The following is a 55,613-nucleotide window of genomic DNA, read 5'->3' as shown; positions in this document are numbered from 1 at the left end:
AAACAACGCCGCCCTGTTCGATCTTGCGGGCATCACCGACATCACGCGCAAAAGCTATGACACGCTCTTTGCCATCAACGTGGCTGGCAGCCTGTTCACGCTGCAAGCCGCCGCCAAACTGATGATCGCCCAAGGTCGTGGTGGCAAAATAATCAACATGGCGTCACAGGCAGGCAGGCGGGGTGAGGCGCTGGTGGGCGTTTACTGCGCCACCAAGGCCGCGATCATCAGCCTGACCCAATCGGCGGGGCTGGACCTGATCAAACACAAAATCAACGTCAACGCCATCGCCCCCGGCGTGGTGGACGGGGCGCATTGGGACGGGGTGGACGCCAAATTTGCCGCCGCCGAAAACCTGCCCCTTGGCACCAAAAAGGCCCAAGTGGGTGCGGCCGTGCCCATCGGGCGCATGGCAACCCCCGCAGACCTGACCGGAATGGCGGTTTTTCTGGCGTCCCATGATGCCGATTACATCGTCGCCCAAACCTATAACGTCGACGGCGGGAATTGGATGAGCTGATGAAAATATTGAACACAGCCGAACTTGGCGCATTACCAAAAACCGTGGCCACCCCCGCTTATGACCGCAGCAACGTCACCCCCGGCATCGTGCATATCGGCTGCGGCAACTTTCACCGCGCGCATCAGGCGGTGTATTTGGATGATCTGTTTGCCCTTGGCGAAAGCCTCGATTTCGGGCTGATCGGCGCGGGCGTGCGCCCCACGGATGCCCATATGCGGGACACGCTGGCGGCCCAGGACTGGCTTTATTCCGTGATTGAACTGGACCAAGGCCACAGCGCCGCGCGGGTTATAGGCTCCATGGTCGGCTTTGCCGAAATCGCGCCCGGCAACATTGATCTGATCGCGCATATGGCCAGCCCCGCGACCAAAATCGTGTCGCTGACCGTGACCGAAGGCGGTTATTTCATCGACCCCGCCACCGGCACCTTTAGCCCCGATCACGCGGATATTCAGGCCGATGCCGCCAACCCCACGGCCCCCAACACCGCGTTTGGTGCAATCATCCGCGCGCTGCACATTCGCCGCGATGCAGGTCTGCAACCCTTCACCGTGATGTGCTGCGACAACGTCCCGCACAATGGCCAGGTCACTCGTGACGCTGTGGTGGGCCTTGCGCATCTGTCCAACCCCGAACTGGCCGCATGGATTGCCGCCACTGTCGCCTTTCCCAATTCCATGGTCGACCGTATCACCCCCGCCACAGGCGACCGGGAACGCGGCCTTGCCCGCGATTTCGGCGTCCAAGATGCGGCCCCTGTCACATGCGAACCCTTTCGCCAATGGGTGATGGAGGATTATTTCCCCGCAGGCCGCCCCGCGCTGGAAAAGGTGGGCGTCACCTTTACCCCGCATGTCGACCGGTTTGAAACGATGAAAATCCGCATCTTGAACGGCGGCCACGCGATCATCGCCTATCCCGCAGGGCTGCTGGGAATTGATTTGGTGCATGACGCGATGGGCGACGCCGACATTCGCGCCTTCCTGACCAAAATCTTGGAAACTGAGGTGCTGCCAATCGTGCCGCCCGTGCCCCACACCGATCTGAACGGTTACAAAACCCTGATTATCAACCGCTTTTCCAACCCCGAGGTGGCCGACACCACGCGCCGCCTGTGCCTTGACGGCTCCAACCGCCAGCCGAAATTCATCGTCGCTTCTATCCGCGACATTCGCGCCAATGGCAACGCGGCCCCCGGTCTGGCGCTGTTGTCCGCGCTATGGTGCCGCTATTGCTGCGGCACCGATGAAAACGGGGCCGCTATTCCCGCCAATGACCCCAATTGGGATATGCTGCAAGCCCGCGCGGTGCAGGCCAAACTGCGCCCAAGCGCTTGGTTGGAAATGATCACGGTTTACGGCGATTTGGCGGGTGATGCAGGCTTTGCCGCCGCTTTCACGCAGGCACTGAATGACGTTTGGGCCAACGGCACCCGCGCCACGATAAAGGCCTATCTCGCGCTTTAAGGCGCTGCCCGCACGTTGCAACAATTGGGGCGGGCAATGCCTTTAAGGCGTCATGGCGCGCAGCTCCTCCGCCCCAATCGCCCGCCCGGTTGATGCGGACAGCTGCGCGGCCATGCCCATCGCTACGGCCCACCATCCATCGTCCAGCCCCACATCGGGCCGCACGCCATGCGCCACCACATCGGCAAAGCCGCGATGTTGGTAAAACGTCGACCCATTATGGTCGCCCGCCGCCAGCAAATTGGGGTCCACGGGCACATCCAACACCATCGGCCCCGCCGGATTGCGCGGGGAAACGATCACTTGTGGCACGGGGGCTGGCCCCAAATGCGCAGGCCAAAACCGCCCCGGCCCCGGCACCAAACATTCAATCTTGCCCTTCGGCCCCACGGCCGAAATCTCCTCTTGGTACCGCGCCCCTTCGGCGAACATGCACAGTTCCAGCATCGCGCGCATCCCGTTTTCAAAATCCACGATCACATAGGCATGGTCCCAAATATCAGGGCGCTGCCCACTATATTCCTCGTCCAAATGGTTCACCGCTTGGCCACCCGACGCCATAATCTGCACCGGGTTGCACCCCGCAACCAGCCGCATCAGATCAAAGAAATGGCAGCATTTTTCCACCAACGTGCCGCCCGAATTGCGGTTAAACCGGTTCCAATCGCCGACCTTTTCCAGAAACGGAAAACGGTGTTCGCGGATGGACAGCATCTTGATGCCCCCGGTCGCCACCCCCGCCTGCGTGATCAAATGTGCCACGGGCGGCATGTAGCGGTATTCCATCGCCACCCAAATCGGGGCCGGATACGCAGCGCGCAACGCGGCCAACCGCGGCGCATCGGCGGGGTCAGTGAACAACGGTTTTTCGCAGAGCACGGGCAGCGGGCGAATGGCTGCAATCTCCTCCAACTGCGGCAAGTGCAGGTGGTTGGGGCTGGCGATTAGCAGGCAATTCACCGCCTCCACCGCCAGCACCTCGGCCAGCGACCCCACCATCACCGCGCCCGGAACCAAGGCTTGCGCCTGCGCCCGCATCCCGGCGTCCGGCTCGTATATCGCCACCACCTCGGCTTGCGGCAACAGCGCGATGTTGCGCAAATGCTCTTGCCCCATCATGCCACAGCCAATGATGCCGTACCGAACCGTTTTCATCCCAAAACCCTCATTTTCAACGCGAAAATTGCGCCAGTGTTCATTTCAACCGTGCCACATAGCGCGCAATTTCCGGGTCATACCACGTCCAAGATGCCTCGGCCCGCCGCCCGTCTTGGCCCCAACTGACCCGCGTGATCTGTGGCAAGGGCGCACCCGCCACATGCGGAAACTCAGGCGGTGCCCAATCCGGGCACGGCCCCTGCCCCACCCGGTCCTCGGCCCGCGCAATCCATAACCCCAGCCGTTCGCGGTAATACAAATACAGCGATTCCGACAAATCCCCCGCCAAAATTACGGGGGCATAGGATGCGTCCAGCCAAATCTCCTCCACCGCCGCGACTTTGCCCGACAGATAGCGCACGCGCCTAATCCGGTGCCCATCAGCGCTGTCACCAAACGCAGGCAGCCGCGCATCCTTGGGCAGCAAATCCACCGACAACACCCGCGCCGTGGGCAACCCGCCCCCCGCCGCCAATTCCAACCGCAGCAGCGCATAAACCGATGCCGGGTCACTGACCGCACGAATGTAATTGCCCGATCCTTGCACGCGCACCAACATCCCCTTGGCCACTAATTCCTTCAACGCTTGGCGCAGCGTGCCCACCGCAATCCCCAACCCCGCTGCCATATCTCGTTCCGGCGGCAGTTTTTCGCCATCCAACAACCGCCCAGCCGCAATATCACGGATCAACAATTCGCTGATCTGCAAAAAAAGGGGAAGGGAACCGGGGGCGGGCATCGCAAGGTCCAAGATAATTGATACAGTATTGATCTACATCAATTACAACGCTACACAAGTTAAATCCAACACCCGCGAAAGATCGAATCAATGACTGTTGTGCCCATCACCTCCCCCGATCTTGATGCGGCAGAGGTAAGCTGGTTCGCCGCCCTGTGCTCGGATGATTACCAATTCCTCGGCCAACCCGATGGCAGCTTGCGCTCAAGCTGGGACCATTGTTCAGCCATCGCCAAACGCGCCGAAAGCCACGGCTTTCGCAACATCCTGTGCCCATCGTCGTATCAAGTCGGCCAAGACACCATGTCTTTCGTCGCCGGCTGCGCGCCCATCACCGATAAAATAAACTTCCTCGCCGCCATCCGCTGCGGCGAAATGCAGCCTGTGATGCTGGCCCGCACGGTCGCCACCTTGGACCATATGCTGCGCGGCCGCCTCACCCTCAACGTTATCTCCTCTGACTTTCCGGGTGAGGTGGCCGATAGCAAATTCCGCTACAAACGCAGCCACGAAGTCGTCGAAATTCTGCGCCAAGCCTGGACCCAAGACCACATCGAATATGCGGGCGACATTTACCAAATCAGCAAAATCTCTGCCGACCCCGCCCGCCCGTACCAGCAAAACGGCGGCCCCCTCCTCTATTTCGGCGGCTATTCCCCCGATGCGCTGGACCTGTGCGGCGCGCAATGCGATGTCTACCTGATGTGGCCCGAAATCCGCGACACGTTGGCCGAACGGATGAAGGCGGTCCACGCCCGCGCGGCCGCCCACAACCGCACGCTGGATTACGGCCTGCGCGTCCACATGATCGTGCGCGATACGGAAGCCGAAGCAAAGGAATACGCCGAATACATCGCCAGCAAACTGGATGATGAATACGGCAAACTCATCCGCGACCGCGCCCATGACAGCATTTCCCTTGGCGTCGCCCATCAATCGCGCGCCCGCGAACTCGCCGATCAATTCGGCTATATTGAACCGCATATGTGGACCGGGATTGGCCGCGCACGGTCTGGCTGCGGTGCCGCCCTTGTCGGCTCTACCGATCAGGTTATGTCCGAGATCGAAGCTTATCAAAAAATGGGCATTCGCGCTTTCATCTTTTCGGGCTATCCGCATCTGGATGAATGTGACCATTTCGGCACCAAGGTGCTGCCGCAGCTTAAAACCTGCTCATTGCCACACGCTTATGGCCGGGTGCCCAACAGCACCCCCGCCACACCACTTGGAATTGGGGAACGCCGCTGATGGACCGCATCACACTTGACACCATTGACCTGTCGCGCCTTGTTTACGGCATGTGGCGGCTGGGCGATGACACGGATACCAGCCCCAAACATGTGCAGGCCAAAATCGAATCCTGTTTGGCCCAAGGCATCACCAGCTTTGACCAAGCCGATATCTATGGCGGCTATAGTGCCGAGGCGCTGTTGGGCCACGCCCTGCGCGCCGCCCCCGGTCTGCGCAACCAGATGGAAATTATCACCAAATGCGACATCGTGGCCCCGGTGGGCCGCCACGCAGCCGCCCGCGTCAAACATTATGACACCTCCGCCGCCCATATCAATGCATCCGTCGATGCCAGCCTGTCCGATATGGCAATCGACCACATCGACCTGCTGCTCATCCACCGCCCCGACCCGCTGATGGACCATATGGAAACGGGCGCGGCGCTGGATGCGCTGGTCGCATCGGGCAAGGTGCGCGCCGTGGGTGTGTCGAACTTCCGCCCGTGGGATGTCACCTTGCTGCAATCGGGCATGACAAACCGCCTGTGCACCAACCAGATTGAACTTAGCCTTGTGGCCCATCAAGGTTTCACCAACAGCGATGTGGCGTTTCACCAAGAACGCAGTATCCCCTTGATGGCATGGTCCCCACTGGCCGGGGGCCGCCTGCTAGCCGAATCTGGCACCCAATTGCGCGCGCGTCTGGCCCAAATTGGCGCCGACCATGGCACCGATTGGTCTGCTGCCGCCGTGGCTTGGCTTTTGCGCCACCCTGCGCGTATTATCCCCGTTCTCGGCACCAACAGCCTTGCGCGCATTGGCACCATCGCCACCGCGCTGGAGATCGAAATGGACCGCCAGACATGGTTTGAACTTTATACCCTGATCATGGGGCATGAGGTGGCCTAATGCCCGACGGAGCGTATATGAACGAGCCTACTTTTATCCCCGACGCCGACAATGCCCGCGCCTTTCGCGATGCGCTTGGCAGCTTTACGACGGGTGTTACCATCGTGACCATCCAATCGGATCACGGACCCATGGGGTTTTGCGCCAACAGCTTTTCCAGCCTGTCCATGGACCCGCCTTTGGTGCTGTGGTCGCCTGCCAAATCATCCTCGCGATTCCTGCCCTATTCAACCGCGCGCCACTACACCATCCATGTGCTGGCCCACACCCAAGGCGATGTTATAAAACGCTTTATCCGCGGCGGTTTGGGGTTTGAAGGCATGTCCTATCACCGCAACGACCAAGGTGTGCCGCTGATCCCCGGCACTGTTGCCCGGTTTGATTGCAAACAACACGCCACCCATGACGGCGGCGATCATTTGATCGTCGTGGGCCGCGTAATCCGCTGCGCCAACACGGGCGGCGCACCACTTTTGTTTACACAAGGAAAATACGGCAGCTTTACCGCTGATTAAGACCAAAAAAGGCGGGCCAACCGCCAACTGCGCCTATCGCTGCGGCCATAAAGGCCGCGCGCATATCTCGGGGAGGGGAACGCACCATGGGTGCAATGTTGGGTCTGACAAACGGGCTGGGGGTCGTCAATGCCGCCGTCCTTGCCGCCTGCCGCAACATCGGTGCGGCCATGGTCGCCGCCATGGTCGTTATAATCCTGCTCCAAGTGTTCTTCCGCTACGTCCTCGGCACCGCCCTGGCATGGCCCGAGGAGGCTGCACGGTTCCTGATGCTGTGGACCACTGGCCTCATGGCCCCCACCGCCTTTCGGCGCGGCGGTTTTGTTAGCATCGAAATGCTCACGCGCTTGTTGCCCACCCGCCCCGCCGCCCTGCTCACCCTCGCCCTTCTCGGCCTGTCCCTCACCCTCATGGTCGTCGGCATCCAAATCGGCTGGTCCGAGGTGACAGGTCTTGGCGGCCGCTTCACCACCGACAGCCTACACTACCCCACCGCCCTTGATTTCAGCACATGGAACAAAGTGCCAAAAGCATGGATGATGCTGTCGCTGGTCGTCGGTCTTGCCCTGCTGATTTCAACCTGCATCGAGTTGATGCTGCGCAATCTGGCAACCTTGGCGGGCGCTGGCCCCCGGTTGATTGTCATTCCGGAAAGCGTGATAGGGGGGGCCGAATAATGCTGTCATTCTTCCTTCCCCTGTTCCTCGTTTTCCTCCTCCTCGGCTTGCCCGTATTCTTCGGCCTTATCGCAGCACCTGCCATTTTGCTGTGGCTAAACGGCCAAGAACGCGACATCGTGCTGCTGTACCGCAACGTCTATAACGGTATGGACAGCTTTCCCCTTATGGCGATCCCGTTCTTCATGCTGGCGGGCGAGGTGATGAACCGCTCCAACATCACCTTGCGGCTGGTCGAATTTTCCCAAGCCATGATGGGCCACCTGCGCGGTGGTCTGGCCCATGTGAATATCCTCTCAAGCATGCTGTTCGCGGGCCTGTCGGGTTCCGCCGTGGCTGATGTGTCCGCGCTCGGTTCCATGCTGATCCCCGCGATGGAAAAACAAGGCTACACCCGCAGCTTTGCCGCCGCGATCACCGCCTCATCATCCATCATCGGCCCCATCATCCCACCATCGGGCATCATGATCATCTATGCTTATGTGATGGGCGAAAGCGTCGCGGCGCTGTTTTTGGCAGGCATCGTGCCGGGCATTATGATGGGCGGCGGCCTCATGCTGATGGTCCATTTTCTGGCCGATAAATACAACCTGCCCGCCCGCACCAAACGCGCCACATGGGGCCAGCGCGGCGATGCCAGCCTGCGCGCGATCTGGCCACTCCTCACCCCCGTCATCATCTTGGGCGGCATCCTTGGCGGCGTTTTCACCCCGACCGAGGCGGCAGCCGTCGCTGTAGGCTACTCCACCCTAATCGGCCTGTTCGTCATGCGCACTCTTAAATTCAGCGACCTGCCCGATGTGCTGACCCGCGCGGGTATGACATCGGCGGTGGTGCTGCTGCTGGTGGGTGCTGCCATGGCGTTCAAAACCGTCGCCAGCCTCAGCCACACACCCGAACTCTTGGCCTCCATCATCCTTGGGCTGTCCGACAACCCGTTGATCTTGCTGTTCCTTATCAACCTGCTGCTCTTCATCGTCGGCATGTTCTTGGACGCGGGCCCCGCGATCATCATCCTTGGCCCCATCCTTGGCCCCATCTTCACATCCCTCGGCGTCGACAGCGTCCATTTTGCCATCATCATGGCGGTCAACTTGACCGTCGGCCTGCTCACGCCCCCCATGGGCCTTGTGCTGTTCGTCACATCCTCAGTTTCCGGCCTGCGCGTTGAAACCATCGCCAAGGCCACACTGCCGTTCCTCGCGGTTCAGATTTTTGTGATTTTCCTCATCACCTACATCCCCGCGATCAGCCTAACCGTCCCGCGTTTCTTCGGGTTCGTTCAATAACACCAAAGGGAGAGAGACCACATGAAAACCACCATCAAAACCCTACTGCTCGCCACACTTCTGGCAGGCACCACCAGCATGGCCATGGCGCAATCCATCACGCTGCGCGCCACCGCCAACAGCAACGAAGCGGATGAAGATTACGACGGTTTGGTCGTCTTCAAAAACTATGTCGAAAACGCATCCAACGGCGATATCGCGGTGGAATTGTTCATCGGCACCCAGCTGTGCGGCAAGGGCGATGAATGTCTGGCGGGTGTGGCCGATGGCTCCATCGACATCTATATCTCTACCTCGGGCGGGGCTGCGGGCCTGTTCCCTTATATCCAAGTCCTCGACCTGCCCTACCTGATGTCGGATGACCGCGTGGCCGAAACCGTGCTGACCGCGACCGATTTCACCGCGCAACTGCGCAAAATGATCATGGCCGACAGCGACGATAAAATCCGCCTGATGACCATCGGCAACACAGGCGGCTGGCGCAACTATGCCAACACCAAACGCCGCGTGATGGGCCCAACCGACCTTGCGGGCCTGAAAATGCGCACCGTCCCTGCGGACCTTCCACAAGAGGCGGCAAAGGCAGTGGGTGCCGCGCCAACCCCCATCGCATGGCCCGAACTTTTCACCTCGTTGCAAACGGGCGTGGTGGAAGGCACGGCCAACGGCATCACCGACATCATGAACATGAAGTTCCCCGATGCTGGGCTGAAATACCTCACGCTGGATGGCCACAGCTACATGGGCGCGTTCTGGTGGATGGGCCAAGACCGCTTTGCGTCGATGACCGATGCGCAAAAACAAGTGGTGGTCGATGGCTTTGCCGCCTTGCAACAAGCCACCTTCGCCAGCCCAAAGCGCAAAGAAATCCAAGCCTACGCGGATTTCAAAGCAGCAGGCGGCGATATCTATGTGCCCACGGCTGATGAAAAAGCAGCGTTTAAGGACGCGGCAACCCCTGTGTTTGACTGGTTCAAAGGCAACGTCAAAGGCGGCCCCGAGGTGCTGGACGCCTTCACCGCCGCCGTGGCACAGGCCCAAACTGTGGTCGACGCCGAACGCGCAGCCGAATTGAACTGAGCGCCAGTTTGAAACAAAAGGCGGCGCGGGGGAAACCCTGCGCCGTTTTTATTGCGATGGGCCGCCGCACAACATGCGCATCTGCAAACAACCCGGACACCTCCGGCGATTTGGACGCAAAACACCCCTCACTCCCTTTTTCTGCAGCAATTCAAATCCTGTCCCTTGATGTTGCTGGCGCAGCATTTAAGGTGCAAATCCCGTGTAGGTTGATCTGTTTATAAAAGGGTGTGTGGTAGGTATGAAACCGTTGATAATGGTTTTGATCTGAAAACCCAAGACGGCGGCGCGCGGCTGAAAATGACATACCAAGGCAAGCCGCTGGGTACAAAATATTGGCTTAGTGCCATTGGCCTTGCGCTTTTCATCGGAATTCTTGGCCTCATCGCCCATGTTCTCCTCGGGCCAATTATCTTTTGCGCCATGATTGGTTTTGCGTATTATTTGCAATCCAAGTTCACGTAACTCCATTCTTTTGATGTGACGCACGACGCCATAATCCTGCCTGACGGCAAGGCCTCTGCCAAAAATGATATGCAAGAATTGTTTGTGCAAAACAATCAAAGGGAAAAGCAATCAAACGTTGGCCCCGACACCCAGTTGATCATCACGAATGATATGGCAGCGACCACGCTGCTGGCTGGGATGAACACATCAAAACGCGCGGTAATGGGGACAAACAAGGCGTTGCAAGCATCTCTTTTCAACGAATTGGGCAAGCGCAGCCACGAACTCGTCTTTCGTCACGGGTAAAAACTTATCCCTGTGGCAAAGCACATGGATTTGGACACCGCCTTGGCCATGCAATATAAAATTGGCGAACATTGGGGCTGGGAAGTCGCGGCAAAATAATCGCATTTGCCCCCGCACACCCACCTTTCCGTTTTAAAGGGTGGGTGCGGCAGCCTAGGGCAACGGCCTTCCAGCGGTGCCACAAACAAACATTTTTAGCAGACAAAATTTTCTGACACCCTTCAAGGGGTTATTCAAAACACGGACGTCCCAAATTGATAAAGCCGCCCTCTTTCTGGCCGCAATGACGGTTGCAGCGGCCCCGTCCTTGGCCCAAGACACCCCGTCTTTTGGGGATGACGAAAGCAAGTTTGCCAAAGACGATGAATGTGACGACCCTCGGTTTGTCGGCTGGGGCGTTGCCACCAGCACCAGCCCAAAAGCGATAGGCCATGACGCCACCGATTGTTCAAGATTGTTCGGTCTGGGGCAAATCAGGTCAAACAGGTCGCAAGACCTGTCAAACATCGCGGAATGTCAGGCCATCAATTTTGGCGACAACAGTTCCGAATGGGCGAATGGCAACAGCTGTGACGACCCACGGTTTTGGGGGGAGTGCAGCCGATAATATATTGAATTTCAAAGATTTGGGCCGTGATGCAAAAGACTGCAAATCCCTGTGCGAACTCGGCGCTATTTGACTTAGATAAGCATCCAAGCGCAGGCGGCAGGGGTGCCGCGACCCTGCACAGAAAAAGGGTTTTTGGTGCAATGCCCTTGGCCTGTTCTGCGCATTGCCCTTTGCGTTGTGTCACTGTGGCCCGCAAATTTCAAGAATGGGGCCATCAGGGCCGACATACCGGGCGCGCAGCCCCTATCAACAAACACTGTTCTTGACCAACTCTGCACCGACCTGCCGCCCTCTCAAACCGCGATCCAAACCTTAATATTCCCTAAACAAAAATCACACAGCTCAATAATAACAGCTACTTACCCGCCGCATCGCGCGCGATGCTACAGGAAAAATCGCACGATAATTGGCGCGATAATCGCGGTCAAAACCGCGTTCAATCCCATCCCAATGCCCGCAAACGCCCCCGCCGTTTCATTTACCTGAAACGCCCGCGCCGTGCCAATTCCGTGCGATGCGACCCCCACCGCAAACCCCCGCGCCTGCCAGTTTTTGATGCGCAAAAGGTTCAACAAAGGCGTCGCCATCACCGCCCCCATGATGCCCGTCAAAATCACCAAAACCGCCGTCAAGGTGGGCGACCCGCCAATCGCCTCGGACACGCCCAGCGCCACCGGGGCCGTCACCGATTTCGGGGCCAGCGACAGCAAAACCTCGCCCCGCACCCCCAACGCCCAGGCAATGCCCAGCGCCGAAATTATCGCCGTGACAGACCCCGCCACCAGCGCCCCGATCATCGGAATGGCCGATGATTTTATCTTGCCCAAATTCGCATATAAAGGGGCGGCCAGCGCCACCGTGGCCGGCCCCAGCATAAAATGTACAAACTGCGCCCCTTCAAAATAGGTCGCGTAAGTCACCCCCGTGGCCCACAACAGCCCCGCCAGCAAAACCACCGCAATCAAAACCGGGTTCACATAGGGCCTCTTGCCCGACCATCCAAACAGCGCGTCGCCGATCGCATAGGCAACCAGCGTCGCAGTCAACCACAGCAGCGGTTCGCGTGCCAAAAAGGTCCAAATCTCGGGCAAGCTATTCATTCGGGGTGCCCACCAACCGGGCCAGCCCGACAAACACCAGCGCCCCCACCGCAATGGCCAGCGCGGTGCTGCCCGCTAAAGCCAGCAAAATCGCCACGCCATCCTCGCCCAGCCGGTCGAGATGCCCGACAATCCCCACGCCCGCAGGCACAAACAGCAGCGACAAATGCGACAGCAACCCCAACGCAGTCGGCTGCACCATCGCCGCCACGCGCGGGAATGCGATGAAAAACCCCAGCAGCAGCACCATTCCAATCACAGGGCCGGGCACAATCAACCCCAAGCCCCGCGACAGGGTTTCCCCGATCAGTTGAAACCCCAACAAAACCGCCAGATGAACAATCATTCCCGCCCCCATGCGCGACCAAACCCCGCGCGCCAAAACCTAAGGGCTGGCTTAATCCATCGCCACCGCAAAGGGCAGGTTTTTCGACGCGGCGCGGTACCATTTCCGAATGGCCGCCCGCTCAGAATCTTCCATATAGGATACATTCGCCGGCGGCATCGCCACGGACACCCCAGATTGAATGTAAATCAGCTTGGCATTTTTCGCGATATCAGACGGGGTTTCCAACAAAATCCCCTTGGGCGCGCGGTGTATCCCTTCATACCCCGGCTCGCGGGCGTGACACATCGCGCAGCGGCCCGGAACGATCTGCGCCACCTCCTCAAACCCCTCCGCGCTGGCAAAAATCTGCTCCAACTTGGTCAAAGGCCGCGCCTCCGCCTCCTCATAGGTGTCTTGCATTAAGGGGGCCGTCGACAGCCACATGATCAGGATGAACAGCACAGTCGTGGCCAGCCATGTCCAATGCGGCCCTTTTCCCGTCGCGTGCATCGTGTTGAAATAATGCCGGATGGTGACGCCCGTCAAGAACACCAAGGTCGCGATCAGCCAGTTATATTCGGTCGCGAACGCCAGTGGATAATGGTTCGACAGCATCAGGAAAATCACAGGCAGCGTTAGGTAGTTGTTGTGGGTCGACCGCAGCTTGGCGATTTTGCCGTATTTCGAATCCGGGATGCGGCCTTCTTGCAGGTCCTTCACCACAATGCGCTGGTTCGGCATGATGATGAAAAACACGTTGGCCGTCATAATGGTCGCGGTGAACGCACCCAGATGCAGCAGCGCCGCGCGGCCCGTGAAAATCTGGTTGTAGCCGTAGGCCATCACCACCAGCAAAATGAACAAAAGGACCATCAGCAAGGTCGGGCTTTCACCCAATTTCGATTTGCACAGCGCGTCATAAATCAACCAGCCGATGGTCAGCGATGCGGCAGAAATCGCAATCCCCTGCATCTGCGACAGGGCCATTTTTTGCGCATCGATCAGGTACAATTCCGCCCCGGCCCAATAGACAATCATCAACAGCGCCGCACCCGACACCCAAGTGATATAGCTTTGCCATTTGTGCCAGATTAGGTGGTCGGGCATGTTTGCAGGGGCCACCAGATATTTCTGGATGTGGTAAAACCCGCCGCCGTGGACTTGCCATTCCTCGCCATAAGCCCCTTCGGGCATGTTCGGCACTTTGCGCAAACCAAGGTCCAGCGCGATGAAATAAAAGGATGCGCCAATCCACGCCATGGCCGTGATGACATGCAGCCACCGCACCGCAAAGCCCAGCCAATCCCAGATGATTGCCACCTCGTACATGTCGATCCTCCCTATTTCGCTTATCTTGCAACCCTAATCTTTTGCCTCATTTGATTGTATTGCAAAAAGGCTTCTAGCTGTTTCAAATTTATACTATCAATGGCGCATGGCATATCTAGACAACATCAGAACCTTTATCCGCGTGTATGAGCTGGGCAATATGTCATCGGCCGCGCGCGATATGCGTATTTCTGCGGCGGTCGCATCGGCCCGCATTTCGCAGCTGGAGGAGCATTTGGGCGTGCGACTGTTCCAGCGTACCACGCGGATGCTGAACCCGACAGAACAGGGTAATATATTTTATCCCGGTGCGCGCAAAATTTTGGATGCCGTGGATGAGGCGGAGGCAGAGGTGAATGAGGTCACGCTGGTTCCGCGCGGCATCCTCCACGTTTCGGCCCCGCTGGGTGTGGGGCGGCGGTTGATCGCGCCCGAGGCGGCGGCGTTTCGGGCCGAATACCCGCTGATTAAAATTCGTTTGCGCCTGTCTGACCGCAAGATTGATTTGGCGATGGAGGGGTTGGACGTGGCATTCTTCCTTGGCATCCCCGAGGATTCGAGCCTGCGCATCCGGAAAATCGCGGATTGCCAAAGGGTGCTGTGCGCGGCCCCCGCCTATATTGCGGCACGCGGGACACCTGACAGCATCGACGCGCTGCGCACCAAGCATGATTGTTTAAACCTGCGCTTTCCGGGGGCCACCGAATTTCAATGGTCGCTGCAAACGCGCGATGGGGTGAAGCGGATTGATGTTTCGGGCCCGTTCGAATGTGACGACGGTGATATTTTGACCGACTGGGCGCTTCAGGGCCAAGGCATCATTATGAAACCGCTGTTTGAGGTATCGGACCACCTGAAATCCGGGCGGTTGGTGCAGGTTTTGCCTGCCCATCCCCCCGTGCCGATCCAAATGGCCTGCCTGTATTCGCACCGCCGCAAGCAAGACCCAAAGGCGCGGCTGTTTATCGATTTTATGGTCGCGCGTATGACCAAAAGCATGGGCGAAATCGTGCTTTAGGTCGGGAATGGGTGGCGTTGCGACGCATTCAACACCACATGCAATTTTAAGGAACCAAAGCCCCAAACCGATTTGCGAGACTGGGGCTTTCCCTGTCGAAATCCCTGCAAAACATGATGAATTTGGCTGGTTGCAGCGTTTGTTTTACGCTACAGGGGGAATGGCCTGCGGCCCTTGACCTTTCAAATTCTGCGCCTATGTGCGCTTGCCAAGGATGTGATATGACCAAATATTGCCTGACCGTGACCTGTCCATCCAAGCGCGGCATCGTCGCTGCGATTTCCACGTTTTTGGCCGAACAGGGCTGCAATATCATCGACAGTTCGCAGTTTGATGATATGGAAATGGACCTGTTTTTCATGCGTGTCGGTTTCATCTCTCAAGAAGGGGTGAATCAGGCGGAGTTGACGGAACGGCTGGCCGCGACCGCGCAAGACTTCGGGATGGATTATGCGTTCCACGATGAAAACGTGAAAATGAAGGTTGTGATTATGGTGTCGCGGTTCGGGCATTGCCTGAACGATCTGTTGTACCGCGTGAAAATTGGTGCGTTGCCGGTGGATATTGTCGGCGTGATTTCCAACCACATGGATTATCAAAAAGTTGTGGTGAACCAGGATATCCCGTTCCATTGCATCAAAGTAACCAAAGAGAACAAGCCTGTTGCCGAAGCCATGATTATGAAAGTGGTGGAGGAAGCGGGGGCCGAGTTGATTGTGCTGGCGCGATATATGCAGGTTTTGTCGGATGATATGTGCCGGAAAATGTCGGGCAAAATCATCAACATTCACCATTCGTTTTTGCCCAGCTTCAAAGGGGCCAACCCCTATAAACAAGCGTATGAGCGTGGGGTGAAGTTGATCGGGGCGACGTCGCATTATGTGACGACGGATTTGGATGAAGGCCCGATCATTGAACAAGACACCGTGCGCGTGACCCATGCACAGTCTGCCAGTGATTATGTGTCCTTGGGGCGCGATGTAGAGGCGCAGGTGCTGGCGCGCGCCATCCATGCCCATGCACACCGCCGCGTGCTGTTGAATGGCAACAAAACCATCGTTTTCCCGGCGTCGCCCGGCAGCTATTCCTCTGAACGGATGGGGTGATTTTTGGCGCTGCTGCGGTGCATCTGTGCCCACAGCAGCGCTTTTGTACCCTAGATTTAGAAATCCACCTCTATCGCGATACCTTTGGCAATCGCCAACTCTACTACCGCCGCCGCAACGGCCAAATCCTGCAAGCCAACGCCGGTGCCATCAAACAGCGTCACCTCCTCCGCGCTGGTGCGGCCTTTGTGGCTGCCATTGATCACGGCCCCCAACTCGGCGATCTCCGCCTCAGCCATCAAACCACTGGCAATTGCGTGCTGACATTCCCCGATGCTGATCGCCTGCGCCACTTCATCGGTGAACACGGTTGCGCGCGCCACCAATAGGTCATCCACCTCCTGCTTGCCTTTGGTATCGGTGCCCATGCAGGCGATATGCGTGCCCGCCTTCACCTGCGCAGATCGCAAAATAGGCTTATGGCTGGAGGTGATGGTGATAATCACGTCCGATTGCGCGCCCAATTCGTCCAAACTCACCGCTTCAAACGGCAGGCCCAATTCCGCCGCAACACCCGCCAAACGGTCCAACATCTCAGGGTGGAAATTCCATCCCACCACCTTTTCAAAGGCGCGCTGCTCCACTGCCGCCCGCATCTGAAATGCCGATTGATGCCCGGCCCCAACCATCCCCAACACTTTGGCATCCGGCCGCGCCAAATGCTTGATCGACACCGCCGATGCCGCCGCCGTGCGCAACGCCGTCAACAAATTGCCGCCCACCAATGCCTTCACGCGCCCTGTGTCAGGGTCAAACAACACAACGGTGGATTGGTGATTGGTCAGCCCCTTTGCCTCATTACCCGGCCAATAACCGCCAGACTTTAACCCCAGTGCCAAACCGGCGCGGTCAAACCCAGACTTGAACCCATACAGCGCATCCGCATGCCCAATCGCCTCACGGATCACCGGAAAATTATAGGCATCCCCGCGCGCCATCGCGCCAAACACCCCTTCAATCGCCGCAAAACAGGTCGCCCGGTCCATCAAACCCGCGATCTTCGCCTCTGGTACAATCCACATAGAAATCCTTCCTGAAAAGCAAACGCCCTGCTTTCATCTTGGTAAAAATACCTTCGGGGGTCCGGGGGCAGACAGCCCCCGGCGTTGCAGCAAACTCAATACGCTTTGCCGCGCGCGGATACCGGCCAAACCACCTCAACCTTGCCGCCACGCACACCCACATACCAATCATGCACGTTGCAGGTCGGGTCGCAGTGGCCGGGCACAAGGCGCAGCTTGTCATTCACCTTTAACACACCATCCGGGTCTGAAACCACGCCATGCTCGTCCGAACATTTGACATATTTCACATCATCACGGCCAAACACCGTTGGCAAACCGCTGTCCACCGATTGTGCCTTCAGGCCCGCATCCACAATCGCCTTATCCGCCTTCGAATGGCTCATCACCGTGGTCAAGATAAACAGCGCGTTCTCCCATTCGCCTTGGTCAATACGCTTGCCGTCTTTGCCCAGAATACGGCCATAATCGGCGTCCATGAACGCATAGGACCCGCACTGCAATTCATTGAAAACATTCGAATTGCTTTCAAAGTAATACGACCCGGTGCCACCGCCACCAACAATATCACACTCCAGCCCCTGCGCCTTCAGGCCCGTGATCGCCTCTTGCACCTGCGCAATCGCAATCGCGGTTTTCCCCTCACGATCGGCATAGCTGTCCATATGCTGCATAGCACCCTGATAGGCTTGGATGCCCGCAAACTTCAAACCCGGTGCCGCATCAATCAGCTTGGCGATGTTCACCACGTCTTGGGTCGTGGTCACGCCACAACGCCCCGCCCCGCAGTCAATTTCCACCAAACACTCAATCTGGGTGCCATGTTTTACCGCCGCTGCCGATAGGTTTGGCACGTTCGCCGGGTCATCCACACAGCACAAAACGCGTGCGCCAAATTTTGGCATCCGGGCCAGACGGTCAATTTTGGCAAGGTCGGTCACTTGGTTGGACACCATCACATCCTTGATGCCGCCGCGCGCAAACACCTCCGCCTCCGACACTTTCTGGCAGCACACGCCCACCGACCCGCCAAGCCGCTCCTGCAACTTGGCCACATCAACCGATTTGTGCATCTTGCCATGGACCCGGTGGCGCATCCCATGGACTTTTGCGTAATCGCCCATTTTCTTAATGTTACGCTCCAGCGCGTCCAAATCCAAGATCAAGCAGGGCGTTTGCACATCGGCCACATCCATCCCCGGCTTGGCGGGAATGTCATAGCCCACTTCGTATTCGTCAAAATTTGTGACTTTGTTCATGGTAAAACCCCTATTTTGTCTGCCAAGGAAGCTGGTCCAAATCGACATTGCCCCCAGTGATAATCACCCCCACGCGCTTGCCCGCAAAGAGGTGTTTGTTCTTGATGATCGTCGCCAATGGCACCGCACAAGACGGCTCAATCACAATTTTCATGCGCTTCCATGTCATCAGCATCGCGTCGATAATCTCCGCCTCGGATGCGGTCAGAATATCCGTCACATGATTTTTCACAAAATGCCATGTCAGGTCTTTCAACGGCACTTTCAGCCCATCGGCAATCGTGACAGGCGCATCATCGGCGATGATATGCCCGGCCTTGAAACTGCGATAGGCGTCATCGGCCTGCTCCGGCTCGGCCGCATAAATCTTGATATGCGGCGCAAGGTTTGACAGGGTCAAACAGGTACCCGAAATCATGCCGCCGCCACCGATTGGGGCGACCATCGCCTCCAACCCATCGACCTGTTCGATAAATTCGCGCGAACAGGTTGCTTGGCCCGCAATCACACGCGGGTCGTTATAGGGATGCACAAATTCCGCGCCGGTTTCCGCGATCAGTTGCGCAAACACCGCCTCGCGGCTGGTGGTCGATGGTTCACATTCCACAATCCGGCCGCCATAGCCGCGCACGGCGTCTTTTTTCGCCTGCGGGGCGGTGCGCGGCATCACAACCGTACAAGGGATGCCACGACGCCCGGCGGCATAGGACAGACAGGTCCCATGGTTGCCGCTGGAATGGGTGGCAACCCCGCGCGCGGCCTGTTCGTCCGTCAGGCCAAACACGGCGTTTGATGCCCCCCGCGCCTTGAATGCCCCGGCTTTTTGCAGGTTTTCACATTTAAAAAACAACTCTGCCCCGGTGAGGTCGTTCAAGTATTGCGAGGTCAGAACCGGGGTGCGGTGGATATGCGGCGCAATCCGATCATGCGCCGCCAGCATATCGTCAAGGGTTGGAATATACATCGCTTACTCCGCCGCCATGCGCTTGGATTTGTTCGACCCATGACGGTAATGCGCTTGCGCGGCTGCAACGCCTGATCCCAGTTTGATGTCCAAACCAAGGTCAACCATGACCATTTCAACGGTCGCCAGCCCCGACAGCATCATCGCGTCCGTCAAGCTGCCAAGGTGGCCGATGCGGAACACTTTGCCTGCAACTTCACCCAAGCCCACGCCAAAGGCCATGTCGTAATCGCGGGCGGCGACGGTCACGATGTCGGTCGCGTTGAACCCTTCGGGTGTGCAAATCGCGGACACGGTGTCGGAATACACATCAGGGCCTGCTGCGCACAGCTTTAGCCCCCAGGCATCAACCGCGTGGCGCACGCCTGTGGCGATGCGGGTGTGGCGGGCAAATACGTTTTCCAGCCCCTCGCCCTCAATCATCTCAATCGCGGCTTTCAACCCGTTCATCAGGCCGACCGGGGGGGTGTAGGGGAACGCGTTGTTGGCATAGCCTTTGGCCATATCGCGCACATCAAAGAAGGTGCGGGGCAAGGTTGCAGCGTCAATCGCTGCCATCGCCTTGGTCGAAAAGCCGATAATCGCCAAACCTGCGGGCAGCATAAAGCCTTTTTGGCTGCCGGTAACAGCGACATCGACGCCCCATTCATCCATGCGAAAATCCATCGACCCGATGGAGGACACACCATCCACAAACAGCATCGCCGGGTGGTTTGCGGCATCCAACGCGCGGCGCACCGCTGCGATATCAGATTTCACGCCTGTGGCGGTTTCGTTATGCGTGGCCAGAACCACTTTGATGCTGTGGGATTTGTCGGCGCGCAAAATCTCTTCGTATTTGTCGGCGGGCAGGCCGTGACCCCATGGGGTTTCGACGATCTGCACATCCAGCCCGTGGCGCTGGCACATATCAATCCAGCGATGCGAAAACATACCGTTGCGCGCGGCCAGAACCTTGCCGTCTTTGGACAGGGTGTTGGACAGCGCCACCTCCCAGCCACCCGTTCCGGTCGACGGGAAAATGAACACTTTGGCGCTGGTGGATTTCAAAATGCGCTGCACACCTTCAAGGCAGGGATGCAAGATTTTGCCGAACACAGGCGAGCGGTGGTCAATTGTGGGCATATGGCACGCGAGGCGAATATGCTCGGGCATGTTGGTCGGGCCGGGAATAAAAACGGGGTTTTGAAAGGTCATTGCGGGTCCTCCTCAGGTTGTTATGACCATAAGTCTTTCCCAGCTCCCGCTCAATTTTTTTGAAAACATTTTTCATTTGTGCGGATTGGGGAATAGGGTATGGTTTTCAAGGGATTGCGTTTTTCATTTATGCGCTTGGTATTTCGTGGAAAAAAGAATCCCACAGGGCGTGATGTGAAAAGGGGGCAAGATATGGCCGATGAACAGCGCAGCCGGGGCCGTCCGAAACGGTTTGACGGCGATGAAAGCCAGAACATTATCCAATCGCTGGACCGTGCGATTGATGTGCTGGAAACGCTGGCGCAAGGGGGCGCGATGACCTTGTCGCAGGTGGCAAGCACGATGGATCAATCGCCCGCCACAATTTACCGCGTACTGTCCACGTTTCGCGTGCGCGGCATGGCCGAGGTGAACCCCGCATCGCAAGAATGGTCGGTGGGTGCCGAAGCGTTTCGCATCGGCAGCGCGTTTTTGCGGCGCAGCAACGTGATTGCCCGCGCCATGCCCATTATGCAGCAATTGCGCGATGAAACAGGCGAGACGTCAAACTTGGGGATAGAGCGTGACGACAACGTGGTGTTCATCGCCCAAGTCGAAACCCACGAATCCATCCGCGCGTTTTTCCCGCCCGGCACGCAAGCGCCCATGCACGCATCGGGCATTGGCAAGGCGTTGCTGGCGATGTTTCCCGAAAAGCATCTGGCGCGGTATTTGGCGCAAGCGCATCTGCCGCCCTTTACGGCCAACACTATTTGCACGCCTGATGGATTGCGGGCCCATTTGGTGCAAATTCGCACGCAAGGCTATTCGTTTGATGACGAGGAAAAGGCGATTGGGATGCGCTGTATCGCTGCCCCCATCGTGAATTTTCATGGCGATGCGGTGGCGGGGGTTTCCATTTCCGGGCCAAGCCACCGTTTGCCGTGTGACGGGGTGGCGCGCATCGGCGCGTTGGTAAAGGCGGCGGGCGACAAAATCTCGGCCAGCCTTGGTGCGCTTTGACCGCGCCCGCCTAAAACGAAGCCCGTTTAAAACGACATGGTCGCGGCAACGGCCCGTTTCCATGCCGCGTATTTGGTCGTGCGCAAGCTTTCGTCCATCTGCGGCGCAAATGTGCGGTCGAGCGCCCAATTGGCGGCAAACCCAGCTTGGTCCGGGTAAATCCCCGCGCGCTGGCCTGCCAACCACGCGGCCCCGAGCGCTGTGGTTTCGGCCATCACGGGGCGGTCCACGGGTGCGCCAATAATATCGGCCAAAAACTGCATCGACCAATCGCTGGCCGTCATGCCGCCATCCACACGCAAGGTGGGTTCTGCCCCAGTCGCCGCCCAATCAGCCTGCATCGCCTCTAGCAAATCGCGGGTTTGATAGCCGACGGATTCCAACGCCGCGCGGGCCATTTCGGCTGGCCCCGACCCGCGGGTCAGTCCAAACACCGCGCCGCGACATTCCGCGTTCCAATAAGGCGCGCCAAGGCCCACAAAGGCGGGCACAAGAACTACGTTTTGCGTGGGGTCCGCGCGTTCGGCCAGCGCTTGCGTCTCGCGCGCGTGGCGAATGATCTGCAACCCGTCGCGCAGCCATTGCACCACCGCGCCTGCCACAAAAATCGACCCTTCCAGCGCGTAGGTGGGTTTGCCATCCAGTTGATAGGCGATTGTGGTCAACAAACGGTTTTTGGAGACGACCGCCGTATTCCCGGTGTTCAGCAGGGCAAAGCACCCGGTGCCATAGGTTGATTTCATCATGCCAGGTGCAAAGCACGCTTGGCCCACTGTCGCTGCTTGCTGATCGCCCGCCACGCCCAAAATAGGGATGGGGCGGCCAAACAAATCGGGGCGCGTCATGCCAAAATCGGCGGCACAATCGCGCACTTCGGGCAACATATCCATCGGGATGTCGAATAGGTCGCAAATCGTGCGGCTCCACCGCCCTTTGTGAATGTCATACAGCATGGTGCGCGCGGCGTTGGTGGCATCGGTCACATGGGCTGCCCCGCCTGTCAGTTTCCAAATCAGAAAACTATCCACCGTGCCAAAGGCCAATTCGCCCCGCCGTGCGGCATCGCGCGCGCCATCCACATTATCCAAAATCCATTTCAGCTTGGTGCCCGAAAAATACGGATCGGCCAGCAAGCCCGTGCGCGCTGTGATCAGGGCATCATGGCCCGCATCGCGCAACTGGCGGCAATAATCGGCGGTGCGGCGGTCTTGCCACACAATCGCGCGGTAAATCGGCTCGCCGGTTTTGCGATCCCAGACAATGGTCGTTTCACGCTGGTTCGTGATGCCAATTGCCGCAATATCGCCCGGTGCCAAACCTGCCTTTTCAATCGCGGCGCGGCAGGTGCCCGCCGTGGTGGCCCACAAATCGCTGGCGTCATGTTCCACCCAGCCCGAGTTTGGGAAATGCTGCGCGAATTCTTCCTGCGCGGTGGCTTTGATTTGCATGGCCGCATCAAACACAATTGCCCGGCTGGACGTGGTGCCTTGATCAATCGCCAAAATATGGCCCATCCAACCCTCCGTTTGCGCACCGTTTGGTTCTAAATATCCCAGCGCGGGGCGTGTGCAACAAAGACTGCGGCACGCTGTTTGGGATTACAGAAAAAAAGGGGGCGAGGCAAAACCCCGCCCCCCCCATAGGATCAAAGGCTTACTGCCAAGATTTGATCAACTCATCATAGCTGATGGTTTCGCCTTGCGGCTTTTCATTGGCCAACATGGCCACGGGCGCGCCGGGGGCATCCAGCCATTCTTGCGGGTCTTTCGGCTCATTCATCTTTGGGCCGATATCGCCTTGAACGCCTGCGCGCTCCAACCGCTCCAGCACTTTTTCCTGTTCAGCACATAGACTGTCCAGTGCCTCTTGCGGGGTTTTGGCCCCTGACATCGCGTCACCGATATTTTGCCACCACAGTTGTGCCAGCTTTGGATAATCGGGGATGTTGGTGCCGGTTGGCGACCATGCCACCCGCGCGGGCGAGCGGTAGAATTCGATCAACCCGCCCAGTTCAGGCGCACGCTTGGTAAAGCTTTCGTCCTGAATGGTCGACTCGCGAATAAAGGTTAGGCCAACATGGGCTTTCTTCACATCCACAGTTTTGGAGGTGACGAATTGTGCGTAAAGCCAAGCGGCCTTTGCACGGTCGACGGGCGTTGATTTCATCAACGTCCACGACCCCACGTCTTGATAACCGACCTTAGTGCCTTCTTGCCAATAGGCGCCGTGCGGGGATGGGGCCATACGCCATTTTGGCGTGCCATCCTCGTTCATCACGGGCAGTCCGGGCTTTACCATATCGGCGGTAAAGGCGGTGTACCAAAATAGCTGCTGCGCAATTTCACCTTGCGCCGGAACCGGGCCTGCCTCGCCAAAGGTCATGCCAGCTGCGGCGGGGGGGGTGTACTTGTTCAACCAGTCGATCGCTTTGGTCACAGCGTAAACGGCGGCTGCATCATTTGTGGCACCGCCACGGTTGACACAAGACCCCACAGGCTGCGACGCCTCATTCACCCGGATGCCCCATTCATCAACAGGCAATCCGTTTGGCGTGCCAACGTCGCCCATACCCGCCATGGACATCCACGCATCGGTATAACGCCAGCCCAGCGAGGGGTCTTTCTTGCCGTAATCCATATTACCCCAGGCCGAAGTCGGCCCGCCAATGGCAGACATATCGCGGCCGGTAAAGAATTCGGCAATATCTTCATACGCCGACCAGTTGACCGGAACACCAAGGTCATAGCCATAGCGCTCTTTGAACGCGGCTTTTGTCGGTTCGTCGTTGAACCAATCATAGCGGAACCAGTACAGGTTCGCGAACTGCTGCGTGGGCAGCTGGTACAGTTTGCCATCGGGTGCGGTAGTGAATTGCAAACCGATGAAATCATCAAGGTCCAGCGTGGGCGAGGTGACATCCGCCCCTTCGCCTGCCATCCAATCCGTCAGGTTGCGTGCCTGCTGATAGCGCCAGTGGGTGCCGATCAGATCGCTGTCGTTGACATAAGCGTCATAGATGTTTTCGCCAGATTGCATTTGCGTTTGCAGCTTTTCCACCACATCGCCTTCGCCAATCAAATCATGGGTGATCTTGATCCCCGTGATTTTGGTGAACGCATCGGCCAACACTTTGGATTCGTATTCATGTGTGGTGATCGTTTCGGACACCACCTTGATTTCCATCCCGGCCATCGGTGCGGCCGCGTCGATGAACCATTGCATTTCGGCCTCTTGCTCGGCGCGGGTCAGCGATGATAGATCACCAATTTCCGCATCCAAGAACGCGTTGGCGGCATCCATATCGGCAAAGGCGGGCGCGGACATCAGCATCAAAGCCGCCCCCATTGCCGTGGTCGACAAATGTTTCATTCGCATCTTGTTCCTCCCATTAGAACAGGTTTCAGTATCTGACGGCCTTTGGGGGTTTGCCCCGCGGCCACCGCCGTTTCACGCGCTACACCCAGCGAAACACCGCCACCGCATACAACGCGCAGACAACCAACGCCCCCCATTGGGACGCATCGGCCAACCCAAGCCAAGCCAGATTGATAAAGGCCGAGCCGAGAAGCGTGATGAACAACCGATCACCCCGCGTCGTTTCAATCCGCAAAACGCCAATGCGCGGCGTTTCGGGATATTTGATTGCCAGCACCGTGAAGGTGATCAACAGACAGGCAATGATGCCAAAAAAAATCGCTGTGGGGCCGGTCCATGCCATCCATTCCATGTCAAACCCTTCCCAGGGCAAAGCCCTTTGCGATGTAATTGCGGACAAAATAAATCACCAAGGCACCCGGCACGATGGTCAACACCCCCGCCGCGGCCAGCACGCCCCAATCCATGCCCGATGCCGAAACTGTACGGGTCATCGTGGCTGCAATCGGTTTTGCATCCACTGCCGTCAAAGTGCGCGACAATAAGAGTTCGACCCATGAAAACATGAAGCAGAAAAAGGCGGCAACCCCGATACCGCTTGCGATCAGCGGGGTGAAAATTTGGATAAAAAAGCGCGGGAAACTGTAGCCGTCGATATAGGCCGTTTCATCAATTTCCTTGGGGACGCCGCGCATGAAACCTTCTAAAATCCACACGGCAAGGGGTACGTTAAACAGGCAATGTGCCAGTGCCACCGCGATATGCGTGTCAAACAAACCAACGCTGGAATAGAGCTGAAAGAACGGAAGCGCAAACACGGCAGGCGGGGCCATGCGATTTGTCAGCAGCCAGAAAAACAGATGCTTGTCGCCCATAAACGAATAGCGGCTGAAAGCGTAGGCAGCAGGCAGGGCCACGGCCAGACTGATTGCGGTGTTCATCACCACATAAATGAGGCTGTTGATATAGCCCATATACCAGCTGGGATCGGTCAAGATCAGGACGTAATTCTGAAAGGTCACATCTTGCGGCCACAGCGAAAAACTGCCTAAAATCTCTTGGTTGGTTTTCAGGCTCATGTTCACCAGCCAATAGATCGGGACCAGCAAGAACAGCAGGTACAGCCCCATGACAACTGCGGACCCATTAATGCGAAAACGGTTGGGCATCACACACCATCCTTTTTGTCCATGGTCGTCATGACCGTGTAAAACACCCAAGAAATCGCCATGATCACCAAGAAATACATCAGGCTGAACGCCGCCGCTGGCCCAAGGTCAAACTGGCCGATTGCCATTTTGACAAGGTCGATAGACAAGAACGTGGTCGCATTGCCTGGCCCGCCCCCCGTGACCACAAAGGGTTCGGTATAGATCATGAAACTGTCCATGAAGCGCAGCAAAATCGCGATCATCAAAACCCCCGCCATTTTTGGTAGCTCGATATAGCGGAACACGGACCAGCGGCTGGCTTGGTCAATTTTCGCGGCTTGATAATAGGCATCGGGGATGGATTGCAGCCCGGCATAGGCCAACAGTGCCACCAGTGATGTCCAATGCCACACGTCCATCACGATGACCGTGACCCAAGCATCAAAAATGTCCTGCGTGTAATTGTAGTTGATGCCAATTTTATCCAGCGTATAGCCCAGCAGGCCAATATCGACCCGGCCAAAAATCTGCCAAATTGTGCCAACCACGTTCCACGGAATAAGCAAAGGCAGCGACATCAGCACAAGGCAAAATGACGCCCAAAACCCACTTTTTGGCATGTTCAGCGCCACAAAAATGCCCAGCGGCACCTCAATCGCAAGGATGATCGCGGAAAACATCAACTGCCGCCCCAGCGCATCCCACATCCGTTCGGAATGCAGCATTTCATCAAACCATTCGAGGCCCGCCCAGAAAAATTCGTTGCGCCCAAACGTATCTTGGACCGAATAATTCACCACTGTCATCAAGGGGATAACGGCAGAAAATGCGACCAGCAACAACACGGGCAGCACCAAAAACCATGCTTTTTGATTGACTGTCTTGTTCATGCTGCGGCCTTTCCGTTTGGCGTCACGCGCCAGTCGTTGGCATAAATATTGATGCCTTCGGGGGCAAATTGGACCGCGCAAATATCAGCGGGAATATCTTCCGCTTCACCCGCGATTGCCGAAATCTCTTGGCCTGCCACTTCCAGCCGCACGATTTTATGGCGGCCCACATCCTCCACCCGGCGGATGCGCGCGGGGATGCCGGCGTTTTGCGACAGCGTGACAAATTCCGGGCGTACACCCAGTTCAACCTTGCCTGTGGCGGTGTAATCGGCGCCCAGATCGACGGTTTGACCCGCAACCTGCGCCACGCGTCCGGACACGGTCGCAGGCAAAACATTCATGCCCGGCGACCCGATGAAATAGCCGACAAACGTATGCGCCGGGCGTTCGAACAATTCCTGCGGCGTGCCAATTTGCACCACGCGCCCGTCATACATCACCACCACTTTATCAGCAAATGTCAGCGCCTCGGTTTGGTCATGGGTGACGTAAATCATGGTATGGCCGAATTCGTGGTGCAGGGATTTTAGCTGCGTGCGCAATTCCCATTTCATATGCGGGTCAATCACGGTCAACGGTTCATCAAACAACAAGGCGTTCACATCCTTGCGCACCATTCCGCGCCCCAAGCTTATCTTTTGTTTGGCATCCGCTGTCAGCCCGCGCGCCTTGCGGTTCAGCATATCCTCCATCCCGATCATGCGGGCAATTTCTTGCACACGTTCCACGATATACGCCTCATCGCGGCCCCGGTTGCGCAAGGGAAAGGCGAGGTTATCGCGCACTGTCATCGTGTCGTAAACAACCGGAAACTGGAACACTTGCGCGATGTTACGTTCTGCGGTGGGGGCGTGTGTCACGTCCTTGCCATCAAACAAAATGCGGCCTTGGCTGGGGTGCAAAAGGCCCGAAATGATGTTCAACAAAGTGGATTTGCCGCAGCCGGACGCACCCAGCAGCGCATACGCCTCCCCATCCGCCCAATCATGGTTCAGCTCTTTTAATGCGAAATCATTTTCGGACTTTGGCTTGGCCAAATAGGAGTGTGCCAGATTATCAAGCGTGATCTTTGCCATATTCTACGCCGCCTTTGCATAGGACGCAGGACTGACCAGCGCGCCGTTTTCTGCGAAAATATAAACATGTGCAGGGTCCAGATAGATGCGCAAAGGCTGGCCCAAGGGCAGGTTATGCACCCCATGCACCAAGCCCACCCAGCGCGCGCCCTGATGGTCCAGATGGACAAAAGTTTCCGACCCCGTAATCTCGGTCACGGTCAGTTTGGCATCAAATGCCATCGCGCCCGCAATATGGGCGGTGATTTCCAAATGATTGGGGCGAAAGCCTGCAGTGTAGCGTCCATCGGGCAGGTCCAACATTTGGCCGCCCAAAACCATGCTTTGTCCATCGCCAAAACCAATTTTGTCGCCTGTTTTGGTCACGTCGATAAAGTTCATCGGCGGGTCCGAAAACACGCGCGCGGTGGTCGCATCCACGGGGTGGCGGTATACCTGCGGTGTGAGGCCAAACTGCGTCACGCGACCCTGCCACAGCGTCGCGGTATTGCCGCCCAGCAGCAGCGCCTCCTCCGGTTCGGTGGTGGCATAGACGAAAATTGACCCGGCTTCCTCAAATATTTTGGGAATTTCGGCGCGCAATTCTTCGCGCAGTTTATAGTCCAGATTGGCCAGTGGTTCATCCAACAGCACCAGCCCCGCATCCTTGACCAAGGCCCGCGCCAAAGCGCAACGCTGTTGTTGCCCGCCCGAAAGAGCCAAGGGTTTGCGGTCCAAAAACGGCGTCAACTTCATTAAATCAGCGGCTTTTTTTACATGCGCGTCAATTTCTGCGGCGGTTTTGCCCAACAGGCGCATCGGGCTGGCGATGTTGTCATACACGGTCATCGAGGGGTAGTTGATGAACTGCTGGTACACCATCGCAACGCGGCGGTCCTGCACGCGCATGCCCGTCACATCCGCGCCATTCCAAAAAATGCGCCCGGTGTTAGGTACGTCGAGCCCAGCCATAAGCCGCATCAGCGATGTTTTGCCCGCACTGGTGGGCCCCAACAAAACGTTCATCGTGCCGCTTTGCAATTCCAGATCGGTGGGGTGGATATGGGTTTGGCCCTCCACCACTTTTGACACGCCTTGCAGTTTCAGTGACATTTTATTCCCCCGCTTTCATCAGCGCGGCATCCCCGCTTTGCATCCAATCATCAAGCGCTGCGATTTGCCCCTTGTCCAACCGCAAGCCCAGTTTGTTGCGCCGCCAAACCACATCGTCAGCGCGCTGTGCATATTCATGCGCCATCAGCCAACCCACTTCACGCGCTGTCAGGGTTGCGCCAAAATCAAGCCCCAAGTCAGCGGGGCTGGTGGCATCGCCCAGCACATCGGCCGCCTCGGTGCCATAAGCGTGGACCAAACGGCGTGCCCAGAACGCGGTCAAGAACGGATATTCGGCGCGCAGTTTGGCGATAAGCGCAGGCACGCCGTCATGCGGAAAATTCCCGCCCGGCAAGGCCACGCCTGCTGTCCATTCTGGGCGCAGATCGGGAAAATAGGGCGCGATTTTGTCCAGCGCACTTTCGGCCAAGCGGCGGTAGGTGGTTATCTTGCCGCCAAAAATGTTCAAAATTGGCGCGCCGCCCACGGCATCCACCTTTAGAGTGTAATCGCGGGTCGCGGCGGTGGCACTGCTTGCCCCATCATCATACAAAGGCCGCACCCCGGAATAGGTCCAGACCACATCGGCCACGCTGATATCTTGCTTGAAATAGTCATTCGCAAACGCGATTAGGTAATCGCGCTCTGCCGGGGTGCAAACCGGGGTTTTATCGGGGCTGTCATGTTCGGCGTCGGTGGTGCCGATCAGAGTAAAATCCTGTTCATACGGAATGGCGAAAATGATACGCCCATCGGTGCCTTGAAAGAAATAGCATTTGTCGTGGTCGTACAGGCGGTGGGTCACAATATGGCTGCCACGCACCAAACGCACACCTTCGGTGGAATTGACCCGCACCTTTTGCTGGATCACGTCGCCCACCCACGGGCCTGCTGCGTTCACCAACATCCGCGCGCGCCGCACCTCGCGCGCACCGCCCCGCTCCAGCGTGATTTCCCAAAGGTCATCCACCCGCTGGGCCGAAATCACTTTCGTTCGAACCATAATTTCTGCGCCGCGCGCCTGCGCATCGCGGGCGTTCAAAATCACCAGACGGGAATCTTCGATCCAGCAATCGGAATATTCATAGGCATGGAGAAAGCGATCCTCCAGCGGGGTGCCTTCGGGCGTGCCGGGCAAGGACAGCGTTTTGGTGCCCGGCAAAATCTTGCGCCCGCCCAGATTATCGTACAAAAACAACCCAACCCGGATCAGCCACGCGGGCCTGCGCCCCTTCATCCACGGCATCACAATATTCAACAGCTTGGATGTGGGGGTGTCCCCTTCGAACCGCATATCCTTATGATATGGCAGCACAAAACGTAGGGGCCAGCTGATATGCGGCATGGCGCGCAGCAAGGTTTCGCGTTCAATCAGCGCCTCGCGCACAAGGCGCACTTCCCAATATTCCAAATAGCGCAACCCACCGTGAAACAGCTTGGTAGAGGCGGAGGAGGTGGCCGATGCAAGATCGTTCATTTCGGCCAGTGCCACGCTTAACCCGCGCCCTGCCGCGTCACGCGCAATGCCGCAGCCGTTGATGCCGCCCCCGATAATAAACAGGTCCGTCACAGCACTGTTTTTGGGTTGATGTGTCATTAGGCCTCCCCGCCAAATGAACGTGATTACCTTTAGCGAACCATGCAAAGCGCGCTTTCGCAACATTTTTATTCGTTTATGTGCCTTTTACACTTTAAGGCTGCCTAACACCCTGACATTTCGGTGTTTTCTTCATGCCGTTCCCCCTGTCTGATGAACAAAGCGCCACTTATAAGCCGTTTTATATTCGTATTTTTCGCAACTTCGTGTAAAACGAACATTTAAGAACCATAGGAATCGTGCCCAATGTCCCAAAGTTTTCGCCAGCCCGACATTCTGGAAGTGGCCCGCAAAGAAGGGCGCGTGATGGTCGATGATCTGGCCACCCGATTTGGCGTGACGGTGCAAACCATTCGCCGTGATCTGTCCGAACTGGCAGACAGCGGGAAATTGCAGCGGGTGCATGGTGGCGCGATTTTGGTATCCGGGACCAGTAACATCGGATACGAGGATCGGCGCATCCTGAATGGAGACGCGAAAACCGCCATCGCGCGCGCCTGTGCTGACCAAATCCCCGATGGAGCGTCGCTGTTTTTGAACATCGGCACCAGCACCGAAGCGGTGGCGCGCGCCTTGCTGCGACATCAGAACCTGTTGGTTGTGACCAATAACATGAACGTGGCAACCATCCTTGCCGCCAACCCGGATTGTGAGGTGATTGTGACGGGCGGGTCGCTGCGCCGGTCAGATGGGGGGTTGGTGGGGCATTTGGCGTCAAACACCATCCGACAGTTCAAGTTTGATTTCGCAGTGATTGGCTGTTCCGCGCTGGACCAAGACGGTGATTTGCTGGATTTCGATTTCCAAGAGGTGCAGGTCAGCCAAACCATCATCGCGCAGGCCCGGCGTACTTTTTTAACCGCCGATCGTTCCAAGTTCACCCGCACAGCGCCCGCCCGCATCGTTTCGCTGGCACAGATTGACACGTTTTTCACCGATGCGCCGGTCAGTGCTGCCGTTTTGGCGAAATGCGCGGAGTCGCAAACGGCGGTTGTGATTGCCTAGGGGCCAAGGTGGCCGTTGGGCAATTCCCCTAAACTTAGCTTATTCTTTTCGGAAAAGTTGGAGCAAATCGACCGGGCCGCCTGATTTGGCAGTCAGGTCAAGGTGGGACTGAATATGCTCCAAATGCTCTTGCATCAGCAGGGCAGCTTTGGCGCCATCACCTGCGGCAAAAGCGTCAGCGATCAAAGAATGTTCATCGTCGCGGCAGTTTGTGACCCCGGCAGACCCGTAAATTCCAATCAGCAATGATGTGCGCGTGACCAGTTCCTTGACCATACGCAGCATCACCCCATTTCCGGCCATCTGCGCCAGCATGATGTGGAATTGCCCCGAAAGGCGAATGGCATCGCGGCGATTGCCACTGATTTGTGCAGCAGATTCAGCCTCAAGATGCGATTTCAGCGCGGCCACCTCTGCGGGCGTGGCGCGGCCAGCGGCGATTGTTGCGATCGTTGGTTCCAAAACCATGCGGGCTTCAAAGATTTCGCGCGCTTGTTCTGCGGTTGGAGATGCGATGTAGGCCCCTTTGTTGGGATGCAGGTCCACCACCTCGCGGCTTGCCAAAAGCAACAGCGCGCGCCTGATTCGCATGCGGCCCACGCCAAAAGCTTCGCACAACGCCTGTTCGGACAGCTTGGTTCCCGCGGGCAAACGCTGTTCCACCACCGCCTCAAATATGCGGTCAACGATGGTTTCTTCATCAATTTCTTCTGCAATATCAATTATATGCATATTTTTTGGCGCAGGGGGCATAGGTGGCGATCCGACCATGAGAATAAACCTTGGTTACAGATAGTTAGCATAATGAAGGACAGCAAGTAACGAAAATTGTCGACAGATTAGAATATACATGTTTACATGATTGTTAACAATAATGCCGGATCGGTTGGATTTTGCCAATCGTAACCCGGAACGGACCTTGAACATCTTTGGCCATAAGGGAGTTTGCCATGAACCGTCGCAGTCTGCTCAAATCAACCACATTTGCTGCCATTGCCAGTTTCGCACTTGTCAGCGCCGCCTTTGCGGAAAATCCGGTCCTAAAAATCGGGTTTGTCGGCGTTACCTCGGGGCCAGCTGCGGCTTGGGGCACGTCAAACCAACGCTCGATGGAGGCGCGGGCCGCCTGGATCAATGAAATCGGCGGTTATGATATCGGCGGCACGATGTACGATGTTGAAATCGTCGCCTTTGATGACCAAAAAGACCCCAAGCGTGCCATCGCCGGGATGGAACAGATGGCGCAGGCCGGAATTCACTATGTCGTTGGCCCGAACGTTGATGACGGTGCTGCGGCCGTGCGCCCAGTGGCCGAACAAAACAACATCATATACTTCCCTTATGCATTCCCCAAATCGCTGTATGAAGCCCCAGCATCAAACGCCATTCTGGGCATGGTCGCGAATTATCAATCCGGGCCTGCCATCTATAAATATCTTATGGAAAACAATGGCATCAAAACCGTCGCCTTTATCGCCGGAAACGAATCCGACCCGCTGTCGCAGCGCGATTCCGGTGCCGCTGCTGCCAAGGCCTTGGGGTTGGAGGTGGTGTCAGACACCGTCACCTATCAGATGGACACCACCGATTTCACCCCTGTGATGCTGCCCGTCATCAAAACATCACCCGATCTGCTGGTGCTGTCGGGCGTGTCGCCTGCCAACGCGCCACAACTGATCCGGTCTGCGCGCGAACTGGGCTTTACCGGTTTGATTTCGACAGAAACCGCGCAGGATGCGGCCGTGTTGCAAGAGGGTGCGGGCGATTTGGCCAACGGGTTCATCTCGGTCGGGGGGGCATCCACGCCCGAACTGGCGTCTGATGCGATGCGCGAATTCGTTGACCGTTATACCAAGATGTTTGGCGAATATAACGATGAATCCAACACCAAGGTTTATGCGCTGGAATACATCCTTGCGACCATTGCGGCCAATCCGGCGGCGATGACCGATATCGAGGCGTTCAAGACCACGATGGATACGTTTGAAGCGCCGAACCCTTATATGGTTGGCGATGCCAAGCTGAGCTATGTGGGCACGACATCCTTTGGGCAAAAGCGCCAAGTGTCGGTGCCGTTGGTGGTCAATGCGTACAAAGATGGCGTGTTTGAAACGCTGTTCGTGGCGCAAGTCGACTAAGCCCCCCTTTCTATCTGGGGTCATCCTGTGGGGTGGCCCCTGTTTCCCCCAAATCTGAAAGGGCGAGCATGGAACAGATCCTTGCAAACGGATTTTATCTTGGGGCCCAATATGCGCTGATCGCGCTGGGGCTGACCCTGATTTTTTCCCTGATGAACGTGCTGAATTTCGCCCATGGGCAAATGTATGTTTTCGGTGGCTTTGTCACTTATACGGTTGTCGCCCAGTTAGGGCTGCCGTTTATCGTCGGGCTTTTCGCTTCGGCCATAATCTTGGCCATAATGGGTGCGCTGATTGAGGTGTATTTGTTCCGCCCCGTCATTCGCAAATCCAAACGCGAGGAAAGCACGATGCTGCTGGCCGCGGGGATTGCGTTTTTCTTGGATGCCGCGATTTTGCTGTTGTTTGGTGAAAAACAGCGCGGCGTGCCGAAAATTGTCGATGGCGTGTTCAACTGGGACATGCGGATTATCATGCCCTATGACCGCATTTTGATCGGTGTGCTGGCGATTGCGCTGATCGCGGGTTTTATCGCCTTTATGCAATATTCAAAGGCGGGCCGCGCCATGCGCGCATTGGCCCAAGACCGGGTGGCGGCACAATTGATGGGCGTCGATGTGGACAGATATTCCATGATCGGATTTGCCTTGGGTGCGATGCTGGCCGGGTTGGTTGGCGGGTTGCTGGTCACCATCACAGGCATCAATTTGGGCATGGGTGGGCCAACCTCGATCAAAGCGTTCATGATGATCATGATCGGCGGTGCGGGCGTTATTTCGGGGGCCATCGCGGGCGGTTTCATTCTGGGCATGATGGAAAGCGTTGGCCTAACCATGTTGGCCGCTTATGGCGACATCACCTATCTTGCCATCTTCGCCTCGCTGATGGTGTTCCTCGCCTTCCGTCCGCAAGGGCTGATGGGCAAGCCTTGGGGTTGAAATTATGACAAAAACGAACCTTGCTGGCATTGGTGTCTTTCTGCTGGTGGTCTTTGTGGCGGTGCCCATGATGATCGCCGTGTCAGGGCGCTGGGATTTTTATTACACGCTGACCTCGGTTGCGCTGCTGTCCATCGGGTCTGCCGGGGTCTGGCTGACGTTTTACATCGGGCGGATCAACATTGGCCAAGGGGCTTATGCGCTTATGGGCGGCTATGTTTCGGCCGTTTTGATGACCAAAGTGGGGGTGTCGTTTTGGCTGACATTGCCATTGGCGGGGCTATTTTGCGCGGTGATTTCGGTTGCTATCGGGCTTCCCATTTTGCGGCTGCGCGGGGTTTATTTTGCGATGATCACGCTGGTGCTGACTGAGGTGACGCGCTTAACTGCCTTGGCGCTGCCTGTCACCAACGGGGCCAAGGGTATCACCTCTATTCCGCTGCCGGGCGCGTTGACGGTTTTCGGCGTCCCGCTGATTCCCGATTTTGCAACGATCGAAAACCCGAAACTGGCGTTTTACCTGCTGGCCGTAACCCTGATGGTGCTGACCTATGCGGCGCTGTGGCGCATCGTGAATTCCCGGCTGGGCCATCTGTGCCGCAGCTTGCAACAAAATGAGGAGCTGGCCTCCTCTATCGGGGTGAACACGGCCCATCTGCGCCTGTTGGCCTATGCGATTTCGTCCTTTTTCGGTGGCATTGCGGGTGCGGTTTTTGTGGCCATTTCGCAGTCAATCTATCCATCCAGCTTTGTTGTCACCGATTCCGTCAACTTCATGCTGTATTGCTTTGTCGGTGGCCTTGGCTTTGTCATGGGGCCAATGCTGGGCACGTTCTTGTTGTATTTCGGGTGGGACCTGTTGTCGGTCGCGCGGGAATACCAACTGCTGATTTATTCTGCGGCCATGATCGCCCTGATGTTGGTGTTGCCCAATGGCGTTCTTAGTCTGTTTGACCGCAGGGAGGGCCCCAAATGATGCCAATTTTGCAGATCAAAAACCTGACCAAACGCTATGGCGGGTTAACGGCGAATAACGACATCAGCTTTGACGTTGCAGAGGGTGAAATTCTGTCGGTGATTGGGCCGAACGGGGCGGGCAAGTCCACCTTGTTCAAACAAATCGCGTCCTTTGTGTCGGTCACCAGCGGCGAGGTGTTGTTTCGCGGCAAGACGATATCGAACTTGGCCCCGCATGTGGTGGCGCGGATGGGGGTGGTGCGGACGTTTCAGGAAACCACCATTTTCAAATCCATGACCGTGCGCGAAAACATCATCGTCGCCCACCACTTGCGATCAAAAGCGTCGCTGTTGGGGTTCTTCCTCGGGTCCAAGCTGGCCAGGGCGGATGAGGCAGCGTTTGGCAAATCCGCCGATGATATCGTCGATTTTCTGGGGCTGGAGGCCATCCGGAATGAGCTGGCTTCAAACCTGCCGCAAGGGCATTTGCGCGCTTTGGGCATGGCGATTGGTTTGGCGACCGGGCCAACCGTGCTTTTGCTGGATGAACCTTTTGCGGGCATGAACCATGATGAGACGATGAAAATGGTCGCCAGCGTGCGCCGCTTGCGTGATGAACGTGGTGTTACGGTGATGCTGGTCGAACATGATATGCCAGCCGTGATGAAAATCTCGGACCGGATTGTCGTGATCAATTTTGGCGAGAAAATCGCCGAAGGGACGCCCGCCGAAATTCAAGCCAACCCCCGAGTGATCGAGGCTTACCTCGGCTCTGAAGATGCAGCGATTGGGATGTAAGCCATGACAGAAATGCTGAACTTCAAGGATGTGGAACTGTATTACGACCACGTTTATGCCCTGAAAGGGGTGTCGATCAACCTGATGCAAGGCGAAATCGTGGCGCTGATTGGGGCCAACGGGGCGGGAAAATCATCCATCTTGCGGGCGATCACGGGGCTACGAAAGATTAAGTCGGGGTCCATCAGCTTTATGGGCGAACGGCTGGATGGCACGCCCGCCGCCGATGTGGTGCGGCGGGGCATCGCGATGGTGCCCGAGGGGCGCAGGGTGTTTCCCTTTATGTCGGTCAAGGACAACTTGCTGATGGGGGCATTTACCCGCAGCGACAAGGCTGGAATTGCCGACACGTTGGACAGCATCCTGACCCGCTTTCCGCGTCTGAAAGAACGCTATAATCAGCAATCCAGCACCTTGTCGGGGGGCGAACAGCAGATGATGGTGATTGGTCGCGCGTTGATGGCCAAACCAAAATTGCTGTTGCTGGATGAACCCTCGTTGGGGATTGCGCCAAAACTGGTGCAAGACATCGCGCGCGCCATTGTTGCCATTTCGCGCGATGAAGGGGTGTCAGTTTTGCTGGTTGAACAAAACAGCCGGATGGCGCTGTCCATTTCCAGCCGGGCTTATGCCATGTCGACTGGGTCGGTGGTTTTGTCCGGAAATTCCAAAGAGTTGATGGGTGATGACCGCATCAAGGCAGCATATCTGGGCGGTGATCTGTAAATGCGTATTCTTGTTTTGAACCCCAATACCACCGCGTCGATGACCACCAAGATCGCTGCCGCCGCCCGGCGTGCGGCCAGTCCGGGCACCGATATTATCGCCACAAACCCGGCGCATGGCCCTGCCAGCATCGAAGGGTATTACGATGAGGCGATAAGCCTTGCAGGGATGTTGGGGGTCATCCGCGACACGCCCGATGTTGATGCCATTGTGATCGCTTGTTTTGATGACACTGGGTTGGACGCCGCGCGGTGTTTGACCGACAAACCCGTGATCGGCATTGGCGAGGCGGCGTATCATTTCGCATCCCTCATTTCCAACAAGTTTAGCGTGGTCACCACGTTGGCGCGTTCGGTCCCCGCGCTGGAACACAATCTGCACCGCTACGGTCTTTGGACCCGCTGCGCCCGTGTGCGGTCGTCCGAAGTGGCGGTATTGGAGTTGGAACACAGCGGATCGGACGCTTGCAACCGCATCAGCGCTGAAATTGGCCGCGCCGTGGCCGAAGATCGCAGCGAAGCGATTGTGCTGGGCTGTGCGGGCATGACCGACCTTGCGCAATCGCTTGCCACTGAGCATGGATTGCCTGTCTTGGACGGCGTTTCTTGCGCCGTGGCGCTTGCGGAATCTATGGTGCGGTTGGGGCTGAAAACCTCTCGGCTGGGGGGGTATGCCCCGCCACAATTGCAAAAAATGGCGGTTGAGGCGTAGGCGGGTGTTGTAAACCGCACCCTTTTTTAAGAACAAAATGTGGTTCCATTGCATAGGGCGACCCGTTCTGGGCTGGGCTTTCCCACCAAAAACAGCCAATGGTTTGGTGGGCATACCCCTGCCCATTTCCCGAACCAAAGGATGCCCTGTTTTGGAAGCAACGCTCGCCCTGATCGCGGAATATGGGACACTGGTTTACCTGCTTTTGTTTGCGTATTGCGCGCTAAAAAGCGGGTCTTTGCCGCTGTTTGGCGGGTATGCGGCGCAAGCGGGGGCGCTGGATGTCGGGCTGGTGGCAGCGGCTGTTTTCGCGGGTGGCTATCTGGGGGATGAGGTGCGCTTTGCCGTGGCGCGGCGCTATGGCGCTGGCTTTTTGGCGTCCAAGCCCCGGCTTACGGCCTTGATGGACAAAGCCACGGCCATGCTGAACGCTTATGGCCCTGCCTATATGTTCCTTTATCGCTATCCCAAAGGGATGCGCACGATCGGCGCGTTGCCTGTTGGCCTGACCACGATGAAATGGCGCATGTTCACCGAGCTGAATGCAGCATCGGCCCTGCTTTGGGCAGGACTTTTGGTCGGCGCGGGATATTACTTTGGCGCTTTGATTGAGACGGCTGTGGTCGCGGGTTGGGGGGCTGTTAGTTTGGTGTTGTTGCTGGTTTTCATTGGCGTGACTGTGGTGGCGTGGAACAAATTGGCGCGTCCTGCGCCCTAATCCCTTAATGTTCCGACGATGCGCCCTGTTCCTTTGTCAGATGAGAACGGACAATTCGTGCCTAATCAAAGATTGAGGCGATCTCTGCCGCACTCAGAAGCGCCCACTGACCGGGTGCCATATCTTGCGGCAAGGACAAACCGCCCAGACGTTCGCGGTGCAAATCCTCGACGTGGTTGCCAGCGGCCGCGAACATGCGGCGGACCTGATGATATCGGCCTTCGGTCACACTCAGCAGCGCTTCGCTGTCTGAAAGGACTTGCAGCTCCGCAGGGGTCAGCGGTTTATCGTCGCCTTCCAGCATCAACTGACCGCTAGCAAACAGGTCCGCTTCGCGCCCATGCATCGGACGGGCCAACTTAGCGCGATAGGTTTTTTTGACGTGGCGTTTGGGGCTGATGACGCGGTGCAACAAGTCGCCGTCATCGGTCAGTAACAACAGGCCAGACGTTTGTTTGTCCAAACGACCGATGGTCGAAATTGCAGGATCCCGCTGCCGCCAACGATGGGGCAGAATGTCATAGACCAATGCACCATCCTCCTTGTGGGAACAGGTCATGCCCAAGGGTTTGTTCAACAAAATGACAAGGCCCGCGACGGGGTCAAGCGCCTCGCCGTCGATCTGCATGCGGGTTGGCAAATCTGGCGAAACCGCGATGCGTTGCGTGACATCCAACAGATCAGCGCCATCCAAATTGATGCCGCCAGCCTTGCCCATCCGCGCCATTTCCTTGCGCGAGCCATAGCCCATAGAGGACAGCAGTTTGTCGACGCGGGAGGTTGCGATTTTGGCCATGGCATTTGTTCCCCTAACGCCGGACGCCTACCAAAGAAAAGGGTAAGAAACCACCAGGTTTTCGGCAATCGCTTTTGCCGTTTGCGCGGCTGCACGGCTTTGACACGGTTGGGCACAGCGACCACAATCTGAACAGCATCTTGCAACGTCAACATCCTGTGCCTGTCGGGAAAGAATTGACTTACTGATCAAAGGTCGGCCTATTGTCGTCATCAGCATGTCACATCGCCAGACGATAGAGTGTCGAGCAGATAGCAATGCTGTATATTTAACAAATCCTGGGAGGATGCTGAACAATGAAAGCCGTGAACCTTTGGGTCGCCGGGTTGATGTCGCTGCCGATGGCAGCGCAGGCCCAGACTGAAATTTCCTGGTGGCACGCCATGTCGGGCGCCAACTCTGAAGTGGTGGAAAAAGTCACTGGCATGTTCAACGAAAGCCAGTCCGAATTCAAAGTAATGCCTGTGTTCAAAGGCACATATCCCGAAACGCTGAACGCTGGCATCGCTGCGTTTCGTGCAGGCCAAGCGCCTGATATTATTCAGGTGTTCGACGTTGGCACAGGCGTGATGATGGGTGCGCAAGGGGCGATCAAACCCGTGGCGGAAGTGTTGACAGAAAACGGTTTTGCGTTTGATAAATCAGCCTATCTGCCGGGCATCGTCGGCTATTATTCCAGCCCCGAGGGCGAGATGTTGTCCTTCCCCTACAACTCCTCCTCGCCCGTCCTTTATTACAACAAGGACATCTTTGAAAAAGCGGGCCTTGACGTAGACAACCCACCCAAAACGTGGGCCGAAGTCTGGGCCGCCGCGCGCACCATCAAATCCAGCGGTGCGGCCACTTGCGGCTATACCTCCACATGGTTGACATGGATCCACACAGAAAACTTTGCGGCATGGAACAACGTGTCGTGGGCATCGAACCAAAACGGTCTGGCCGGTGTGCCGGAACTCGCCATCGACGGCCCGCTGTTCGTCAAGCATTTCCAGGAACTTGCTGACTTGGCCAAAGAAGGCGTGTTCGTTTACGGCGGCCGCACATCGGAAGCGAAACAAAACTTCACCTCCGGCGAATGTGGCATCCTGACCGAAAGCTCGGGCGGGCTTGGTGACGTAATCAAATCCGGCATGAACTATGGCATCGGCCAGCTGCCCTATGATGACACATCGGCAGGCGCACCCCAAAACACCACCCCCGGCGGCGCGTCTCTTTGGGTGATGGGCGGCAAGTCGGATGAGACGTATAAAGGCGTCGCAGCCTTCTTTAACTTCCTGTCGCAGACCGAAGTGCAGCAATTCCTGCATGAACAGTCCGGCTACCTGCCCGCCACCATGGCCGCGTATGAGGCAACAAAAGCCTCTGGTTTCTATGAAAAGAACCCCGCGCGCGAAGTGCCAATTTCGCAAATGATGGGCAAACCGCCGACCGAAAACTCCAAAGGGGTGCGCGCACCAAACCTGCCACAACTGCGCGACATCCAGAACGAAGAGTATGAAAAAATGCTCGCTGGGGAACAAACCGCCGAAGAGGCGATGAAAGCCGCCGCCACCCGTGGCAACGCGGCGATCAAAGAGGCGTCGGGCGGCTAATTCCACCCAACACAATCGGGCGCGCATCCCCAGCGGTTGCGCGCCCCCCTTATTTCAAAAGGATGCTACATGCGTCGGACCGTTTTTCCGAACAAGGTTCTGCCTTGGGTCTTGCTGGCCCCCCAATTGGCAATCACCCTGATCTTTTTCTACTGGCCCGCCGCCCAAGCGTTCCGCCAATCCGTGCTGCGCGAAGACCCTTTTGGCCTGTCCAGCAAATACGTCGGCCTTGAAAATTTCCGCAAAGTGTTTGCCGACCCCGCCTACCTCAACGCCATGCAGGTCACCGTTGTCTTTTCCCTGCTCGTCGCGTTTTTCGCCCTTGGCATTGCGCTGTTCCTCGCCGTGCAGGTCGAAAAACTCGTGCGCGGCAAGGGGTTTTACCGCACCATGATGATCTGGCCCTATGCGGTCGCCCCCGCCATCGCAGGCATGTTGTGGCTGTTCATGTTCAACCCGTCCTTTGGCACGCTGGCCTATCCGCTGCGCCTTATGGGCATTGACTGGAACCCGCTGCTGAATGGCGATCAGGCCATGGCCCTTGTCGTCGCCGCCGCCACTTGGAAACAAATCAGCTATAACTTCCTGTTTTTCGTGGCAGGGCTGCAAGCCATCCCAAGATCGTTACTAGAGGCGGCAGCGATTGACGGCGCCAACCGCCGCCACGCGTTTTGGACCATCGTTTTCCCGCTGCTTGCCCCCACGACGTTTTTCCTGCTGGTCGTCAACACCGTCTATGCGCTGTTTGATACCTTCGGCATCATCCACGCCGTGACCAGTGGCGGGCCGGGTAAATCCACCGAAACGCTGGTCTACAAGGTCTATAATGATGGGTTCGTGAACCTAATCATGGGCTCGTCTGCCGCGCAATCGGTTATCCTAATGGTGATCGTGATCGCCCTTACCGCCTTCCAATTCCGGTTCATCGAAAAGCGGGTCCATTATGGCTGATACATCTCAAACCCCGCTTACCGTACGCGGCCCGGCCCGCACCATCGCGCATTTGTGGATGATTTTGGGCATCATTATCGTGGCCTTTCCAGTCTATTACGTCTTTATCGCCTCCACCCATTCGGTGCAAACCATCCTGCGCCCGCCTTTGCCTTTGCTGCCGGGGTCCGAAGCCATCGCCAACTACAGCGATGCGTTTGGCGGCGGCATCGACCGTATCGGCGGCGTCAGCCTGTGGCGCTTGCTCGGCAACACCACCCTGATTGCGCTTGGCATCGCCTTGGGCAAAATCGCCATCTCCATGGCCTCCGCCTATGCCATCGTGTTCTTCCGCTTTCCCTTCCGCATGGCATGCTTTTGGCTCATCTTCATCACGCTGATGCTGCCGGTGGAGGTGCGGATCCAACCCACCTACAAGGTGATGGTCGACCTTGGCCTCATCGACACCTATGCGGGCCTCATCCTGCCGCTTATCGCCTCGGCCACCGCCACGCTGCTGTTTCGCCAATTCTTTATGACCATCCCGGATGAGCTGTTAGAGGCGGCGCGCGTCGATGGCGCAGGCCCGTGGCGGTTTTTCAAGGACATCCTGTGGCCTTTGTCCCGCACCAATGTGGCCGCGATTTTTGTTATCCAGTTCATCTATGGCTGGACGCAATACCTGTGGCCGCTCTTGGTCACCAACTCAAATGAAATGAACACCATCGTTATCGCGTTGAAAAAGATGATCTCTTTCGCCGATGCCGATACCCCCTGGAACCTAGTCATGGTGACGTCCATTCTGGCCATTCTGCCCCCGGTCCTTGTGGTCGTGTTGATGCAGCGCTGGTTCGTTAAGGGCCTAGTCGAGACGGAGAAATAATATGGCCCACATCCTGCTCAAAGACCTGCGCAAATCCTATGCAGGGCAAGAGGTGATCCACGGCATCACCATGGACATCCCGAACGGGGAATTTGTGGTCATCGTCGGCCCGTCCGGTTGCGGAAAGTCCACGTTGTTGCGCATGGTCGCGGGGCTGGAAGGCATCAGCGCTGGCACCATTGAGATTGATGGTCGCGTGGTCAATGATCTTGAACCGCGCCAGCGTGACATCGCCATGGTGTTCCAAAACTACGCGCTCTATCCGCATATGTCGGTGCGCGAAAACATGGCGTATGGTTTGAAAATTGCCAAGATGCCCAAGGCCGAAATTGACGCCGCCGTCACCCGCGCCGCCAAAATGCTGGAACTCGAACCCTATCTCGACCGCAAACCCCGCGCCTTGTCCGGTGGTCAGCGCCAACGTGTCGCAATGGGCCGCGCTTTGGTGCGCACGCCGTCGGCGTTTTTGCTGGATGAACCTTTGTCCAACCTTGATGCCAAGTTGCGCGTGCAAATGCGAATGCAAATCAAGGACATGCACCTGAACACTGGCCAAACCACCCTTTACGTCACCCATGATCAGGTGGAGGCGATGACCCTTGCCGACCGCCTGATTGTGATGAACAAAGGCATCGCTGATCAAATCGCCACCCCGCATGAGGTGTATGAAACCCCCGCCACTGAATTTGTGGCTGGCTTCATCGGCTCGCCCGCCATGAACATCTTTACTGTGACGGCTGAGGCGGGCATGGCCGTTTTGCCCGGCGGCCACCGCTTGCCGCTGCCGGGATTGGCCGCGCATGGCAAGGTCCGGCTGGGGCTGCGGCCTGAAGATTTGGAGATTGTCGACGCAAGCACCGCCGCCATTCCCGTCGTTTTACGCTCCATCGAATGGCTGGGCGCGGATGCGTTTGGCTATGGCATGATTGACGGCTCGGACGCATTGGTGACGCTGCGCCTTGCGGGCAGTACGGGTGCCAAGCGTGGCGACCGCGTGCATGTCGCGCCCAAGGAGGGCAGGCTGCACCTGTTTTCAGCTGAGAGTGGTAAGCGGATGTAGTGTCCCAACTGCAGCACCTTAGAGTGTCGTTTTCCACCCAATTGCACCCTTTGCGCGTTTCGGCATCATCGCCACATTCAAAGATATCGCCACACTGCCCCAAGGTAGGCGGCCATGACTTTGGTGGCGATCGCGGTAGTTTGAGGCTGGCTGCATGGCATGACACCCAGCGGCGCTTTGGAAACAAGGGCAAGGTGTTGCGCACAAGCGCCGACACTTGTGGGTCAGCGCAGATCGGGTTACAACCTCACAAGCCGATCAAGAACGGTGCCCACAAGGGCCGCGGCGTCATCCCAGCTTGGCAAGGCCGCACCAAACCTTGATGACGCCTGCGCCATAGCCCCGCGCAGGTCCACATCAGTCAGCATCCGGTCAAGGGCGTTGGCAAAGGCATCCGCATTCTCGGCTGGAACCAAAAGGCCCGCGGTGGACGGTACAGTGTCGGGCACAGCCCCTGTGTTACATGACACAATCGGCAGGCCATAAGACAGCGCCTCATCAAACACGATACCATACCCTTCATACCGGGTGGCCAGCGCAAAAATCTGCGCGTCGGCGTAATTCTGGGCCAATTCATCGGCTGAAACGCGGCCTGCCAGCTTTACCCGCCCCGCCAGCCCAAGGTATGCGTGCAGCGCGTCCAATGCGCGGGCATGCCCTTCATCATAGCGCGAGCCGATGATCACCGCCTGCCAATCGCGGTGCAAAAGCATCGACAGGGCGCGCAGCAAGATATCGTGCCCTTTGCGCGGATGGGCGATGCCGACGGACAGGATAAGGGGTGAGGTGGCCTTTGCCCTTTGGCCGCAAGACAAGTCTACTCCGGGACGGTCAGTGCCGGGGCGCACAATGGTGATGCGCGACGCCTCCACACCATAATCTGATTGCAACAGTGCCGCCGTATGCGGGCTGGGCACCAGCACATGCGCGGTATGGGTCAGGTTGGCGCGTTCGGTTTCCAGAAAATGCGCACGCAATCCGGCGTCCAATCCGCTTTCATGCGCCAGCGGGTGGTGGATCATCGCCACAATCGGTGCTGCCATACGCGCCAGAATGTTGGGATCAATAGACCCGAACACCAGCCCATCCATAATCAGCGGGCGGTCGGGCGCAAGGGCTGTCAACTGTGCTGCGGCATCGGCCATATCAGCGGCAGTTGGGGTTGGAAAGCTGCCGCCCAGCACGATATGCGCAACATCGCGGCCCTGCGCCTGCAACCCTTCCAGCAAGCGCCGTTCATAGATATAGCCGCCTGTCAGGGTGGTATAATCGCCGGGAATGGCGAAAGCAGCTTTTTGCAAGATCATGTCAATTGTTCCGGTGCGTAGATGCGCAAAATACGGGATTCGATCAGGCCAACGCCGGCATAGCCCAGCGCAGAAAGCGATGCCGCAAGCACCACCGCCGCCCACAGCATGTCATAATCGGATACCGAGGCGGAGAGCGCCATCAGCGTGCCCACCCCGATGCCCGTGGCCAGCCATTCCACCACCGTTACGGCCAGCACCGCCGCAGGCACTGCCATCCTTGCTGCTGCAAAAAACGCGGGCAGCATCGCCGGGATTTGCACGCGGACCAACCGTTGCAAAGGCGATGCGGCATAGGAGTTGAACACATCCATGACCTGCCCCGGCGCTTGGCGCAGCCCATGCAGGCAGGCGACCAAGGTGGGGAAAAACACCATCACCGCGACCAAAACAATGGTGCCAGTGGCCCCGCGCCCCAACAGCAGCACAACCAGCGGTGCCGTGGTCACAATGGGTACAGACCGCAGCGCAATCGCCAACGGCATCATTGTGCCCGCCAGTTTGGGCAGCAGCGTGAACACCACGGCCAGCCCCGCCCCCGCCGCCAGACCCGCCAAATACCCCGGCACCAGCAACAACACCGTGCCCATCAACGCCACCCCAAGGCTGGCACGAGTTTGCGCAGCATCACTGGCCCAGAACACGGCATGGGCCACATCCCATGGCCCTTTGGCAAAGAACGGGTTCAGGCCGAACAGCGCAATGCTGCCGCCCCAAAGCACAAGAATGGCCGCAATCACGCCACCAAGGCCCGTGATTGCACGTAGCAACGGCGCACCCCGGCGCGTATCATCGCGCGGTGGGGCAAGGATTAAAGGCGGCGCATCGCGCAGAACGGCGCGGGTCAGCGCGCCAATCCCCCAATACGCCGCCACCGCCGCAAATGTGGCGACTGAGGCGAGCGCCCAAGTCATTTCCACATCCAAGCTGCGCATCGCGCGCACGGTCAGCACGCCAAGGCCACGCTCGGCCCCCGTAAACTCGCCCACCATCGCACCCAAAATGGCGGCGGGGGCGGCGATTTGAAGCCCTGCAAACAGATAGGGCAAGGACGCCATCAGCCGGATATAGCCCAGCGCCGCCAGCGGCCCGCGCCCATAGCTGCGCACCAAATCAAACCAACTGGCTGGGGCGGCGCGCATACCCACCAGCAAAGGGATCAGCGTGGTATAATAAACCGCCAATGCCGCCAGCACGATCTGCGGCCCATTCCCCGGCCCAAACATCACCCGCAAAATCGGCCCGGTGGCGACCAGCGGCAGGCAAAACACCACCAGCGCCACGCCCGTCACAATGCGCTGGCTGGCAGGCCACACCAGCGCCATGGCCGCCAGCAGCAGTGCCGCCAAATTGCCCAGCACAAAGCCTACAGCGGCGTTGGACAGCGTGGCCGAAAGGGCCCGCCCCACCAGCCCCGCGTTATCCCCCAACCACAGCAGCACCAACGACGGGGGGGCCAGAAGATAAGTGCCGCCCATACTGCGGCCCACCCCCTCCCACACAAGCAAAACAATTAGCAGACCCGGCAAGGTCGTGCGCCACGGGTTGTGCTGCGATGCCGCAAGGCCGCTTGCGGCTGTCATTGCGCGGCAATCGTGCGGTCAGCCATCGCCGCACCGTGCGAAAGGGCTGCAAAGACATCATCCACCAAAGTGACAAATTCTGGCGTGCGGGCCAGCCCGGGGAACCGTGGCCGGGGCAGCGGAATATCAATGTCGGCCACCACTTTTGCGGGGCGTGGCGACAGCACGATCACCCGGTCCGAAAGCATAACAGCCTCGGTCACGGAATGGGTGACCAGCAGGGTCGTGGTGCCCCGCGCCTCCCATATCCGGGGCAGGTCTTGCACCAATTGCTGGCGCGTCAACTCATCCACCGCGCCGAACGGTTCGTCCAGCAGCAAAAGGCGCGGCTCGGTCGCCAGCGCGCGGGCGATGGCGGCACGTTGGCGCATCCCACCCGACAGTTCGGCGGGGCGCGTGTCGCCAAAACCATCAAGGCCAACCAGCATGATCAACTGATCCACCGCTGCACGGTCCACGGGGTGGCGCGCAAGGGTCAGCGCAAGTTCAATATTACCGCGCACCGTGCGCCACGGCAGCAAGGACGGGTCTTGGAACGCGACCGATAGCCCCGCACGGCGCAGAATTTCGGCAGGGGGCGCGCCGTCAATGGTCACGCAGCCCGTGCTGGGGGTTTCCAACCCCGCCACCATACGCAGAATGGTCGATTTCCCACAGCCGGACGGGCCAACCAGCGCCGTTGTTTGCCCCGCGTGTAACACCAAATCTGTGGGGCTGACCGCAGCCAGCCCCCCTTTCCACGTTTTGCCCAAACTGTCACAGGTGACGGTGGGCGGATGGGTTACATCAGGCCGCATGAACTTCTTCTAAGATTGAGCGATCCCACAAATCCGGGGGCACGTTGCGCCCCAAAAGGGCAAGGGTTTCGATATTGGCCGCCACGGTTTCATCGGTCCACCAGCCAAAGCCGTTGGCATCCGTAAGGTCCGAAAACATCAAAGGCACTTGCCGCTGCGCTTGCAGCGTTTGGGTGGCAAGATCAAGCCCCGCATCGGGAAACATCGCCAGCGTCAGGGCCGTTGCCGCATCGGTATCTGTCCGGTAGGCGTTCCAGCCCGCCACTTCGCCACGCATCAAGGCCACCAATTCGGCCCGGCGGTTGGCAAGGCTGTCGGTCGTGGCGATATAGGTTTGCGAATGCAGCGCATAGCCGTGATCGGCCATCAGCATGGTCACCGCCTCAATCCCTTCAATCGCCATGGCGACGGGCAAATCGGTGGCCCAGCACAGCAAGCAATCCACTTCATTCGTCAGCAAAGGCTGGGGCGAATACTGGGTGGGGATGATTTCAATGGTGCTGATATCCACCCCGTTAAGCGTGCAAAGCGCTTGCAACACGGGCGTATTGGCCAGCGCCATGCCAATCCGCTTGCCCACCAAATCGGCGGGGGTATTGACCGGATTGGCGGGCAAAGACGCGATCACAAAGGGGTTTTTCTGCATCGCCACGCCCAAAATCTTGAACGGTGCGCCCTGTTCCACCGCCGCCGCCGTATAATCGGCTGCCGAGATGCCAACCAACGCTGTGCCCGCCACCACAGGCGGCTCTACCGGGGCATTTGGCCCGCCTTGCAGCAAGGACACATCAAGCCCGCCGTCGCGCCAAAAGCCGCGATCCTGCGCGATGTAGCTGCCTGCGAACTGGACGGAATGGGTCCAAGACAGCTGCAATGCGGCAGCTGTGGTTTGGGCCGTCGCGCGGCCTGCGCCCAGACCCAGCGCCGCTGTGGCAAACCCTGCGGCCCCGGTGCGCAGCAGGCCCCGGCGTGTCATCATCAATCGGTTGGTCATCAGTCTCTCCATGTATACGACGTAAGGCTAAGTCGGTAGGTGGGCTTTGCAAGGGGTGCCGGGCCCGGTTGTGATGTGGTTAATGCGTTATCGGCAGCGGTTTGAGTCCAAAAGCCAGCAGGGCAAGGCCAGGCAGAACGGTGGCTAAAAACACCAGCCCAAAGGCGATGCTGGCGGCCAGTCCATCGCTGGCACTGACACCGGCCAGCGGGAACAAGGCGGCGGCAGCCCCTTCACGCAGGCCCCAGCCGCTGATGGTAAGCGGGATCACCATGGCGAGCAAAATCAGCGGCGCCAAGGCCATGATAGCGGGAATGGGCAGGGCAACCCCAACCGCCCAGATGCAAAAGCCAAAGCCCGCGATGTTGCACAAAACCGTGGCAAGGCTAAGGGCCGCTTGCCGGGCGCGCACCTGCGGCGCAAACAGCGCCAGCCACAGCGCGGTCCCTTGCCGCCCAAGGCGCGCCGCCTTGCCCTGCCGCACCAAGGCCCATAAAAGCAGCGGAACAATCACACCCGCCGCAACCAAAAGGGCCACAGCCCAAGCCAGCGCAGGCGGCCAATCCAACCCGCCGGGCACAACCCGCGTAGCCGCGAACCCCGTCGCCATAACCACAAACAGCGCGATCTGGCCTGCAAGCCGTTCAAACATCACGGCCTGCGCGGCGGGCATCAACCCCGCCGCCTGACGGCTGCGCAGCGCGCGGCCTGCATCGCCCACAACGCCCCCCGGCAAGGCCTGATTGACGACCTGCGACAGGTAATATTCCCGCAATGCCGCCGCGCGCCCCAAGGCAATCCCCAGCTGCGCCGCCGTCAGCCGCCAACGCAACGCCGACAGCACAGTCTGCAACGTCAACGCCGCCGCCCCGGCCAGCAGCCACCAAGGGTTTGCCCCCGAAAGCAAACGCAGCGCCGCCGCCCCATCTGCGACATGCCAAAGCAGCGCCAACAGCCCCAAGGCCACCGCGATTTGCACCGCACGCAAAACCATGGGCGGAATACGGGTCATGGTGCGGTCACGCCCTTCGGCAACGGGGTCGACGTAAACGCCTGCAAGACCAGATCGCGCATCTGGTCCATCGGAACCGAACCCGCACTCACAGGCGGTATAAGCCCCTCAAAAGGCGCGAAACCTTTGACCCGTGCGACCAAATTCGCCGGCCCAATCACATGGATAGGCACATCGCGCCCTTCGTCCAGCGCCACAAACCCGGCTGCCTGATGGTCGCCCAGAATGATCATCAAAGGTGGGTTTTCGGCGTGAAGCGCTGCATAGGACAGCACATTTTGCAGCGCATAATCAATCGCCAACCTGTATTGGGCCCGCACCCTTTCTGGGTCGCGCCAAACCTCCTTGGGCGTGTCGCCTGCGCTGGCCATTTCGTTGAACTCGGTGCCATCGCCGATGTCCCCCCAGTCGATCATCTGGGGCACAGGGACCCATGGCGCGTGGGATGATCCGGTCGCCAGTTGCACAAAGCGGGGCCGGGTTGCGGGCTGGTCCAACAGCAAACGGTCAAGAGCGGCAAAGGTAAACTGGTCCGGCATTTCAATCCAATTGAATGGCAGGCCCTTATACCCCAAATCCTTGGCCGCAAAAACGCGGTCAAACCCCATAAAATCCGCCTCGGGCCAGTCCATGGTGATTTGCGGCATCACCGCAGCCGTTTCAAACCCCGCCTCTTGGGCAAGGTGAAACAAAGTGTGACGCCCAGATACCAGCGCCGCGCGATAGCGGATTTGGGCGTTGATCCACAGCCCATTGGCAAAGGTCGAATGCGCCAGCCAGCTTTGCCCGCCACTGGTGGGCGAACCGAGATAACCCGACGCCATAGCCAAACCGCTTGCGCGCAGCCGCGCCTCCCCCACAGCCAGCGTGGCACGATGCAGGTCGTTGTAAAATGGAGTGTCGATACTGGTTCGACCATAACTTTCGACAAAAACCACGATCACATCCCGGTCGATCAGGTCCAAGAGGCCGGTTTGCCCGGCATAGGGATCAAGGGCGGCGGTGGTACGAAACACCGCAAGCTCTGCCAATGTGGTGCGGATCAGTTGCGCCCGATCCACCCCGATGCGCGCGGTGAAGGCGCTGCCGGGCGGGTCAAAGGGCACGCCCCAACCTTTGACCGCACCAATATCGGCAACACTCGCGCTTGCAAACAACAACGCCACCATGGCGGCCAGATTGCGCGCCAATGGGGGCATTGTAATGCGCGTCCAGACTCCAAGCGCCCACCAAACCAGCGCCGCAATAACCCCGACCAACGCCACCGCAGCACAAGCCACAAGGATGGCCGCAAAAATGCCAATGGCGCCCGCAAGCAGATGCACCCCGGCGGCAATCAGCGGCAGATCAGCCACAGGGTTAAATCCGCGCGACAGGGCCGTGAACATCGCGAAATCCGCAGTTTTCAGGACAGTGACGGCAGTCAGCGCCAGCGTTATTGCCACCCGCAACATCAGGCCCCCCCGCCCGCGCCCAAACGCTGCCATCGCCAGTAAAATGGCAGGCAGTTCCAACGGGAACAGCAAAAGCGCCCGCCATGTCAGCGCATCGGGATAGTTCGGTTGCACCAGCAACAAAAACACGATGGCCACGGCGACCAAGGGCATCAGCGCCGGGTGACGCAACACACCCTTCATCTGCGGTGCCGCCAAAGCAAGACAACATCGCGCCCAAACGACCACATCAATGCTGCCGCAATCAGCCCTACCAGTGCCGCTGGCACTAAGGGTGGCAAGATCGGCATTTGTAACGCGATCAACCCGCCAATTTGCAAAACACAAACCGCCTTGCGGCTGAACCGTTGGGGCAAAGCGCCGTTTAGCCACGGCCAAAGATATGCTGCAGCCACAAAGACATAGCGCGGCAGGGCGATGATCAGCACCTCTGGGCCCACCGTACCCGCAGCCCAGGCGTTTAGCGCAAGGATTAGGCCAAGAGCTGCGTCCACCTCCATATCAAAGCGCGCGCCAAAGTCAGACACACGCCCCGCGCGCCGCGCAAGCCAGCCATCCGCGCCATCAAGTATAAGGGCGATTGCTGCGACCGCAAACACCGCCCAAGGTGCAGGCCCAAGCGATACAATAGGTGCCAACAGTGCCGCCGTTAGGGCAAGCCGCGCAAGCGTCACCACATTGCACAAACCCAAGGCTGGATGCGGAAAACCTTTCCGGATCAACGCTATGGCAAGCGCCACACCCAATGCATACCCTGCCATTGCCAACAGCACAGCGGGTGTCGATACCCCGACCAGCCCAACGACAACTGCGCCCACTAGCACTGCATTTACAGCGGCGAAACCGGCAAAACCAAACACAGGGCCGCGCAAGGTGCGCGCCGCGACAAGGGGGGCAAACAAAGCGGGGCCTACGTTTATTTTTGGCATGTCGCGTATTCTCGCATCGCGCATCAGCTGTCAAGCTGCCGGAGTGTAGCAGCGGGTCGCGCAAAATGCGGCCGCCACCACGCCTTGCGCTTTGCGATGGTGAGCCTAAGTATAACAGGCAAAGTATGAAGTGCATTTTGCAACAAGCGGGCCAACCTATGAAAAACACAGGCTATTCCACAACCGCGCGACTGTTTCACTGGGGCATGGCGGCGCTTATTCTTGTGACCATTCCTGTGGGGCTTTTGATGGTTCAATCCGGGATCGGGCGGAGCCTTCAGAATGCGCTGTTCTTGTATCACAAGAACGTGGGGGTTTTGCTGTTGGGACTGATCATGGCGCGGCTGGTTTGGCGGGTGCTGAACCCTGCCCCCCCGTTGCCTGCGGGCCTGCCTGCGTGGCAGGCAAAGCTGTCGCGCGTAACGCATGGGCTGCTTTATGCTTTATTGTTGGTCGTGCCGCTTTCGGGCTATATCAGGGTGCGGGCCGGCGGCTTTCCGATTGAATCGCTGGATGCGTTTGGGGTGCCGTCACTGGTGCAAAAATCCGAACAATTGGCCGCCCTTGCAAAGTCTGTCCATTACTATTCCGGGATGATGATCGCAGCCCTTTTGGTCTTGCATATTGGCGCGGCGCTGTATCACCGTTTTGCCAAACAAGATGGCGTATTTGCGCGGATGTGGCCGCCTTTTGGTGGCAAAAAAGGCGCCTAAGGCTGCCGTGCCACCGACACCACGGCCCGGATAGGGCGATGGTCGGATGCCATGCGGGTGCCTTTGCTGTCCAACGCCCGCGCGCTGACCACTTGCGCGGGGGTGGTGACAAATAAAGCCACGCGGCGATGTGGGCGGGTCTGACCTATGCACGGCTGGGCAACGGCGACCGCGCGCATGCCCTATTCGCGCTGCTGAACCCAATCAACCATGCGCTGACCAGCAAGCACGCCGACCGTTAAATGGCCACAGCCTATGTCATCGCCGCCGACGCCTTTTCCAACGCGCCCCGTGAGGGGCGCAGCAGTTGGACGTGGTATACTGGATTAGTTGGTTGGATATACAGTGCGGGGATTGAGGATATCCTTGGCCTGACCCGCAACGGTAGCGATTTGCAACTCAACCCCTGTCTGCTGAAAGGCTGGCCAGAGGTAACCCTGACGTTATGCCGAGCGACTTCGCTTTGCATATTAGCTTAGCGAACAATGGTAAGCATTCGCTGAGGGCCGTCTTGCGGTTTGTTGCTATGATTGTTTATCGAGTGTCCTTATGGACGCACACGAGAACACCCCCCGCATGCAAGTTTTGTCGGTCTCTGATACCGTTCGCCGTCGCCGTTGGACGGATGATGAGAAGGTCCGGATCGTTGAAGAAAGCCATGGCGATGGCGTAACATTGGCGGAGGTCGCACGGCGCCATGACATTTCGCGATCACAGCTTTACGATTGGCGATATAGGCACAAGAATGGGTTGTTTGGGGCTGGCCCGCAATTTTTGCGGGTTCTTCAGATTGAAGACGGTTCCGTCCCTGATGATGTTTCAGCGCCGCCAGCGCCAGTATTGACGATCGACCTTGGCCCTCGGTGTCGCCTGACGATCCCCTCCGGATTTGACATGGAGGCTGCGGCGCGTCTGCTCAATGGCCTGATGGTGCGTTCATGATCGCGTTTCCGGCGGGCACGAAGGTTTGGATTGCGGGTGGTGTGACGGACATGCGGCGCGGGATGAATACCTTGGCGTTGTCGGTGCAACAGGGCCTCGGGCGCGACCCGCATGCCGGTGAGATATTCTGCTTTCGGGGCCGCAAGGGTGATCTGGTGAAATTGCTTTGGCATGATGGGGTCGGAATGTCGCTGTATTTGAAACGCCTCGAGGCGGGGAAGTTCATCTGGCCTGTGAGCCAAGACGGGACGGCGGTGGCGATATCAGCAGCGCAGTTGGGTTATCTTCTCGAAGGCATCGACTGGAGAAATCCACGCTGGACACAAAGGCCGAAATCGGCGGGATAATATATGGTGAAAGGCCTGTTTTTATTGGCCTTTCATCGTGTTTATGGTAGACATCTGCCATGTCAGATGCCGCCTTGCAAATCGCTGAATTGAGCGCCGCGCTTGCCGCGCAGACCGCCCGCGCACAGGCGGCGGAAGCCGAATTGGCACAGGCCCGCGCTTTGGCATCCTGCACGGAAGCGATGATCCAGGGGTTGAAGCTTGAGATCGCCAAGCTGCGGCGTGACAAATACGGCATCTCTTCCGAACGTCGCGCGCGACTGATCGATCAGCTGGAATTGCAGCTTGAGGAATTGGAAGCTGCCGCCACCGAGGATGCGCTGGCGGCAGAACAAGCAGCAGCGCAGGACAAGACCAGCACCGTGCGCGCCTTCACGCGGCGTAAGCCTGTTCGCAAACCCTTTCCAGACCATCTGCCGCGCGAACGTGTTGTGGTCGAGGCACCAACCAACTGCACCTGCTGTGGCTCGGAGCGGATTGTAAAGATGGGCGAGGATATCACTGAGACGCTGGAAGTGATCCCCCGCCAGTGGAAGGTGATCCAGACGGTCCGCGAGAAGTTCACCTGTCGGGCCTGCGAGAAGATCAGCCAGCCACCAGCACCCTTTCATGCGATCCCGCGTGGATGGGCCGGGCCCAGCTTGATCGCCATGATCGCCTTTGACAAATATGGCCAGCACCAACCCCTCAATCGTCAAGCTGAACGGATCGCGCGAGAAGGGATCGATCTGAGCCTGTCTACCCTGGCCGATCTGATCGGTCATGCCTGTGTGGCACTGGCCCCGATCCATGCGCTGATCGAGCGCCATGTGCTGAACGGCGGCCGTCTGCATGGTGATGACACGACCGTGCCGCTTTTAGCGCGTGGGGGCACAAAGACCGCGCGGCTCTGGACCTATGTGCGCGATGACCGGCCATGGGATGGGGGCGCGCCGCCCGCCGCCTTCTTCAAGTTCTCGCCTGGTCGTCAGATGATCCATCCCAATAAGCATCTGACCGGATGGCATGGTGTGCTGCAGTCGGACGTCTATGGCGGCTACAATGACCTTTATAAGGCAGACCGCAGCCCGGGGCCGGTGCAATCAGCACTGTGTTGGAGCCATGCCAGGCGCAAGTTCTTTGAACTGGCCGATATCAAAGGCACTGCACGCAAGGGAAAAAAAGGTGGCAGAGGAAATCTCGCCTATTGCGTTCGACGCTGTGACGCGGATCGATGCCATCTTTGCCGTCGAGCGTGAAATCACCGGCCTGTCAGCCGCAGCGCGTCTGGGGGTTCGCCAGCAGCGGGTCGCGCCGCTGGTCAACGATCTGCATGACTGGATGCGGGCCGAGCGGGCCCGGATATCAAAGCACAACCCTGTCGCCAAGGCGATTAATTACATGCTTGATGGGACAGGTCGCTGGGATGCCTTCACCGCCTTCCTTGGTGACGGGCGCCTCTGCCTGACCAACAATGCCGCCGAGCGGGCCCTCAGAGGGAGAGTTGGTCGCGGAATTTCGGACCAGTTGTTAAGGTGGATCGCATGATGAGAGAAGTGATCTAGAATGAAGAAACGAAAGAACCATTCGCCTGATTTCAAGGCGAAGGTTGCGCTTGAAGCGATCCGTGAGGAGCTGACGCTGGCGGAGCTGTCGAAGAAGTACGATGTTCATCCGACACAACTCGGCACTTGGAAGCGCGCGGCGATAGAGAACATGGCGACAGCTTTTGCGCGCCGAGGTGCCGCCCCGGAGCAGGTAAGTGCGGCTGAACTCGACAAGCTGCATTCCAAGATTGGCCAACTTGTGGTGGAACGGGATTTTTTGGCCAATGCCTCGCACCAGTT

At 58.1% G+C, this 55,613-nt stretch carries 57 protein-coding genes and 1 pseudogene (1 of these 58 running past the window's edge); 30 read left to right on the top strand and 28 right to left on the bottom strand.

The features are described 5' to 3' along the window. Positions 1 to 520, top strand: the 3' portion of a protein-coding gene (locus BMY36_RS09930; protein WP_050519256.1) for an L-iditol 2-dehydrogenase. 254 nt of this gene lie to the left of the window's left edge; only the last 520 of its 774 coding nucleotides appear in the window; its start codon lies beyond the left edge, outside the window; the stop codon is at positions 518 to 520. Beyond that, positions 520 to 1,989: a mannitol dehydrogenase family protein gene (locus BMY36_RS09925; protein WP_050519257.1), complete on the top strand. Its 1,470-nt coding sequence runs from the start codon at positions 520 to 522 to the stop codon at positions 1,987 to 1,989. Before BMY36_RS09930 ends, BMY36_RS09925 begins: the two co-directional genes overlap by 1 nt. A 42-nt stretch (positions 1,990 to 2,031) precedes the next feature. Here BMY36_RS09925 and BMY36_RS09920 read toward each other — a convergent pair whose 3' ends face one another. Further along, positions 2,032 to 3,144: a Gfo/Idh/MocA family protein gene (locus BMY36_RS09920; protein ID WP_050519258.1), complete on the bottom strand. Its 1,113-nt coding sequence runs from the start codon at positions 3,142 to 3,144 to the stop codon at positions 2,032 to 2,034. A gap of 40 nt (positions 3,145 to 3,184) precedes the next feature. Beyond that, positions 3,185 to 3,886 (bottom strand): GntR family transcriptional regulator, encoded by a 702-nt coding sequence (locus BMY36_RS09915; protein WP_050519259.1) that lies wholly within the window; start codon positions 3,884 to 3,886, stop codon positions 3,185 to 3,187. Between the two features lie 90 nt (positions 3,887 to 3,976). Between BMY36_RS09915 and BMY36_RS09910 the strand changes: the two genes are divergently transcribed. From BMY36_RS09910 to dctP, 6 genes are all read left to right on the top strand, one after another. Then, a complete protein-coding gene (locus tag BMY36_RS09910; protein ID WP_050519260.1) occupies positions 3,977 to 5,134 on the top strand; it encodes an LLM class flavin-dependent oxidoreductase in 1,158 nt (385 codons plus the stop codon). Beyond that, positions 5,134 to 6,024: an aldo/keto reductase gene (locus BMY36_RS09905; protein ID WP_050519261.1), complete on the top strand. Its 891-nt coding sequence runs from the start codon at positions 5,134 to 5,136 to the stop codon at positions 6,022 to 6,024. The genes BMY36_RS09910 and BMY36_RS09905 overlap by 1 nt, the downstream gene beginning before the upstream one ends. A gap of 17 nt (positions 6,025 to 6,041) precedes the next feature. Further along, positions 6,042 to 6,539 carry a flavin reductase family protein gene (locus BMY36_RS09900; protein WP_050519309.1) on the top strand — a complete coding sequence of 166 codons (498 nt, stop codon included), beginning with the start codon at positions 6,042 to 6,044 and terminating at the stop codon, positions 6,537 to 6,539. 86 nt (positions 6,540 to 6,625) lie between these two features. After that, positions 6,626 to 7,216 carry a TRAP transporter small permease gene (locus BMY36_RS09895; RefSeq protein WP_050519262.1) on the top strand — a complete coding sequence of 197 codons (591 nt, stop codon included), beginning with the start codon at positions 6,626 to 6,628 and terminating at the stop codon, positions 7,214 to 7,216. Further along, positions 7,216 to 8,505 (top strand): TRAP transporter large permease, encoded by a 1,290-nt coding sequence (locus BMY36_RS09890; protein WP_050519263.1) that lies wholly within the window; start codon positions 7,216 to 7,218, stop codon positions 8,503 to 8,505. The genes BMY36_RS09895 and BMY36_RS09890 overlap by 1 nt, the downstream gene beginning before the upstream one ends. A gap of 21 nt (positions 8,506 to 8,526) precedes the next feature. Beyond that, entirely contained in the window at positions 8,527 to 9,585 is a 1,059-nt protein-coding gene (gene dctP / locus BMY36_RS09885; protein WP_050519264.1) for a TRAP transporter substrate-binding protein DctP, read from the top strand. A 186-nt stretch (positions 9,586 to 9,771) separates the two neighbouring features. On the opposite strand, the gene BMY36_RS19475 is transcribed toward dctP, so the two are convergent. After that, entirely contained in the window at positions 9,772 to 10,125 is a 354-nt protein-coding gene (locus tag BMY36_RS19475; protein WP_139193999.1) for a hypothetical protein, read from the bottom strand. Between the two features lie 3 nt (positions 10,126 to 10,128). Between BMY36_RS19475 and BMY36_RS09870 the strand changes: the two genes are divergently transcribed. Both BMY36_RS09870 and BMY36_RS09865 read left to right on the top strand, forming a co-directional pair. Continuing rightward, the gene (locus BMY36_RS09870; protein WP_139193998.1) at positions 10,129 to 10,338 is read left to right on the top strand and encodes a hypothetical protein; all 210 of its coding nucleotides are present in this window, start codon (positions 10,129 to 10,131) and stop codon (positions 10,336 to 10,338) included. Between the two features lie 283 nt (positions 10,339 to 10,621). After that, positions 10,622 to 10,945: a hypothetical protein gene (locus BMY36_RS09865; RefSeq protein WP_139193997.1), complete on the top strand. Its 324-nt coding sequence runs from the start codon at positions 10,622 to 10,624 to the stop codon at positions 10,943 to 10,945. 386 nt (positions 10,946 to 11,331) lie between these two features. On the opposite strand, the gene BMY36_RS09860 is transcribed toward BMY36_RS09865, so the two are convergent. From BMY36_RS09860 to BMY36_RS09850, 3 genes are read right to left on the bottom strand one after another with little or no spacing between them, the layout of a single operon-like run. Next, a complete protein-coding gene (locus BMY36_RS09860; protein ID WP_050519269.1) occupies positions 11,332 to 12,048 on the bottom strand; it encodes an LrgB family protein in 717 nt (238 codons plus the stop codon). After that, positions 12,041 to 12,394, bottom strand: coding sequence for a CidA/LrgA family protein (locus BMY36_RS09855; protein WP_050519270.1), 354 nt, complete (start codon positions 12,392 to 12,394; stop codon positions 12,041 to 12,043). The genes BMY36_RS09860 and BMY36_RS09855 overlap by 8 nt, the downstream gene beginning before the upstream one ends. A 51-nt stretch (positions 12,395 to 12,445) precedes the next feature. Further along, positions 12,446 to 13,705: a urate hydroxylase PuuD gene (locus tag BMY36_RS09850; RefSeq protein WP_050519271.1), complete on the bottom strand. Its 1,260-nt coding sequence runs from the start codon at positions 13,703 to 13,705 to the stop codon at positions 12,446 to 12,448. Between the two features lie 106 nt (positions 13,706 to 13,811). Here BMY36_RS09850 and BMY36_RS09845 point away from each other — a divergent pair, with 106 nt between their 5' ends. Together BMY36_RS09845 and purU are read left to right on the top strand one after the other, a co-directional pair. Then, positions 13,812 to 14,723 carry a LysR family transcriptional regulator gene (locus tag BMY36_RS09845; protein ID WP_050519272.1) on the top strand — a complete coding sequence of 304 codons (912 nt, stop codon included), beginning with the start codon at positions 13,812 to 13,814 and terminating at the stop codon, positions 14,721 to 14,723. A 221-nt stretch (positions 14,724 to 14,944) separates the two neighbouring features. Beyond that, positions 14,945 to 15,829 carry a formyltetrahydrofolate deformylase gene (gene purU / locus BMY36_RS09840; protein ID WP_050519273.1) on the top strand — a complete coding sequence of 295 codons (885 nt, stop codon included), beginning with the start codon at positions 14,945 to 14,947 and terminating at the stop codon, positions 15,827 to 15,829. Positions 15,830 to 15,885: 56 nt separating this feature from the next. Here purU and bhcD read toward each other — a convergent pair whose 3' ends face one another. The 4 genes from bhcD to bhcA all read right to left on the bottom strand — a co-directional run bounded on the left by bhcD (position 15,886) and on the right by bhcA (position 20,271). Continuing rightward, positions 15,886 to 16,851, bottom strand: coding sequence for an iminosuccinate reductase BhcD (bhcD, locus tag BMY36_RS09835; RefSeq protein WP_050519274.1), 966 nt, complete (start codon positions 16,849 to 16,851; stop codon positions 15,886 to 15,888). Between the two features lie 95 nt (positions 16,852 to 16,946). Continuing rightward, positions 16,947 to 18,110 (bottom strand): 3-hydroxy-D-aspartate aldolase BhcC, encoded by a 1,164-nt coding sequence (gene bhcC, locus BMY36_RS09830; RefSeq protein ID WP_050519275.1) that lies wholly within the window; start codon positions 18,108 to 18,110, stop codon positions 16,947 to 16,949. 10 nt (positions 18,111 to 18,120) lie between these two features. After that, positions 18,121 to 19,074 (bottom strand): beta-hydroxyaspartate dehydratase BhcB, encoded by a 954-nt coding sequence (gene bhcB / locus BMY36_RS09825; protein WP_050519276.1) that lies wholly within the window; start codon positions 19,072 to 19,074, stop codon positions 18,121 to 18,123. 3 nt (positions 19,075 to 19,077) lie between these two features. Beyond that, entirely contained in the window at positions 19,078 to 20,271 is a 1,194-nt protein-coding gene (bhcA, locus tag BMY36_RS09820; RefSeq protein WP_050519277.1) for an L-aspartate--glyoxylate aminotransferase BhcA, read from the bottom strand. Between the two features lie 192 nt (positions 20,272 to 20,463). On the opposite strand from bhcA, the gene bhcR reads away from it, so the two are divergent. After that, positions 20,464 to 21,273, top strand: a complete 810-nt coding sequence (gene bhcR, locus BMY36_RS09815) for an HTH-type transcriptional regulator BhcR (RefSeq protein ID WP_050519310.1) — start codon at positions 20,464 to 20,466, stop codon at positions 21,271 to 21,273. Between the two features lie 26 nt (positions 21,274 to 21,299). Here bhcR and glpK read toward each other — a convergent pair whose 3' ends face one another. The 8 genes from glpK to glpD form a co-directional block, all read right to left on the bottom strand. Further along, on the bottom strand, positions 21,300 to 22,787 hold the full coding sequence (glpK, locus tag BMY36_RS09810; RefSeq protein WP_050519278.1) for a glycerol kinase GlpK: 1,488 nt from the start codon (positions 22,785 to 22,787) through the stop codon (positions 21,300 to 21,302). 139 nt (positions 22,788 to 22,926) lie between these two features. Next, positions 22,927 to 24,648 carry an ABC transporter substrate-binding protein gene (locus tag BMY36_RS09805; RefSeq protein WP_414811676.1) on the bottom strand — a complete coding sequence of 574 codons (1,722 nt, stop codon included), beginning with the start codon at positions 24,646 to 24,648 and terminating at the stop codon, positions 22,927 to 22,929. Positions 24,649 to 24,727: 79 nt separating this feature from the next. Then, a complete protein-coding gene (locus BMY36_RS09800; protein WP_050519280.1) occupies positions 24,728 to 25,000 on the bottom strand; it encodes a DUF2160 domain-containing protein in 273 nt (90 codons plus the stop codon). A gap of 1 nt (position 25,001) precedes the next feature. Next, entirely contained in the window at positions 25,002 to 25,817 is an 816-nt protein-coding gene (locus BMY36_RS09795; RefSeq protein WP_050519281.1) for a carbohydrate ABC transporter permease, read from the bottom strand. Continuing rightward, positions 25,817 to 26,689 carry a carbohydrate ABC transporter permease gene (locus tag BMY36_RS09790; RefSeq protein WP_050519282.1) on the bottom strand — a complete coding sequence of 291 codons (873 nt, stop codon included), beginning with the start codon at positions 26,687 to 26,689 and terminating at the stop codon, positions 25,817 to 25,819. The genes BMY36_RS09795 and BMY36_RS09790 overlap by 1 nt, the downstream gene beginning before the upstream one ends. Continuing rightward, the gene (locus tag BMY36_RS09785; RefSeq protein WP_050519283.1) at positions 26,686 to 27,768 is read right to left on the bottom strand and encodes an ABC transporter ATP-binding protein; all 1,083 of its coding nucleotides are present in this window, start codon (positions 27,766 to 27,768) and stop codon (positions 26,686 to 26,688) included. The genes BMY36_RS09790 and BMY36_RS09785 overlap by 4 nt, the downstream gene beginning before the upstream one ends. A 3-nt stretch (positions 27,769 to 27,771) precedes the next feature. Next, positions 27,772 to 28,860 (bottom strand): ABC transporter ATP-binding protein, encoded by a 1,089-nt coding sequence (locus BMY36_RS09780; protein ID WP_050519284.1) that lies wholly within the window; start codon positions 28,858 to 28,860, stop codon positions 27,772 to 27,774. Between the two features lies 1 nt (position 28,861). Beyond that, positions 28,862 to 30,457 carry a glycerol-3-phosphate dehydrogenase gene (gene glpD / locus BMY36_RS09775; RefSeq protein ID WP_050519311.1) on the bottom strand — a complete coding sequence of 532 codons (1,596 nt, stop codon included), beginning with the start codon at positions 30,455 to 30,457 and terminating at the stop codon, positions 28,862 to 28,864. A gap of 246 nt (positions 30,458 to 30,703) precedes the next feature. Between glpD and BMY36_RS09770 the strand changes: the two genes are divergently transcribed. Then, a complete protein-coding gene (locus tag BMY36_RS09770; RefSeq protein WP_050519285.1) occupies positions 30,704 to 31,462 on the top strand; it encodes a DeoR/GlpR family DNA-binding transcription regulator in 759 nt (252 codons plus the stop codon). Between the two features lie 39 nt (positions 31,463 to 31,501). Here BMY36_RS09770 and BMY36_RS09765 read toward each other — a convergent pair whose 3' ends face one another. Further along, a complete protein-coding gene (locus tag BMY36_RS09765; protein WP_231579690.1) occupies positions 31,502 to 32,194 on the bottom strand; it encodes a GntR family transcriptional regulator in 693 nt (230 codons plus the stop codon). Between the two features lie 218 nt (positions 32,195 to 32,412). Here BMY36_RS09765 and BMY36_RS09760 point away from each other — a divergent pair, with 218 nt between their 5' ends. The 7 genes from BMY36_RS09760 (at position 32,413) to BMY36_RS09730 (ending at position 38,448) form a co-directional block, all read left to right on the top strand. Next, positions 32,413 to 33,600, top strand: coding sequence for an ABC transporter substrate-binding protein (locus tag BMY36_RS09760; protein WP_050519287.1), 1,188 nt, complete (start codon positions 32,413 to 32,415; stop codon positions 33,598 to 33,600). Positions 33,601 to 33,668: 68 nt separating this feature from the next. After that, positions 33,669 to 34,538: a branched-chain amino acid ABC transporter permease gene (locus BMY36_RS09755; protein WP_050519288.1), complete on the top strand. Its 870-nt coding sequence runs from the start codon at positions 33,669 to 33,671 to the stop codon at positions 34,536 to 34,538. A gap of 4 nt (positions 34,539 to 34,542) precedes the next feature. Next, complete coding sequence (locus BMY36_RS09750; RefSeq protein ID WP_050519289.1) at positions 34,543 to 35,514, top strand: branched-chain amino acid ABC transporter permease; 972 nt, start codon at positions 34,543 to 34,545, stop codon at positions 35,512 to 35,514. Continuing rightward, the gene (locus tag BMY36_RS09745; RefSeq protein WP_050519290.1) at positions 35,511 to 36,293 is read left to right on the top strand and encodes an ABC transporter ATP-binding protein; all 783 of its coding nucleotides are present in this window, start codon (positions 35,511 to 35,513) and stop codon (positions 36,291 to 36,293) included. Before BMY36_RS09750 ends, BMY36_RS09745 begins: the two co-directional genes overlap by 4 nt. Before the next feature lie 3 nt (positions 36,294 to 36,296). After that, the gene (locus BMY36_RS09740) at positions 36,297 to 37,019 is read left to right on the top strand and encodes an ABC transporter ATP-binding protein (RefSeq protein WP_050519291.1); all 723 of its coding nucleotides are present in this window, start codon (positions 36,297 to 36,299) and stop codon (positions 37,017 to 37,019) included. Further along, positions 37,020 to 37,730 carry an aspartate/glutamate racemase family protein gene (locus tag BMY36_RS09735; protein ID WP_050519292.1) on the top strand — a complete coding sequence of 237 codons (711 nt, stop codon included), beginning with the start codon at positions 37,020 to 37,022 and terminating at the stop codon, positions 37,728 to 37,730. It begins immediately after the preceding gene. Between the two features lie 151 nt (positions 37,731 to 37,881). After that, the gene (locus BMY36_RS09730) at positions 37,882 to 38,448 is read left to right on the top strand and encodes a DedA family protein (RefSeq protein ID WP_050519293.1); all 567 of its coding nucleotides are present in this window, start codon (positions 37,882 to 37,884) and stop codon (positions 38,446 to 38,448) included. A gap of 61 nt (positions 38,449 to 38,509) precedes the next feature. Here the strand turns inward: BMY36_RS09730 and BMY36_RS09725 are convergent, their stop codons facing one another. Next, positions 38,510 to 39,244: a pseudouridine synthase gene (locus BMY36_RS09725; protein ID WP_050519294.1), complete on the bottom strand. Its 735-nt coding sequence runs from the start codon at positions 39,242 to 39,244 to the stop codon at positions 38,510 to 38,512. Positions 39,245 to 39,540: 296 nt separating this feature from the next. Between BMY36_RS09725 and ugpB the strand changes: the two genes are divergently transcribed. The 4 genes from ugpB (at position 39,541) to ugpC (ending at position 43,709) form a co-directional block, all read left to right on the top strand. Beyond that, the gene (gene ugpB / locus BMY36_RS09720) at positions 39,541 to 40,836 is read left to right on the top strand and encodes a sn-glycerol-3-phosphate ABC transporter substrate-binding protein UgpB (protein ID WP_050519295.1); all 1,296 of its coding nucleotides are present in this window, start codon (positions 39,541 to 39,543) and stop codon (positions 40,834 to 40,836) included. 69 nt (positions 40,837 to 40,905) lie between these two features. Beyond that, positions 40,906 to 41,787, top strand: a complete 882-nt coding sequence (gene ugpA, locus BMY36_RS09715; RefSeq protein WP_050519296.1) for a sn-glycerol-3-phosphate ABC transporter permease UgpA — start codon at positions 40,906 to 40,908, stop codon at positions 41,785 to 41,787. Beyond that, positions 41,780 to 42,649 (top strand): sn-glycerol-3-phosphate ABC transporter permease UgpE, encoded by an 870-nt coding sequence (gene ugpE, locus BMY36_RS09710; RefSeq protein ID WP_050519297.1) that lies wholly within the window; start codon positions 41,780 to 41,782, stop codon positions 42,647 to 42,649. The genes ugpA and ugpE overlap by 8 nt, the downstream gene beginning before the upstream one ends. A gap of 1 nt (position 42,650) precedes the next feature. Beyond that, positions 42,651 to 43,709 (top strand): sn-glycerol-3-phosphate ABC transporter ATP-binding protein UgpC, encoded by a 1,059-nt coding sequence (gene ugpC / locus BMY36_RS09705; RefSeq protein WP_050519298.1) that lies wholly within the window; start codon positions 42,651 to 42,653, stop codon positions 43,707 to 43,709. Positions 43,710 to 43,948: 239 nt separating this feature from the next. Here the strand turns inward: ugpC and BMY36_RS09700 are convergent, their stop codons facing one another. From BMY36_RS09700 to BMY36_RS09670, 7 genes are all read right to left on the bottom strand, one after another. Further along, positions 43,949 to 45,016 (bottom strand): glycosyltransferase family 4 protein, encoded by a 1,068-nt coding sequence (locus BMY36_RS09700; protein WP_050519299.1) that lies wholly within the window; start codon positions 45,014 to 45,016, stop codon positions 43,949 to 43,951. After that, complete coding sequence (locus BMY36_RS09695) at positions 45,013 to 46,599, bottom strand: ABC transporter permease (protein WP_082224805.1); 1,587 nt, start codon at positions 46,597 to 46,599, stop codon at positions 45,013 to 45,015. The genes BMY36_RS09700 and BMY36_RS09695 overlap by 4 nt, the downstream gene beginning before the upstream one ends. Next, positions 46,596 to 47,396 (bottom strand): ABC transporter ATP-binding protein, encoded by an 801-nt coding sequence (locus tag BMY36_RS09690; RefSeq protein ID WP_050519300.1) that lies wholly within the window; start codon positions 47,394 to 47,396, stop codon positions 46,596 to 46,598. The genes BMY36_RS09695 and BMY36_RS09690 overlap by 4 nt, the downstream gene beginning before the upstream one ends. Next, positions 47,386 to 48,372, bottom strand: coding sequence for an ABC transporter substrate-binding protein (locus tag BMY36_RS09685; RefSeq protein ID WP_050519313.1), 987 nt, complete (start codon positions 48,370 to 48,372; stop codon positions 47,386 to 47,388). The genes BMY36_RS09690 and BMY36_RS09685 overlap by 11 nt, the downstream gene beginning before the upstream one ends. Before the next feature lie 97 nt (positions 48,373 to 48,469). Continuing rightward, the gene (locus BMY36_RS09680) at positions 48,470 to 49,402 is read right to left on the bottom strand and encodes a lysylphosphatidylglycerol synthase transmembrane domain-containing protein (RefSeq protein ID WP_050519301.1); all 933 of its coding nucleotides are present in this window, start codon (positions 49,400 to 49,402) and stop codon (positions 48,470 to 48,472) included. Next, positions 49,399 to 51,039, bottom strand: a complete 1,641-nt coding sequence (locus tag BMY36_RS09675) for a sulfatase-like hydrolase/transferase (protein ID WP_050519314.1) — start codon at positions 51,037 to 51,039, stop codon at positions 49,399 to 49,401. The genes BMY36_RS09680 and BMY36_RS09675 overlap by 4 nt, the downstream gene beginning before the upstream one ends. Then, entirely contained in the window at positions 51,036 to 51,785 is a 750-nt protein-coding gene (locus BMY36_RS09670; RefSeq protein ID WP_082224806.1) for a CDP-alcohol phosphatidyltransferase family protein, read from the bottom strand. The genes BMY36_RS09675 and BMY36_RS09670 overlap by 4 nt, the downstream gene beginning before the upstream one ends. 158 nt (positions 51,786 to 51,943) lie before the next feature. On the opposite strand from BMY36_RS09670, the gene BMY36_RS09665 reads away from it, so the two are divergent. After that, a complete protein-coding gene (locus tag BMY36_RS09665; RefSeq protein WP_050519316.1) occupies positions 51,944 to 52,498 on the top strand; it encodes a cytochrome b in 555 nt (184 codons plus the stop codon). Here the strand turns inward: BMY36_RS09665 and BMY36_RS20745 are convergent. Next, a complete protein-coding gene (locus BMY36_RS20745; protein WP_272867512.1) occupies positions 52,495 to 52,620 on the bottom strand; it encodes an endonuclease/exonuclease/phosphatase family protein in 126 nt (41 codons plus the stop codon). The two genes, BMY36_RS09665 and BMY36_RS20745, sit on opposite strands and share 4 nt — an antisense overlap. 454 nt (positions 52,621 to 53,074) lie before the next feature. On the opposite strand from BMY36_RS20745, the gene tnpA reads away from it, so the two are divergent. From tnpA to BMY36_RS20450, 4 genes and pseudogenes are all read left to right on the top strand, one after another. Then, positions 53,075 to 53,440, top strand: a complete 366-nt coding sequence (gene tnpA, locus BMY36_RS09655) for an IS66-like element accessory protein TnpA (RefSeq protein ID WP_175469274.1) — start codon at positions 53,075 to 53,077, stop codon at positions 53,438 to 53,440. Next, positions 53,437 to 53,787, top strand: coding sequence for an IS66 family insertion sequence element accessory protein TnpB (tnpB, locus tag BMY36_RS09650; protein ID WP_050519304.1), 351 nt, complete (start codon positions 53,437 to 53,439; stop codon positions 53,785 to 53,787). The genes tnpA and tnpB overlap by 4 nt, the downstream gene beginning before the upstream one ends. A 59-nt stretch (positions 53,788 to 53,846) precedes the next feature. Next, a pseudogene (tnpC, locus tag BMY36_RS09645) lies at positions 53,847 to 55,266 on the top strand (IS66 family transposase); the annotation flags it as partial. A 66-nt stretch (positions 55,267 to 55,332) separates the two neighbouring features. Further along, positions 55,333 to 55,613 (top strand): IS3 family transposase (locus BMY36_RS20450; protein WP_074818673.1); only part of this gene is annotated, 281 nt, incomplete at its 3' end.

The organism is Pseudorhodobacter antarcticus, from assembly GCF_900110135.1.
Classification (GTDB): Bacteria; Pseudomonadota; Alphaproteobacteria; order Rhodobacterales; family Rhodobacteraceae; genus Pseudorhodobacter; species Pseudorhodobacter antarcticus.
This window is presented reverse-complemented; position numbering and strand designations above follow the sequence as displayed.

What these genes read in the sequence shown, in the direction of transcription:
- BMY36_RS09770 (WP_050519285.1), top strand. Translation starts at nt 30,704, where the DNA reads ATGTCCCAAAGTTTTCGCCAGCCCGACATTCTGGAAGTGGCCCGCAAA.
- BMY36_RS09725 (WP_050519294.1), bottom strand. Translation starts at nt 39,244, where the DNA reads ATGGCCAAAATCGCAACCTCCCGCGTCGACAAACTGCTGTCCTCTATG.
- ugpB (WP_050519295.1), top strand. Translation starts at nt 39,541, where the DNA reads ATGAAAGCCGTGAACCTTTGGGTCGCCGGGTTGATGTCGCTGCCGATG.
- BMY36_RS09845 (WP_050519272.1), top strand. Translation starts at nt 13,812, where the DNA reads ATGGCATATCTAGACAACATCAGAACCTTTATCCGCGTGTATGAGCTG.
- dctP (WP_050519264.1), top strand. Translation starts at nt 8,527, where the DNA reads ATGAAAACCACCATCAAAACCCTACTGCTCGCCACACTTCTGGCAGGC.
- BMY36_RS09690 (WP_050519300.1), bottom strand. Translation starts at nt 47,396, where the DNA reads ATGCGGCCTGATGTAACCCATCCGCCCACCGTCACCTGTGACAGTTTG.
- BMY36_RS09860 (WP_050519269.1), bottom strand. Translation starts at nt 12,048, where the DNA reads ATGAATAGCTTGCCCGAGATTTGGACCTTTTTGGCACGCGAACCGCTG.
- BMY36_RS09755 (WP_050519288.1), top strand. Translation starts at nt 33,669, where the DNA reads ATGGAACAGATCCTTGCAAACGGATTTTATCTTGGGGCCCAATATGCG.
- ugpA (WP_050519296.1), top strand. Translation starts at nt 40,906, where the DNA reads ATGCGTCGGACCGTTTTTCCGAACAAGGTTCTGCCTTGGGTCTTGCTG.
- BMY36_RS09895 (WP_050519262.1), top strand. Translation starts at nt 6,626, where the DNA reads ATGGGTGCAATGTTGGGTCTGACAAACGGGCTGGGGGTCGTCAATGCC.
- BMY36_RS09790 (WP_050519282.1), bottom strand. Translation starts at nt 26,689, where the DNA reads ATGAACAAGACAGTCAATCAAAAAGCATGGTTTTTGGTGCTGCCCGTG.
- BMY36_RS09745 (WP_050519290.1), top strand. Translation starts at nt 35,511, where the DNA reads ATGATGCCAATTTTGCAGATCAAAAACCTGACCAAACGCTATGGCGGG.
- bhcB (WP_050519276.1), bottom strand. Translation starts at nt 19,074, where the DNA reads ATGTATATTCCAACCCTTGACGATATGCTGGCGGCGCATGATCGGATT.
- BMY36_RS09695 (WP_082224805.1), bottom strand. Translation starts at nt 46,599, where the DNA reads ATGACAGCCGCAAGCGGCCTTGCGGCATCGCAGCACAACCCGTGGCGC.
- BMY36_RS09900 (WP_050519309.1), top strand. Translation starts at nt 6,042, where the DNA reads ATGAACGAGCCTACTTTTATCCCCGACGCCGACAATGCCCGCGCCTTT.
- bhcA (WP_050519277.1), bottom strand. Translation starts at nt 20,271, where the DNA reads ATGACCTTTCAAAACCCCGTTTTTATTCCCGGCCCGACCAACATGCCC.
- BMY36_RS09865 (WP_139193997.1), top strand. Translation starts at nt 10,622, where the DNA reads ATGACGGTTGCAGCGGCCCCGTCCTTGGCCCAAGACACCCCGTCTTTT.
- BMY36_RS09665 (WP_050519316.1), top strand. Translation starts at nt 51,944, where the DNA reads ATGAAAAACACAGGCTATTCCACAACCGCGCGACTGTTTCACTGGGGC.
- BMY36_RS09910 (WP_050519260.1), top strand. Translation starts at nt 3,977, where the DNA reads ATGACTGTTGTGCCCATCACCTCCCCCGATCTTGATGCGGCAGAGGTA.
- BMY36_RS09785 (WP_050519283.1), bottom strand. Translation starts at nt 27,768, where the DNA reads ATGGCAAAGATCACGCTTGATAATCTGGCACACTCCTATTTGGCCAAG.
- BMY36_RS09855 (WP_050519270.1), bottom strand. Translation starts at nt 12,394, where the DNA reads ATGATTGTTCATCTGGCGGTTTTGTTGGGGTTTCAACTGATCGGGGAA.
- BMY36_RS09750 (WP_050519289.1), top strand. Translation starts at nt 34,543, where the DNA reads ATGACAAAAACGAACCTTGCTGGCATTGGTGTCTTTCTGCTGGTGGTC.
- BMY36_RS09700 (WP_050519299.1), bottom strand. Translation starts at nt 45,016, where the DNA reads ATGATCTTGCAAAAAGCTGCTTTCGCCATTCCCGGCGATTATACCACC.
- ugpC (WP_050519298.1), top strand. Translation starts at nt 42,651, where the DNA reads ATGGCCCACATCCTGCTCAAAGACCTGCGCAAATCCTATGCAGGGCAA.
- bhcD (WP_050519274.1), bottom strand. Translation starts at nt 16,851, where the DNA reads ATGTGGATTGTACCAGAGGCGAAGATCGCGGGTTTGATGGACCGGGCG.
- BMY36_RS09800 (WP_050519280.1), bottom strand. Translation starts at nt 25,000, where the DNA reads ATGGAATGGATGGCATGGACCGGCCCCACAGCGATTTTTTTTGGCATC.
- bhcR (WP_050519310.1), top strand. Translation starts at nt 20,464, where the DNA reads ATGGCCGATGAACAGCGCAGCCGGGGCCGTCCGAAACGGTTTGACGGC.
- BMY36_RS09890 (WP_050519263.1), top strand. Translation starts at nt 7,216, where the DNA reads ATGCTGTCATTCTTCCTTCCCCTGTTCCTCGTTTTCCTCCTCCTCGGC.
- BMY36_RS09905 (WP_050519261.1), top strand. Translation starts at nt 5,134, where the DNA reads ATGGACCGCATCACACTTGACACCATTGACCTGTCGCGCCTTGTTTAC.
- BMY36_RS09740 (WP_050519291.1), top strand. Translation starts at nt 36,297, where the DNA reads ATGACAGAAATGCTGAACTTCAAGGATGTGGAACTGTATTACGACCAC.
- BMY36_RS09765 (WP_231579690.1), bottom strand. Translation starts at nt 32,194, where the DNA reads ATGCATATAATTGATATTGCAGAAGAAATTGATGAAGAAACCATCGTT.
- BMY36_RS09780 (WP_050519284.1), bottom strand. Translation starts at nt 28,860, where the DNA reads ATGTCACTGAAACTGCAAGGCGTGTCAAAAGTGGTGGAGGGCCAAACC.
- BMY36_RS09760 (WP_050519287.1), top strand. Translation starts at nt 32,413, where the DNA reads ATGAACCGTCGCAGTCTGCTCAAATCAACCACATTTGCTGCCATTGCC.
- BMY36_RS09735 (WP_050519292.1), top strand. Translation starts at nt 37,020, where the DNA reads ATGCGTATTCTTGTTTTGAACCCCAATACCACCGCGTCGATGACCACC.
- purU (WP_050519273.1), top strand. Translation starts at nt 14,945, where the DNA reads ATGACCAAATATTGCCTGACCGTGACCTGTCCATCCAAGCGCGGCATC.
- glpD (WP_050519311.1), bottom strand. Translation starts at nt 30,457, where the DNA reads ATGACACATCAACCCAAAAACAGTGCTGTGACGGACCTGTTTATTATC.
- bhcC (WP_050519275.1), bottom strand. Translation starts at nt 18,110, where the DNA reads ATGAACAAAGTCACAAATTTTGACGAATACGAAGTGGGCTATGACATT.
- BMY36_RS09915 (WP_050519259.1), bottom strand. Translation starts at nt 3,886, where the DNA reads ATGCCCGCCCCCGGTTCCCTTCCCCTTTTTTTGCAGATCAGCGAATTG.
- BMY36_RS09850 (WP_050519271.1), bottom strand. Translation starts at nt 13,705, where the DNA reads ATGTACGAGGTGGCAATCATCTGGGATTGGCTGGGCTTTGCGGTGCGG.
- BMY36_RS09685 (WP_050519313.1), bottom strand. Translation starts at nt 48,372, where the DNA reads ATGACACGCCGGGGCCTGCTGCGCACCGGGGCCGCAGGGTTTGCCACA.
- tnpA (WP_175469274.1), top strand. Translation starts at nt 53,075, where the DNA reads ATGCAAGTTTTGTCGGTCTCTGATACCGTTCGCCGTCGCCGTTGGACG.
- ugpE (WP_050519297.1), top strand. Translation starts at nt 41,780, where the DNA reads ATGGCTGATACATCTCAAACCCCGCTTACCGTACGCGGCCCGGCCCGC.
- BMY36_RS09925 (WP_050519257.1), top strand. Translation starts at nt 520, where the DNA reads ATGAAAATATTGAACACAGCCGAACTTGGCGCATTACCAAAAACCGTG.
- BMY36_RS09670 (WP_082224806.1), bottom strand. Translation starts at nt 51,785, where the DNA reads ATGCCAAAAATAAACGTAGGCCCCGCTTTGTTTGCCCCCCTTGTCGCG.
- BMY36_RS09675 (WP_050519314.1), bottom strand. Translation starts at nt 51,039, where the DNA reads ATGAAGGGTGTGTTGCGTCACCCGGCGCTGATGCCCTTGGTCGCCGTG.
- tnpB (WP_050519304.1), top strand. Translation starts at nt 53,437, where the DNA reads ATGATCGCGTTTCCGGCGGGCACGAAGGTTTGGATTGCGGGTGGTGTG.
- glpK (WP_050519278.1), bottom strand. Translation starts at nt 22,787, where the DNA reads ATGGGCCATATTTTGGCGATTGATCAAGGCACCACGTCCAGCCGGGCA.
- BMY36_RS09805 (WP_414811676.1), bottom strand. Translation starts at nt 24,648, where the DNA reads ATGCGAATGAAACATTTGTCGACCACGGCAATGGGGGCGGCTTTGATG.
- BMY36_RS09795 (WP_050519281.1), bottom strand. Translation starts at nt 25,817, where the DNA reads ATGCCCAACCGTTTTCGCATTAATGGGTCCGCAGTTGTCATGGGGCTG.
- BMY36_RS09680 (WP_050519301.1), bottom strand. Translation starts at nt 49,402, where the DNA reads ATGACCCGTATTCCGCCCATGGTTTTGCGTGCGGTGCAAATCGCGGTG.
- BMY36_RS09920 (WP_050519258.1), bottom strand. Translation starts at nt 3,144, where the DNA reads ATGAAAACGGTTCGGTACGGCATCATTGGCTGTGGCATGATGGGGCAA.